The sequence below is a fragment of the Pseudoselenomonas ruminantium genome (assembly GCF_900113715.1).
Lineage (GTDB): Bacteria > Bacillota > Negativicutes > Selenomonadales > Selenomonadaceae > Selenomonas_A > Selenomonas_A caprae.
On the sequence record NZ_FOQK01000002.1, the window covers coordinates 1 to 57,671 of the forward strand.

Below are 57,671 nucleotides of genomic sequence, written 5' to 3' on the forward strand. Positions count from 1 at the left end.
AAGTTAATATTATTCCTAGGTGATGTAGCGCTTATTATTGCTGCTTATATTATTGCCACAAGCATAGCTCTGGATCGTGATATTATCGTTAGCAATATGTATCTTTATTCGGGGATGCTGCCGATAATCTTGATTATCAGTAGTTTGCTTTTGAATATCAATGGTTTGTATTCTATTGGTAGAAAACGTTTTGCAGAAATTATTTTAAGCACGGCTGTGGCTACACTATGTACCTTTATTCTCGTTACTGCATTGAGTTTTTTTATGCATGAGTTTTCGTATTCGCGAATGGTAATTGCGATATGTTCTGTTTTGCAGGGAATTATGCTTATTGCTTGGCGGTATCTTGGCTGGCGGTTAGAGCAGAAACTCCATGCACAACGCGCCGTTATGCTGATGGGAAGTGCTGAGGAGTGTGAGCATGTATATAACCGATTGCGCGTACAACCGCAGCTAAATCTCAAACTCAAATACATCTGTACGGATATAGAGTCAAGCGATTGGCGTAAGGCAGCAGAAGATATCGATGTGATTATCCTCTGTCCGGGAATGCGTCATCGCTACAAAGTGGCTGTGATCAATCACTGCCATCAGACGGGAAAAACAACGCTGTTGATTCCTAATACCTATGAAATTTTTTGTACAGGCGCAGAACTGGACAAGATTGATGATATTCCCGTATTTCGCCCGCAAAGCCTTAATCCCAGCTTAGAAGTACGTACGTTAAAACGATTGCTGGATATCGTAGTGGCAGGTATCGGCTTTATCTGCGCTCTGCCCTTTATGGTTGTCACAGGGATAGCAATAAAAATCTTCGATCCTGGTCCTATGCTATATAGTCAGATTCGGACTGGCAAGAACGGCAAGGAATTTCGTGTCTACAAATTCCGCACCATGCGAGTAGATGCAGAAAAATATACGGGGCCAATGCTGGCACAGGAAAATGACCTTAGAATCACTAAACTGGGGAAATTTCTGCGCTCCGTAAGGCTTGATGAATTGCCACAGATCTGGAATGTGATTATCGGTGATATGAGTATTGTCGGTCCCAGACCGGAGCGTCCTTTCTTTGTGGAACAATTTGTCAAGGAAACACCAGAATATGCCTATCGCCATAATGTCAAACCCGGCATTACAGGCATGGCCCAAGTTTATGGTAAATACAATACAACTGCTTTTGATAAGCTGGTCTATGATTTGATGTATATCGAAAAATGCGGGCTTCTGACAGATCTGGCAATTATCATTCAAACTGTAAAGGTGCTGTTTACCAAGAGTGCTACAGAAGGTGCTGGCGTTAGACAGAAATCGTTGAATATAGAAAAGTATGATATTGGCAATAATATTTATGGAGACTTTTAACTAGATATGAAAATCTTGATTTTGGCCCATCATGCAGAGGGATTGTACTTGCCACGGCGAGAGTTAATGATGCAGTTAAAAGCAGCGGGGCATACCGTTATTGCATCAATACCGCGAGGAAAGTGCTATGAAAAAGTTGCTGCAATAGTGGATGAAGTAATCGAAACGCCTGTGCAACGACGTGGAATGAATCCGATAAAGGATTTGAGATTGATATTCTTTTATCGGAGGTTGCTGAAACAGTATAAACCGGATTGTATTTTAAGCTTTGCCATAAAGCCAAATCTTTATGGTGGCATGATGGGACGGTGGTATCATATTCCATATTTGATGAATGTGACTGGTTTGGGAACTGCTTTTGCCAAGGATAATCTGTTATGTAAGGTGGCTACGTTTTTGTACAAATTGGTAGCTGGCCATGAACAGACGATATTCTTTCAAAATGAAGGCAATCGCTTAACGTTGGAACGACATGGTGTTTTTTGGAAGAATCCTGTGTTGATTCCAGGGTCAGGCGTGAATTTGAACTTGCATAAGTTTGAAGAATATCCTTCCGATGAAGATAGCATAAAATTTGTTTTTGTTTCGCGTATATTAAAAGAAAAAGGGATTTATGAACTAGCAGAAGCTGCAAGAGAAATTCGTAAAGAATATCAAAATGTTGAATTTCACGTTCTAGGAAAATGTGAAGATGGTTATGAAAAAGTGGTAAAAAAATGGCATAAAGAAGGCATTGTTATTTATCATGGTCATCAAAACGATGTACATGAGTATCTAAAAAAAGCGCATGCGTTGATACATCCATCATACTATCCAGAAGGGATGTCGAATGTATGTCTTGAAGCTTCGGCGACGGGAAGACCTGTTATCACGACATGTGATATTTATGGGTGTAAAGAAACTATAGAGGATGGGGTTACTGGATTGGGAGTAAAGGCTAGGAACGTCCAAGATTTATATAGTGCGATTGTAAAATTTATTAATTTGCCATATGAAGAAAAAAAGAAGATGGGGATAGCTGCAAGGAAAAAGATGGAAAATGAATTTGATCGACGTATTGTGATAAGGGCATATCAACGAGAAATTCAACAGATAGAGGGGAAATAGTGTTGAGTGTTGCGGTTTTAATGGGAACATATAATGGTGAAAAATACATAGAAGAACAAATGTGTTCTATTGTTAAGCAATCGCGTAAAGCTGATGAAGTGCTTATTTGTGATGACTGTTCAAGTGATTCGACTGTTGATATTATAAAGAAATTTATAAATAAACATCGATTGAAAAATTGGACATTGATAGAAAATAAAGTAAATAAAGGTTTTGCAGAGAATTTTATTAGTGGAATAAGTAAAATAAGTGCTGATATAGTTTTTTTTTCGGATCAGGATGACATTTGGCATATGGATAAAATAAAAATAATGACAGATGTTATGAAAAAAAATAATGCAGAGGCAGTGTTGTGCCGTCAGAAATATATTGATAGCAATGGTGACAGGAAAAAAGTTTTTCTAGCACAGCCGGGAATAGAAGACTTTTTTTCGAGTTGGCACTTTAGAGGGAAAAGATGCGTTAGTTTTGAAGAACAGGTTTGTAACAACAGAAGTACAGGTATGGCTTTAGCAGTAAGAAGAGACGCTGCTTTAGTGTGTAGTAAATGGATCGGTGAATATCAGATATCGCATGATTTAATAATAGGTATGTATGCGGCATCTCATAATAAGATGTATTATATAAATGAATCATTGGTAAAAAGACGTATACATGATAACAATACTTCGGCCCCACAAATTACGGTGTATGATAGAATAAAAAATATGGAGAAAATGATTCGGGGAATAGAAGGTAGAGTAAAACTTCAGCTGATATGTTTAGCTGATTTTTGGTGGTTAGGTGAATGTGATAAAAAAGAGTTAAATAAATCTGTAAGAGATTATTCTAATATAATAAGATATATAGAAGAAAGGGAAATTCTAAAATTATTTTATTTGTTGATTAAATCTAATGGGATGGTTAATAAAAAAATAATATGTTTATCTTTATTATATGCTTTGATGGAAAAATAAAAGATGCTATGTGAAGAATTTTAGGAGGTACAATGTGGGGCGCTTATAGATGGCTTTGTAGTACTTTTAGATATTACTAATTAGATTGATTTTCAGTTTAACAAGCTGATGGGGGTAATAAAGCGTAACTGAATATTAAGTTGGATGTGGAAGAGAAAATGAAGTTTAAAGTGTTTTACGGAGTTTCAATCAAATACGAAACAGATACATGGTTGCATGAAGAACTTTCTCGATATGGAGATACAACGGTTGTAAATGTAAGTGACTTTTGGCTACATGTGAGACGCTGGCGGCCACGTAGCATATGGGGACAATTTCTGCAGGTGTTTATAGCTGTGTGTCAATCAATTATCTTATTGGTTAATACAGAAAAAACGGATATAATTGTTACTCGGTCTCATGCTGTGGGATTGATTTTTATGTTTATAGTTAATGTGCTTCATATTAATCGTAGACTGGTTTCATATAACTGGATCGATATTCCAAAGAGAAGATATGCAAAATTAGCCCGAATGGCTTTGAATAAAGATAATTTTATACCGATAATGAATGATGAAAAAATAATAGGTGTTATTCGAAAAAAACTTAATTTAAACAATGAAATGTTAGGCGTGTATATTCCTGATACATACGATACAAAAGATGAGTTTTTAACACCGGTATATAAAGAGGAAAAATACGTTTTTTCTGGTGGGATAAATAACCGAGATTGGGGAATATTATTGCAGACCGCATTATTGAATCCGCAGATAGAGTTTCGTTTAGTAGTAAATAAATATCTTTGGAAGTATGATAGTGTTCCTGCAAATGTGAAGATATATTTTGATTTGCCAATTTATGAATATAATGCAATGATGAGAAAAGCGTATATATGTGTGGTTCCCTTGAAAGAGGATCGAGTGTCTGGATTGATTAATATCATAAAATCACATCAGTACGGGATACCTTGTGTGACTGCATTGATGGATTGTACAGAGAAATATTATCCGCTCAATCTTAGGCCTATGTATTTATACAGAGTGGGTGATGTTGACGCATTAAGTGAAAAAATACAGAACTTATATATGCTGGAGAAAAGTGAATATCTTAAGGCTACTTTGAAGTTACAGGAATACTTAAAGATAGAATTTTCACCCCGGAAATTAGTTAAGAGACTGATCGAATATTTACAGGAAAAATCTTGGATAACGGATGATGAAAAATATGGTTAATTTCTTATAATCTTGGAGATAAGCGAAAATGAAATTTGTTGCTATAGTAGTATTATATAATCCTGCTGGTGATGTTATAGATAATATAAAATCATATAGTAATTCTGTGGAGAAAGTATATGCGATTGATAATTCTGAGGAAGTATCTCAGGATATATTAGATGAATTAAACAAAATAGATAATATTGTATATATACCGTTTAATGAAAATAAAGGAGTTGCTTATGCTTTAAATATCGGTTTAAAAAAAGCACTTTCGGAAAAAGCTGACTATCTATTAACTATGGATCAAGATACAGCTTTTCGTAAGGATGATGCAGAAAAAATGATTAACTATATTCAAAATAACAACGACTATACAATAGGTATTTATGCTGCTAATACAGAGGAATATACTGGAAGTAATGATGCGGAAAAAGTTAATTTGGTACTAACATCTGGAAATATAATAAACTGTGATATTGTTAGTGAGATAGGCGGGTATGATACTGATTTGTTTATTGATTGGGTGGATAATGATATATGCTACCGATTGATGAATTATGGAAAAAACATAATGAGAATAAATAAAGTAAAAATTGACCATCATTTAGGTGAAAAGCAATATGTAAATATTTTAGGATATAAATATTCATATGTAACTCATAATGCTTTGAGATATTACTACATGACAAGGAATAAATTTTATGTGCTAAAAAAAAATAGAATGCCATTGATATATAGAATTAGGTTTGTATTTGGAACGATAAAATTAATTTTTGGCGTACTAATTATAGAAAAAGATAAATTATTACGCTTGAAATATATTTTTAGAGGATTGAAAGATTGTTATTGCTGTCGATATGGAAAATACAATAATTGATATACACGGAATTTGGTTAGGATGAAGTAATATGTGTGAATTGTCCTGCGTTATTTTATTTGTGTTTATGTCTATAGAAGGATATATACATAGTGCAAAAACACAAATGTTTATTTTCTTAGCGTTTTGTTTAACTACAGTGTTAATATATTCGCTTGTGGGTGAGTTGTTTGGTGGTTTTTCTGTTAAGTTTGATAATTTTTTTTCTGTTTTTGTATGTTCTCTATATTTATCATATTCGTTGTGTTTATACATAGTTAAACAGTTTAAGTTTAAGATAAATTTGCTGTTTAGTTTGTTTGAGTATAAATATTATTTTGCGTTTGTAATGATTTTTAGTTATATTGAGATAATGATAGGCATATATTATGTATCAACATCATCGTATGCTGGGTTACGGGCGTTAATTAACGCTAATTCGGTATCATTACATTCTGGAATTACTAGTGCGATGGTAACGAGTATTATGTTTATGGAATATGAATTTTTTAATAGAAAAAAGGTGAGAATTTTTATCGCTTTCACGCTTTTTTTTCTAGCAATATTATCTACATCGAAAATATTTATTTTATTGGCTATTATATATATCGTACCTTGGTATACTAAGTGGTATCATATGGGGGTGAAACAAAGTTTATTTATGCTATTTATCATCATAGGATGTTTTATGATGAGTCAATTGTTGTTAGGGAAGGTTGCTGAAATAGATGGGAGTAGTAATGCTGTCGTTTCATTAACGTATACTATGATGGGGTATTATTTAGGAGGATTAGCAAGCTTTCAATTATTTTTAGATGGAATCATATCTTCGGAACCTGGATGGGTAAGGACAGGGGCATGGCTTGGTAATGTCTATTCTGCTTTTTTGTCATTGTTTGTAGAGAAAAACTATTTAATATTCATGATAAAAGTTTCGATGATTGGAGCTTTTTATGCGTTGCTTACGACTGATTCGTACTCTATAAGATATTTGAAGAATTATGGATGGTTGGCACTATTAATGGTTTTTTATGATAATATGTTTGGTGCTAATCAGCTGGTTTGTTTTTTGATCACATCTATATTTATTAATATTTTTTCCAATAATTTTAAACGTGTTAGGAAAGATAATAATCATGAGAAGACAATTAATTAGTATAATCGTACCTGTGTATAATTGTAAAGAATATTTAAGTAATTGTATAAATTCGTTGATTAATCAAAGCTATACAAAGATAGAAATAATTATTATTGATGATGGATCAAATGATGGCACGAGTGAGATTTGTGATGAATGGCAGAAAAAAGATTCGCGTATAAAGGTTATTCACACAAATAATTTTGGAGTTAGTCATGCTCGTAATATAGGTTTGGATAATATGTCGGGGAGCTACGTTGGTTTCGTCGATGCGGATGATTGGGTAGATACAGATACATATGAATTATTGCTTAGGGAAATGATAGAAAAGAATGCAGAGGTATCTGGAGGCGGATATATTTGCAATGATGTGAGGGGGGATAAAATCATTTTTTGCAAAAGAAAATCTAAAGTGTATTCTAGGGATGAGATTTTGCAAGAGATTTTTTCGCCTAGAGAGCCTAGGTTATTATGCTGGGAACTTTGTGATAAATTATTTAAAAGGGATCTTATTAATAATGTTCGTTTTAATGAGTCAATTGGAACGGCAGAAGATATGTTGTTTTTTTGGCAAATGATGAAACGGGTGCATAGATTTGCGTATAGTCCTTTATTTAAATATCATTATCGCATGAGAAGTGGCAGCGCTGTGCATAGCGGAATTTCTCCAAAAACAATTTCGAGTTTATATGCTGTGCGTGAGATTATGAATTCTGCAAGAACGGAAAATGATGATTTAAAGTATATTATTTGGAAACAATATGTTCGATATCTAGTAGGATGTACACGGCAAATGTTAGTGTATGATGCGAAAAAATATGAAGAAGACATATTAATGAATCAAAAAGAAATACGTCGGGAAATAGGACGCGTTATAAGATTGGATAATTTATCTATACGATTTGTGCTGGGAGTGTTTTTTTTATGCTTTCCTATTGCAATATGTCGTGCATTGACTTGTTTTATAAAAAAGAGAAATGATTGAGAAGGAAATATTTTTTCACAGGGGACTTCGTGGGGGGCGTGAATGTATAATTCGATAAAGAATATAGCTAAGAATAATAAATTGTTATATGCAGTTATGATTGGCCTGAGATGTTTTTTATATACTATAATTTATAATGTATATGTGTGTGTGTTAAAAGTTCTTACTAGAAATAATGTGATTATTTCCGAATGTTTTATGAGATATAATTGGTTCGGATTCAAAACCAATAATTGGGGAGATGATTTAAATAAATTCTTGTGGGAATACGTTACATCGATGAAGTTTGTATCGATACCGTATTCAAAGCTGTTTTTTAAGTTTTTTGATTGTTATTCTTTAATTGGTAGTATTATAAGTTTTTATGATTTAGACAATAAGATAGTATATGGTTCAGGCCTAATATCACCGTATGATACTATAAAGGGCGTACCTAAAAAAATATATAGTGTACGCGGACCTTTGACGAGAGAATATTTGTTGAAGGCTGGTATAGAATGTCCTGATAGATATGGCGATCCTGGCCTACTTTTACCTTTGTTTTATAGTCCTAAAATCGATAAGAAAAAAAATGGTAGTGTGATATTGAATATGGGGACAATTGCTACTGATAGTCAGTGCTTTTGCAAATTGTGTGATGAATTAAATTTAAATGTTATTAGCTTGGTTAATTATGATAAGTGGACAGATGTAATTGATGAAATTGTAAATAGTGAGTTTGTAATCTCAGAATCATTACATGGCCTTATTGTTGCAGAGACATATGGAGTGCCAAATGTTTGGGTTGAATTTAAAGATCATCCAAATTATTGGACATTTAAATTTAATGATTATTTTTATTCGATTGGCAAAGAAGAGGAAATAATACAGTTACAAAAGGAAATACCGTATGAGGAAATAATGAATAAGATAAAAAGTTGGAAAAAAGGGGAAATAGATTACAGAAAGATGCTTTCATATATGCCTTTTAATGTGAAATGTCCTGTCAATTTTGAAGCTGTGGATAGAGAATGATGACAGGAACTGACAGGATAAAAAACTCATCGAGAAATCTAGTGTTTGGCATGCTTAAATATATAGTGACATTGCTATGCCCGTTCGTTATAAGAACTATACTAATATATAGATTGGGAGTAGAATATGCGGGTATAAATTCACTGTTTTCATCGATTTTACAAGTACTGAGCTTATCTGAACTTGGATTCTCAACAGTTGTTGTTTATACATTATACGAGCCTGTAGCTAAAAAAAATATAAAAAGAATATGCTCGTTGTTAGCATTCTTTAAAAAAATATACAAATATTGTGGCTTGTTTATATTGGTGATGGGGTTAGGATTGACGCCGTTTGTTAGGAACTTTATAAGTGGGCATTGTCCAGATGATATAAATATATATATCGTGTTTGTTTTGTTACTGCTAAACACTTCAATTAGCTATTTGTTCTGTGGATATAAATCGGTATTGTTTTCAGCGAATCAAAGAGATGATATGTTAAGCAAGGCAAGTGTTATATCTAGTTTGGTAACCTATTTTTTGCAGATCGGGGCGTTGATAATATTTGAAAATTATTATTTATTCGTAATAAGTTTGCTTATGGGGACGCTGTTAAATAATGTTTTTATGAATATCTATGCTAAGAAAATGTATCCTGAAGTATGCTGTAAAGGTGATATAGAAACACAAGAAAAGAAAAAGCTATTCAAGAGCGTGGGGGCACTGTTTGGACATCAATTGGATATGGTTATTATTAATAGTGCAGATAATCTTGTTATTTCAATGTTTTTAGGATTAAGCATGATAGCTATATATAATAATTACTTTTATATTCTTTCCGGAATACTTAGTGTTTTGATAATGGTATCTAATTCGTTTGCAGGGAGTATAGGTAATAGTATAGCTATAGAGCCTAAAGAAAAGAATTATAAAAATTTTATTGATTTTACCTATTTTATAGGTATGATAAGTTCTGTGTGTGTTGTTTTGCTTTTTTCTCTATATCAGGATTTTATGTTGATTTGGATGGGGCCAGATATGATTCTTGATATCGGCATTGTTTTTTTGATATGCTTTAGTTTATATGTGAGACAGTTTAGGAGATCTTTGAGTACATATAAGATAGCTGCGGGGATATGGGAAAAGGATTGGATAAAACCATATATAGCAGGGTTTGCAAACTTGATCTTAAACATTATACTAGTTCAATATATTGGATTATATGGAGTGATAATTTCAACAATATTGTGTTTTTGTGTTATTGATATACCTTGGGAAACAGTAGTATTTTTTCAAGGATATTTTAAGGATGGACTCAGGGGGTATTTAAAGGTACAATTCAGGCTATTGCTTAAAACAATAGTGATAGGTTTAGTAGCTTTTTATATATCTAATTGTATATATGTTGCGACTATAACTATGTTGATAGTGAAATTCATGGTACTGCTTTTGATAACTTCAGTATTGCTTATTATTTGTTCATATAAAGATGAAGAATTTAAGTATGTCATAAGAAAAATAAAACCTATGATTAGATAGGAGAGGATATTAGTGGTAAGTGTTGTTGTTCCTATATATAATGGGAAGGAATACATTAAAGAAACAGTTGATTCGATTTTAGCACAAAGTATTCTTAGTGAAGTGATATTAATAGATGATTGTTCTTCCGATGGCTCCTATGATTATATAATGAAGTTATATGGGGGAATTCCATTAGTTAGTATTCTAAAGAATGAAAGTAATCAAGGGTTTTGTAAAACAGCAAATCGTGGCATTGAATGTGCAAAAAGTGAATTTGTTTTAGTGATGGGGCAAGATGATTTGTTAGATGAAACTCATTGTGAGAATATGTTGTCATGTATGTCTGATGATGTGAATATGGTTTTTTGCGATTATGATTTAATTGATGGGGTAGGCAAGGTTATTGATTCTACAAATCATTGTGCACATCGTGAAAGAATGATTGAAGATTTATGTAGATTTAATACAATACCGTCTGTAGGATTGATTATGAAAAAATCTGCAGTGGAAAAAGTTGGAGGATATCCGGAAAATGACGATTTTCCTAATTATGGAGAATATCATTTGTGGATAAGGATGGCTCTGACTGGACGGGCGGTTTTTTGTGGTAAGACGAGATCTAAGTATAGGAGACACCAAACGAATATGACAAATTCGTTTGGTGATAGGAAAACTAAGATTAAATTGAATAGATATTTTAATACATGCAGAAGACAAGTGATTGACAATAAAAAAGTTTCTATAAAAACAAAAATATACACGTTGCTTTTTATGGGATATTATGCTTTAAAATTACATATATTTCGCTGAAATTATAATAATAAACATTTGTTAATTGATTGCTGTATTTAAGGCTTTAACTAAAATATCTATTTCGATTTTTTGTTGGAGGGGGATTAAATTGCGGGTAATTAAATATGTTTTTCAACCTCACGGTGATGATCGAGGACAGCTTATTGCATTGGAGGAATTTAAAGATATTCCATTCAAGATTAAGCGTGTTTACTATATGTATGACACGGCGGAAGGAGTGGTGCGCGGGCATCATGCGCATAAGAAACTGGAACAGATTTTGGTGTGTATTCATGGTGGATGCAAGATTCGGCTGGACAATGGTAAGGAGAAAAAGGTGGTGCCACTCGAAAAACCGTATGAAGGGTTGTATGTAGCCAATAATATGTGGCGGGAGATGTTTGATTTCTCGGAGGATGCGGTACTTTTAGTGTTTGCCTCGGAGTTATATGATGAGAACGATTATATTCGTGATTATGATGAATTTATAGAATTTATCAAAGAACATCCAAATGCAGATTGAAACGCAGGGGCGAGGATATATGAAGACTACATATAGTTTACGAGAATTAAGAGAAAAAGATGCGCCGATGATGCTGGAATGGATGCATGATGATACTGTGACGCATGATCTGCAGATTAACTTTGCGGAGAAAACGATAGATGATTGCTTGAGTTTTATAAAGAGCGCACATGACAATCCTGTGGATTTACATCTGGCAATTGCAGACCAAAGCAATGAATATATGGGAACGGTAAGTCTGAAACATATTACCAGTACGACTGCTGAATTTGCAATTACCATCCGGAAGAAAGCTATGGGGACAGGATGTTCCCGTTTTGCGATGCAGGCAATAATAGACCGAGCATTTCGGAATCTGAATTTAGCGGAAGTCTATTGGTGTGTATCGCCTGCCAATCTGCGGGCGTTGCGGTTCTACGATAAGAATGAGTATAAGCGCGTCGTAATTGCAGATTTGCTGGTTACAAGACAGGAGTGTTTGCTGTCATACTGTGAACAGCAACTCGAAGAGTATATTTGGTATCATGTTTTGCGGTGATTATGGGAGGAAGAGAGATGGAAATACCATTTGCGGATTTACGTCCGATGCATGATGAACTTCGTAGTGAGTTAGATGCAGCATATAAGAAGGTCATGGATAATAGCTGGTATATTCAGGGCAAGGAACTAGAGGCTTTTGAAAAAGAGTTTGCCGCTTATGTTGGTGTCAAGCATTGCATTGGTGTCGCTACGGGACTCGATGCATTGTATTTGATTTTGAAGGCCTATGGCATTGGGATTGGCGATGAGGTCATTGTACCTTCTAATACTTTTATCGCTACGGCATTGGCGATTTCCTATGCGGGGGCAACGCCGGTGTTCGTGGAGCCGGAGATTGAGACGTTCAATATCGATGTATCGTATATTGAGGCAGCAATTACAACGAAAACCAAGGCGGTTATGGCGGTTCAGCTGCAGGGACGTTGCTGTGATATGGATGAAGTCAATCGCATCGCGAAAAAGTATGGTCTGAAAGTCATCGAGGATGCGGCACAGGCGCATGGGGCTAGATACAAAGGGAAAAAGGCTGGGGCCTTAGGCGATGCAGCTGGATTCAGTTTCTATCCTGGCAAAAATCTCGGTGCATTGGGCGACGGCGGCTGTGTAACCACTAATGATGATGAACTGGCAGAAAAAGTTCGTGCGCTTGGCAACTATGGCTCGGATTACAAATACCATCATATTTATAAAGGAACCAATAGCCGCTTGGATGAGATGCAGGCAGCTTTCCTGCGTGTGAAACTGCCATATCTGGATAAGTGGAATGATGCACGCCGTATAATTGCTGCCCGTTATCTGGCCGAGATAAAAAATCCGCTGATTAAGTTACCGTTACCGTCTTCAGATGAGTATGAGCATATCTATCATGTATTTGTCATTCGGTGTGAGAAACGTGATGAATTGGAAAAATACTTGGCGGATAATGGCATCCATACGGTAAAGCATTACCCGATTCCGATGCATATGCAGGGGGCTTACGAGGACTTGCAGATTGCAGAAGGAGCATTGCCTATTGCTGAGGAAATCAGTCGGACAGTGCTGAGTATTCCGATGTACTATGGCATGACAGAGAAACAAGTAAACTATGTGGTTGAAAAATTAAATGCTTTTGCAGTATGAGTTGACATGAGGAGAAATATGGAAAATGCTCGTCATAGACAGACACGAATTGTAGGACTGGATATATATAGGATCCTGTCAGTATTGATGATTTTTTTGTTTCATTCACATATCCATATACAGTGTGAGTATGGTATCTTTACACCCTTTGTGAGTATGGGGGCTATCTATATGACAGCATTTTTTATGTTGTCAGGGTTTGCGTTGTTTTTGACATGGAAAGCTAAGGACTTACAGGATATCAGTGTAATAAAAAAATTTTATATAAAAAGGATTATAGGCATTGTTCCTTTATATTATACTGTAGCGATTCTTTACGTTTCTTTTTTAGGAAAGGAAACAATAAGTCAAAATATTTTATTGGCACCGGTGGAGATACTGGGCATTCAATCAAGTTTCGATAGCTTGTTTACATTCTCGCATAATGGCGGTACGTGGTTTATATCATGCATACTAATGTGTTACGTTATTTATCCGTTTATACAGGAAATAGTCAAGCAAATAACTGTTAGACTAAAAGTGGTCATTATAGGAGTTGTGATGGGTGTTTTACTGTATGCACCGTTTATAGTTTACTTTTTTAAAACCAGTAGTATATATTCCAATCCGTTTTTTAGGATGTTAGAGTTTTTGTTGGGGGTAATAATTTGCTCGTTAATGCCTAAAATATCGCTTAGCAAAGTTAGTAAATGGCTTTATTCTTGGCAGATGATATTAATAGAGTTTTTGATTTTGGTGGCTGGGGTAACTGTAGGGGTAAAACTTCATGTTTCTGTGGGGAATTATATGTTGTATAGCTGGGTATCACTTCCTGTGTTTATACTACAGATTATTTCAATGTCAGGATGGAAAGTTCCTTCCTTGATATATGATTTGAAAAGTATTAGATTTTTTTCAAAGATATCATATGCATTCTTTTTAGCACAGTTTTTTGTGTGGGGGACGACTACCTATATTGTAACGAAACTTGGAATTAATACAAATATGGCAAGAATAGTTGTATCATTTTTTTTGTGTACGCTATATGCAATATCTTTACATAGAATTGTAGAAGTGTTTATTTCCGGTACTATTAGAAATAAATTTTATAGGATGAAGTGATGGTAAGGGGAATATGTCAAAGGTTAATAATGTAATATTCTTGTAACAGGTGATGTGGGGCTTGGCGTGGTGAATGATTGATTTTAGCGGAAATTGTTAATCATATGGTAATTTTGTTAATTAATAACAGTTATTATATTTGCAGAAAATGCTATATAGAGATATATGAAGGTGAAATGTATTGATAAAAAAAGGAATTATTTTAGCTGGAGGCTCAGGGACACGGCTTTATCCCTTAACAAAGGTTGTATCGAAGCAGTTAATGCCGATTTATGATAAACCAATGATTTATTATCCGCTCAGTACGCTGATGCTGGCAGGAATCAATGATATCTTGATTATTACCACGCCGGGGGACAGAGAGTCGTTTTCTCAGCTTTTGGGGGATGGCAGTCAGTTTGGTATCCATATTTCGTATGCGGTTCAGCCCAGCCCGGATGGACTTGCGCAGGCTTTTCTGATTGGCGAGTCGTTTATCAATGGTGATGCCTGTGCTTTGGTGCTTGGCGATAATATCTTCTATGGTTCGGATTTGTCGCAGGCAATGCAGCGTGCAGCTGCCAGTGAGGCGGGAGCGACAGTATTTGCTTATTATGTGTCTGATCCTGAGCGTTATGGTGTTGTCGAGTTTGACGCAGCGGGTAAGGCTTTGAGCTTGGAGGAGAAACCAGCGGCACCGAGGTCGAATTATGCGGTTACAGGGCTGTATTTTTATGATAAGGATATTGTCGATATTGCCAAGACCATCAAGCCATCGCCGCGTGGGGAGCTGGAGATTACCGATGTCAACAAGGTTTATCTGGAGCGTGGCACGCTGCAGGTGGAGAAGATGCGTCGTGGCTATGCATGGCTCGACACCGGGACGCATGAGTCGCTTTTGGATGCAGCCTCTTTTGTGCGGACGATTCAGGCGCGGCAGGGACTGAAAATCGCCTGTGTCGAGGAGATTGCCTACCGTATGGGCTATATCGATGCGGCCCAGGTTGAGCGTTTGGCACAGCCATTACTGAAGAATGAGTATGGCAAATATTTGATTCGCATGATTCGGGAATAAGGGAGCAGGAAAGAATGAAGGTCATTGAGACGAGTATTGAGGGTGTCTTGATTATCGAGACAGATGTGTTTGGTGATTATCGCGGCTTTTTTACGGAAACTTACAACAAGCCAAAGTATGAAGCGTTAGGCATAACGAATGATTTTGTACAGGATAATATGAGCTTTTCGGCACAGAAGGGGACGCTTCGCGGACTGCATTGGCAAAATCCACCGTATGCACAGGCAAAACTGGTGTCCTGCTCGAAGGGCCGTGTGATTGATGTTGCGGTAGACATCCGTAAGGGAAGTCCGACCTTTGGGAAATGGGTTTCGGTAGAGCTCAGTGCAGAAAACCACCGGCAGTTCCTCATTCCCCGAGGGTTTGCACACGGTTTCCTGACACTGACAGATGATGTGGAGTTCCGTTATAAATGCGACAATGTATACAACAAGGCGGCTGAGGGTGGTATGCGCTACGATGCGCCGGAGGTAAATGTCGACTGGGGGAGTTTGCTAGCAGGTATCGAGCCGGTTCTCAGCGAGAAGGATACGACTGGCCCGACTTTGGCAGAGAGCAAGAATCAATTTGTATATGGAGAGAATTGTTAAATGAAAATAATTGTAACGGGTGGAGCCGGTTTTATTGGATCGAATTTTGTTTACTATGAACTGAATAATCATCCAGAAGATGAAATCATCTGTTTGGATGCGCTGACTTATGCTGGGAATATGGAGACTTTGGCTGAAGCGCAGAAAAATCCTCAGTTTAAGTTCGTCAAAGCAGATATTGCTGACCGTACGGCTGTCTATAAGTTGTTTGAGGCAGAAAAACCGGATGTTGTTGTAAATTTTGCGGCAGAGTCTCATGTTGACCGATCAATCGAGAACCCTGAGATTTTCCTGCAGACGAATGTCATTGGCACGAGTGTATTGCTCGATGCCTGCCGTAAATATGGCATTCAGCGCTACCACCAGGTATCGACGGATGAAGTCTATGGTGATTTGCCATTGGATCGGCCGGATTTGTTCTTTACGGAGACGACGCCGCTGCATACGTCGAGTCCGTATTCCTCATCAAAGGCGGGAGCAGATCTCTTAGTACAGGCATATCATCGGACGTATAAGCTGCCGGTGACGATATCGCGCTGCTCGAATAACTATGGACCGTATCATTTCCCCGAGAAACTTATTCCGCTGATGATTATCAATGCTTTGGCCGATAAGAAGCTGCCTGTTTATGGGGATGGATTGAACGTCCGTGACTGGCTCTATGTTGAGGATCACTGTGCGGCAATCGATTTGATTGTCCGTAAAGGGAAAGTCGGGGAAGTCTATAACATTGGTGGACATAATGAGCGTGCCAATATCGATGTGGTAAAGACCATTCTGCAGGAGCTGGGCAAAAGCGAGGACCTCATTGAACATGTCACGGATCGCAAAGGGCATGACCGTCGCTATGCAATCGACCCGACAAAAATCCATGAAGAACTTGGTTGGCTGCCGGTAACGAAGTTTGAGGATGGTATCAAGAAGACTGTGCAGTGGTATCTGGAACACCGCGAGTGGTGGGAACATATCATCAGCGGGGATTATCAGAATTATTACCAGGATATGTATGGAAAGAAAGAGGTTTTGGAGTATTCAAGAGCGTGATTATAGCGATGCTTTTTCGGAGGTGATGGGATGTTTGTAGTCAAGAAATCATCTGAGATGATGAATAAGACATTTCGCTTGCCAGTCGATTTACTAGAAAGGTTGACCGAGGTGGCTAAATCACAGGATGTGTCGGTCAATAACCTGGTGCAGCAATGCTGTGAGTATGCGCTTGGAGACATGGCAGGTGGAGGAAAGACGGAGACGAAACAGAGGAAGTGAGCTTATGACGGAGCTTTCGAAGAATCTCCAGCATATCCGAGCGGCGCGTGGCTTGCGGCAGCAGGATGTGGCAGATGGACTGGGAATCAACAGGGCGACCTATGCCAATTATGAGGCGGGGCAGCGCAGTCCGAATCATGTGATGCTGATGAAGCTGGCCGCACTTTTTCAGGTGCATGTCGATGACCTTTTGGGCTTTCGACCGGATGAGAGCCATCTGCTGCCTGAAGAGATTTCTCTGCTTGAGCGTTTCCGCCGCCTGCCAGTGGCAAAGCGGGCATTCTTTTCGCGGTGGGTTGATTTTGAATTACAGGATAATCCGAATATAGATAAAAAAGAACCGCCATTCTCCTCAAAGTGAGGGTGGCGGTTCCTTTTATCACAAGGGCAATTTACAATTCTTTTGCAAGCTCAGCAATACGTTCGGCGGAGAGGCTAGTGTATTTCATAATCAGGCTGATGTCCATATTGTCGCGCAACATGTCGAGGGCTGCAGTCTCACGTGCTTTTTGTTCGCCTTGCTCGCGGCCTTGTTCACGGCCTTGTTCGAGACCTTGTTTGAATCCTTCTGCAAGATTTGCTTTGAGGTCACTATTGTAGTCCCAGATGGCAGATTCGCGAGCGATATACTCTCGGTAGGCGGCATCGTCCATGATGTAGCGGTCAGATGCTTGCATAGCATCTTTGATGGCTGTATTTTTCATTGCGAGTTCCTCCTTTTGGCTTTCATCGAGTTTGTTGGCAAAAAAGGCTAGCCATTTTTCGATGCGGTCCATAGATTGGACGGGGGACACACATATATTCTATCATATTTAGAACATAAATTCTACAAGATATGATGTATACATAAATTTTGAAGAGAAAGTATACTGTAAGCGGAAAATAGAATGGAGCATTCCAAACGCTATGCAAAAAAATTGAGGACAATCGCTGATGCGATTATCCTCAATTTAATCTTGGAACACAATGTATGTTTTTTAGTTACGTTACCGATAAAATTGTTTGTACCATTTGGCGAAGTTGGAGAGACCTTCTTTTATGCCGATGGCAGGGCGGAAATCGTAATCGCGCTCGAGAGCGGAGCTGTCGGCGTAGGTTACAGGAACATCGCCGGGCTGCATCGGAACGAGTTCTTTGTGCGCCTCAAAGTCGTAGTCCTGTGGGAGGACGCCGCTATCAACGAGGGCGTGCTGGAGCGTGTCGATGTAGTCGAGCAGATTTTCAGGGGTGCCGCCACCGATGTTGTAGACAGCATATGGTGGGACGGGGAGTCCGTCTTCGCCAGTTTCTTTCTTTGGTGCACCTTTCATGACGCGATAGACACCCTCAACGATGTCGTCGATGTAGGTAAAGTCGCGTTTACAGTTGCCGTAGTTGAAGATCTTGATTGTATTGCCAGCCTTGAGGTTGTTCGTGGCCGAGAAGTAGAACATGTCAGTGCGGCCAGCAGGACCATAGACGGTGAAGAATCGCAGGCCGGTGGTAGGGAAATTGTAGAGCTTTGAGTAGGAGTGCGCCATGAGCTCATTGGATTTTTTTGTGGCCGCATAGAGCGAGACTGGATTGTCAACTTTATCATCGGTGCTGAAAGGAATTTTCTTGTTGCCGCCGTATACAGAAGATGAGGAGGCATAAACGAAATGCTCGATTGCTTCGTCATGACGGGCTGCTTCAAGCAGGTTGTAGAAGCCAATGAGGTTGCTATGGATATAGGTTTCCGGGTGCTCGATGCTGTAGCGGACGCCTGCCTGGGCTGCGAGGTTGACGACGACGGCAAATTTATATTCTGTGAATAAGCTGTCGATGAGTTCTTTGTCTGCGATGTCGCCTTTGACGAATTTCCAAGCAGAGGCGGAGTTTTCTGCCGCTTTGTCAATCTGTTCGAGACGCCATTCCTTCAGTTCGATGGGATTATAGTCTGTGAGGCAGTCGATGCCGATGATGGTGGCAGCGGTCGTTTCTTTGAGCAGGCGGCGGGCAAGATAGCTGCCGATGAAGCCGGCGGCACCAGTCACGAGGATATTCTTGCCATTTAAATCCAGCTGTTGTTTTTCGATACGTTCCATCTGTTTTATCTCCTATTTATTAGTCGCGTTTGAAAATGTCGCGCGTATAGACTTTTTCGGCTACATCATCGAGGCAGCTATCGTAGCGATTGGCGATGATGGATTTGCTCAGTGATTTGAATTTATTGAGGTCATTAACGACTTTCGAGCCGAAGAACGTATCGCCATCTTTGAGGGTCGGTTCATAGATGATGACCGTGGCACCTTTGGCTTTGATGCGTTTCATGACGCCCTGGATGGAGGACTGGCGGAAGTTATCGGAGTTGGACTTCATCGTCAGGCGGAATACGCCGACTGTGCAGTCTGTTGCCTTGTGCGCATCTTCGGATTCATCGTAGTTGTCAGAGTTGCCATAGGCACCGGCGAGGTCGAGCACGCGGTCAGCGATAAAGTCTTTGCGCGTCCGGTTGCTTTCGACGATGGCTTCGATGAGATTTTCCGGGACATCGGCATAGTTGGCGAGAAGCTGCTTGGTGTCTTTCGGGAGGCAGTAGCCGCCGTAGCCGAAGGAAGGATTGTTGTAGTGGGTGCCGATACGCGGATCGAGGCAGACACCATCGATGATATGCTGCGTGTTGAGTCCTTTGGATTCGGCATAGGTGTCGAGCTCATTGAAGTAGGAGACGCGCAGCGCCAGATAGGTGTTGGCGAAGAGCTTGACGGCTTCGGCTTCGGTAAAGCCCATATAAAGCGTGGAGATGTTTTCCTTGATAGCTCCTTCTTGCAGCAGGGAAGCAAAGGTATGAGCCGCTTTTACGGTCGCAGGATTTTCTTCATCCATGCTGACAATGATACGGCTCGGATAGAGGTTGTCGTAGAGTGCCTTGGATTCGCGGAGGAATTCAGGGCTGAAGAGGATGTGGTCGTTGTTGTATTTTTTACGGATTTGAGCGGTATAGCCGACAGGAATCGTCGACTTGATGACCATCCAAGGCATGTGGCCGGTGCCTTTGTTGGCAGCTTCGACGAGTTCGATGACGGATTCTACGGCCGAGGTGTCAAAATAATTCTTTTTGGAGTCGTAGTTAGTCGGTGCCGCGATGACGACGAAGTCTGCCTGCTGATAGACTTTCCAGGCCGGGTTCGTTTCGCTGACTGTTTGGTCATTGAGGACGCAGGTCAGGTCGAGCTCTTTTTCGGCGAGATATTTTTCAATGTAGTCATCCTGGATTGGAGAGATGCGGTTATTGATTTTATTGACTTTTGCCTCGATGATGTCAATCGCCGTGACATGATTGTGTTGGGCGAGCAGCGTGGCAATCGAAAGTCCGACATAGCCGGTACCGGCCACAGCGATATGGAGTGGAGAAACTGTCTCTGTCTTTTCGGTAGAAACTTCCTGGAAGAGTGTGGTCGGGTCAAAATGCAGGACTTCACTCAGAGCTTCAAGCTGGGGGATGGACGGTGTATATTCGCCGGTTTCGAGCTTTGACAGTACCGAGCGATTCATGCCTGTGGCTTCGGCGAGTTCCTGCTGCGTCAGGTTCTGTTTTTTACGCGTGTTAGTAACGATATCGGTGAGCAATTTGAGTGATAGCTTTTTCATATAATCCTCCACTTGGTTGTTTAAAACAACGAAAATATCAAAAGTATTTGATTAACAAGGAGATTATAAACTAAGATGTTGTTCTAGTCAACGCTATGGTAGGGGGATTCGCTATATAGATATTTAAAAAATAATTAAAATAAGATATAATGATGCTTATGGATTTACAAGGTGTTGATTTTCAACATATTTGATGGGGGTAACATGGAAGAGAATACCAATAAGCTTGACACAGGACGTCAGGCATTGCTACAGATTTTTGCGCATTTCGGTACTGCTGATGCTGAGTCGGCAAAGTCAGTATGCGGGACTGATGCAGAGATTGATTGGGAGATTTTACAGTCAGTGGCCCGGAAGTATAATCTGCGCTCGCATTTGCTGCAGATGAAGGCTGCTGAGCTGCGTGATGTTGAGGTTCCCGCGCTGATACGGTTGACGAATGGTCATTACGCAGTGTTGGTTGTATACAGTGATGCAGCAGTATTTGTGCTGGACCCCGCATTGCCGCAGCCGTTGGCTATGCCAGCCAGCCAGTTTGCAGAGATATGGACTGGAGAGGTGCTGGTCTTTTCGGCAAAATGGAATTGGGATTATTTTTGCAAGCGGTATAATCTGCCGTGGTTTTTCCAGGTATTGCGGCATTATCGCAAATATTTGGGCGAGGCATTGCTGGCAGCCTTTTTTTTGCAGTTGATGGGCATCGGCATGCCGCTTATCACGCAGGTTATTATCGATAAGGTTATTGGTAATAATGGCTTATCGACATTGACTGTCATTGGCTGTGCCATGGTCCTTTTTTTCTTTGTGCAGGCATTGCTTACGGGACTCAAGACATATTTTTTGGCCCATACGACAAATAAATTGGATGCCATACTGGGAACGCGGCTTTTTCGTCATATGATAAGCCTGCCGCTGCCTTATTATGAGAGCCGGCGTGTAGGTGATACTTTGATGCGCGTTGAGGCGCTGACGAGCATACGGGAATTCTTGACGGGAACAGGCCTTATGACCCTGCTGGATGTGTTTTTTTCAGCGGTGTTTTTGGCGTTCATGCTTTACTATAGTGTGCCGCTTACCTTGATTGCTATGTTGATTGTGCCGCTTTATCTGATACAGAATATATGGTCCGTGCCTATTGTAAAAGCTAAGATTGATGCAGTCTGGCGTACGGGCACAGAAAATCAGTCATTCCTTGTAGAGTCGGTGACGAATATGGAGACGATCAAGGCGCTGGCTTTGGAGCCGCAGTTTAATCATCGCTGGGAAAAACTGTTGGCGCGTTATATGCGTACGACGTTCGAGAATGCGAAATTCAATGTCGTGCTGGGCGGCTTTTCAGGAACCATCGAGTCGTTGGCTTCGCTGGGGATTCTATGGTATGGCGGCCATATGGTTATGGATGGAGAGTTTACGCTGGGACAACTCATCGCCTTTCAGATGATTGCCGGACAGGCTATGCAGCCGATGACCAAGCTGCTGACGATATGGCCGTCTGTCCAACAGGCAGGATTGGCTTTGGAACGTATCGGGGATGTGCTGAATACTGGTATGGAGCCAGTGCTGATTGAGCAGGGGGAAATACCTGTTCGTGGGGATATCCGTCTGGAGCATTTGTCGTTCCGGTATCGTCCGGATTTGCCGCTGGTATTAGATGACATCAATTTGGAAATCAAGGCGGGAGAAAAAATAGGCATTGTCGGCAGATCTGGCTCAGGTAAGAGCACGCTGTCGAAGCTGGTACAGCGCTTGTATTTGCCGGATGAAGGCAGTGTATTTATCGACAATCGTCCGGTGGAGGAGCTTGGTTTCCATAATCTTAGAGCCCAGATTGGTGTTGTCATGCAGGAAAATTTCCTGTTTGATCGCAACATCCGCGATAATATCGCTTTGGCACGCCCCGATGCGGGTATGGATGAAATCATACAGGCAGCGAAGCTGGCAGGTGCTCACGATTTTATTTTGGAGTTGCCGGAAGGCTATGACACGATGGCTGGCGAACGAGGGGCAAGCTTGTCTGGTGGCCAGCGGCAGCGCATTGCAATTGCCAGGGCTTTATTGACAAATCCACGGATTTTGATTTTTGATGAAGCAACCAGTGCCTTGGATTATGAGTCGGAGCGGATTATCATGCAGAATATCGAGGCCATTGGTGAAGGGCGGACGATGCTTATCATCGCCCATCGCTTGTCAACCGTGGCGCATTGTGACCGCATCATTGTGCTGGATAAGGGGCGGATTGCCGAATCTGGTACACCGCAGCAGCTGCTGCAGCAGAATGGAATCTATCGCGAGCTTTACTTGCAACAGTCGGAGGGAACGGAATGAAGATAGTAAAATGGTGGCAGGCTTTTATCAAGGGGCCGGATGAGAAGGTAGAAACGGAGTTTTTGCCTGCAATCCTGGAGGTAACAGAAACGCCGCCTTCGCCGGTAGGGCGTATGGTAATGTGGTCGATATTGGCTTTGCTGACGGTGGGGATTGTATGGTCCATATTGGGCCATATTGACGAGACTGCCGTAGCAGAGGGCAAAATAGTACCTTCTGGTCAGGTGAAGACAATTCAGGTAAAGAATAAGGGGATCATTCGGGAAATCAAGGTTCGCGAGGGCGATTATGTCAAGGAAGGTGATCCATTGGTTATCATGGACCCGACGTCCTCGACGGCAGATTATGACAGTTTGAAGAAACGGGCTGCTTATTTTGCGTTGGATATCAAGCGCCTCGAGGCAGAGCTTGAGGGGAAACCTTTCCAGATTACAGCAGATGATGCACTCGATGATCGTGATGTGCAGGCAGAGCGGCTGCTGTATGAAAGCCGGCAGGGGCAGTACAAGGCCGATTATAATGCGGCCAATGCTATGGTGGCGCAGAAGCAGGCAGCTTTGCAGGCTGCGCGTGAGGGCTATGAGAAATATCGTGGCATGTATGTAATTGCGGCAGAGAAGGAAAACAGGCTGCAGACACTGGTGTCACAGAATGCTATTGCGGAATTCCAGCTGCTTGAACAGCAGTCGCAACGGATTGAGGTGGAACAGAATATGCATGCGCAGGCGGATGTCCTAAAGCAGTCACAGGCTGAAATGGATGAAGCGCAGCGCAAGATGAACAGTGTCGATGAGACGTACAAGAAAGATGTCATGACGGCATTGGTCGAAGCCCGCAAACAATATTACGCATTAGAAGAAGAAATTAAAAAAGCGGAAGAAGATGCACAGCTCACAGTCGTGGAGGCTCCGTGCAATGGCCGTGTCTACAATCTGGCTATTCATACGGTGGGCGGTATCGTGACGGATGCGCAGGCATTGATGATGATTGTACCTGATGATGCCGAGCTTGAGTTTGAAGTCTGGGCGGATAACAAAGATATTGGTTTCATCAAACAGGATCAGCAGGCCGAGGTTAAGGTACAAACGTATAATTTCCAGAAATTTGGTGTTGTGAAAGCGACCGTAGCGGATATCAGCCCTGACGCGGCCAATGATGAGAAGGACCCGACTACCTATGAGAAATACCGGCTGCGGCTTAAAATCAATCCGGACAGCTGGGATATATTTGGTACGCAGTCGAAGCTGGGGCCGGGTATGCACGTGACGGCAGAAGTCAAAATCAAGGAAAAACGCATCATTGATTATTTCCTCGATCCGTTCCGTCAGTATAAGAGTGAAGCATTGAGGGAGCGTTGAGCATGGAAGTAATGATAGATACAGGCTTACGCTCACTGGTAGTGCTGGCTAAGAATTTCCAGATTCCCGTGGATTTGCACCAGCTTGAGCGAGGCTATTCGCTTGAGCCGGGTGCGGTAGATGAAACGACTATCTTGCAGGCGGCCCACGACCTGCATTTGCGCGCCAGCTGCCGGCATGGCCTTTCCGTGGAGCGCCTGGAGAAATTGCCGTTGCCGGTAATGCTCAAGATGAGTCAGGGAAATTATGTTGTCCTGGCAGGGAAACAGGAAGATTCTGATGAGCTGATTATCTATGATACGAGAGTATCGATGGAGCCAATGCTGGCGGATCCACGCAAGCTGTACGAAGATTTTGCTGGAACGGCTATCTTATTTACGCGGCGGTTTGAACTCAGTGAGGCAGAGCAGCATGATGCGGAGGCTGCACAGTTTGGCTGGCGCTGGTTTTTACCGGTAGTAACGAAATACAGCCGCTTTTTGGGCAATGTATTTGTAATATCTTTTTTGCTGCAGCTTTTGGGGCTGGCTTCGCCGCTGTTCACACAGGTTATCATCGATAAAGTGCTGGTGCATCGTAGCGTCGATACACTGGACATCCTTCTTTTGGGTATGCTGTTATCAACGCTTTTCCAGCAGTGGATGTCAGGGCTGCGAAGTTTTGTGTTTACCAATATCACGAGCAAGATGGATGCGACGTTAGGCAGCCGGTTGTATCAGAACATCATGCGCTTGCCGGCCAAGTATTTTGACCGCTGGCAGGTAGGTGATGTGGTATCACGTGCTGGTGAGCTTGAAAATCTGCGGAATTTCTTGACTGGCTCGTCACTGACCGTTGTGCTGGACATTGTTTTTGCGCTCATTTATTTAGCGGTCTTGTTTGTATACAGCCGCCAGCTTAGTATTGTGGTGCTGGTTATCCTGCCATGCTTTGTGCTGCTCAATGTGCTTGCAGCTCCAATTTATAAGAGGTTGATCAATACGCGTTTCCTGGTAGGGGCACAGAACCGCTCGTTTATGATCGAGACGATCACAGGCATCCATGCAGTCAAGAACTGTGCGGTGGAAGAGACTTTTGTAACACGCTATGAGGAAATGCTGGCACGCTATGTCATGTCCGTGTTTTCCGTGGTTAAGCTTACTTTGGCGGCCAGCTCTATTGGCATGTTCTTGCAGAATATCTTCTCGCTGGCAATCCTTTGGGTTGGTGCTTTGCGGGTTATGGATCACAGCTTGACCGTTGGTGAGCTGATTGCTTTTCAGATGATTGCAGGGCAGCTTATCGCACCAGTTATGCGTCTGGTGGATGCGTGGCAATACTTTCAGCAGGCACGGGTCTCGATGGCACGTCTTGGCGATATCATGAATGAGGAAAAAGAAGAGGCTTGGAGTCCGAATCGCACGACGCTGCCGGATATTACGGGCGATATCCAGCTTCAAGGAGTATCTTTTTCCTATCGCAAGGATAGCCGCAAGGTGCTTGATGGCATAGATTTAGGCATACCAGCCGGCTTGCGTGTAGGTATTGTCGGCCGCTCTGGTTCGGGCAAGAGCACGCTGACAAAGCTTATCCAGCGGCTGTACATTCCCGATACGGGACATATCCGTGTGGATGGTGTCGATATTGCGCAGGTCGAGCCGGCTTGGCTGCGCCGGCAGATAGGGGTGGTGCTTCAAGATAGTATGCTGTTTTCAGGTACTATTGAGGAGAATATCAAGATCGCTGTGCCAAATGCCACGCATGAAGAGGTGGTACGGGCTGCGCAATTAGCAGGTGCGGCAGAGTTTATCGAGGCTTTTCCGCATGGCTATGAGACATTTGTCGGTGAGCGCGGTGGCCTGCTGTCAGGCGGGCAGCGGCAGCGTATTGCCATTGCGAGGGCGTTGATGACGGATCCGCGTATTTTGATTTTTGATGAGGCGACGAGTGCTTTGGATTATGAGTCTGAGGCTAAAGTCATGCAGAATATCGATGCAATCGCTGCGGGGCGTACGGTATTGATGATTGCGCATCGGTTATCTACTGTCCGTGATTGTGATGCAATCGTGGTGATTGACCAGGGGCATCTGGTAGAGGCTGGCAGCCATGAGGAACTCATGCAGGCGCAGGGCGCCTATTACCAGTTATGGATGGCACAAAAGGCATGAGTATGTTATAATGTTAATTTGGGGAGACGAATGTCCTCGTTCTGGTAAAATCAAGGGAGAAATATGAGAAAGGATGCAAAAGAAATGAGTAATTTCACTGCAAATGCCAAGGGTGGCACAATTATCCTGACGAAAGGGAATGATACGGTACGTTTGGGCAAGGGGACGGATGTTATCCGTACGGGCCTGAACAGCGGCACAAACAATGTCGTTTACAACTATGACAGCAGCCGTGATATTCTGGAGATTGAAAAGGGTGTAAAGATTGTTGATGGCGTAAGAGGCTATTCTTTTGTGGGGAATAACTTGGTTATGCGCCTGGGCAATACGAAGATTAACTTGGTAAATATGGTCAATAAGAGCGTACGATTCCGTGTGCAGGGCAGCAATAAAGTGGAAACGGCTAATTTTTACCGTGAGCTGCCAAAGAATACCAGCTATGCTAAGAATGGCAAGGTAATGGATTGGACAAGAGTAGTGGCCAATGCTAGTTTTTCCGCTAGCAAGTTTGACATGAGTGAGTACAACGAAAATCTTAAGACGTTTGATGCGCGCAATGTGAGACGTTATATTACTATTGCAGGTAATCATGGCAATAATGTCATTTACACGGGCAATTATGGCAGCCTGATTGAGCCGAGCCGTGGCAACGATACGATTTATCTGGGCAAAGGCACGGATGTCATCCGCGTGGATGCGAACGATGGCAGTAACGTTGTTTATAATTATGACAGCAACAGAGACATCCTTGAAATCGATAAGAAAGTCAATACCAAGGCTAAGAACTGGCGAGGTTATTCTCTGGTAGGCAATGATTTGGTTGCTCGTCTGGGAAATACGAAGCTGACTTTAAAGAATATGGTGAACAAATCGGTTCGTTTCCGCATTCAGGGATCCAGTAAAGTGGAGACGGCTAATTTCTATAAGGAACTGCCGAAAAATACCAGCTATGCTAGAAATGGCAAGGTGATGGATTGGACCAGAGTAGTAGCCAACAGCAGCTTCTCGAATAAGTTTGATATGAGTGAGTATAACGAGAACCTCAGAACGTTTGATGCTCGTGCTGTGAGAACGCATGTGTATATTGCAGGAAACCGCGGAAATAATGTTATTTATGCAGGCAATTATGGCAGCAATATCAAGGGCGGCGACGGCAACGACACGATTTATTGTGGTAATGGTGCTGACTATATCTATTACGACAATGATGATAACAACGATACGCTGGTTAATTTCAATGCCAAGAAAGATATAGTTGGTGTAGGCAAGGATGCTGGTGATATCAAGAGTGTGACGCTTGATGGTAAAGATGTAGTGGTTACCATTGGCCAGAATAAGTGGCATGCAAATCACGGCAACGGTTCGCTTCGTTTCAAGAATGGTGCAACGATGGGCGGTATCCGTATCCAGGGCGAGAGATCCCCGCAGAAGAGAACGTTGGCACAGACGGTTTCGTATAATACGGGCAACCGTACGTTGACGGCGCTGACGACTAACGTAGGTGGTAATTATAATCTTGCTTCTTATGCTGCTAACGCAGTAACGCTCAATGCGAACAAGCTTAGAGTCAAGGCAACGCTTGTGGGCAATGCGCAGAACAATACGATTATCGCTGGCCAGGCTGGCAGTGAAATCCGCGCTGGCAAAGGAAATGATAGAATTACCTGCGGTGCAGGCGCAGATCGCATTTGGTTCGCGAAAGGCGATGGCAGGGATACGGTGCTCAAGTCGGGCAAGACGGATGTAGCGTATCTTTATGGGGTTAGAGACATCAAGCAGGTCACGGCGAAGTGCGTGAAGGGTGTTATGACGCTGGGCATCAAGGGTTGCAGCGATACGCTTAGCATTTCCGGTTGGAAGGCAGGTAGCAGCTTGTCGACGGTCCAGCTCGCTAATGGTGTCAAATACAATCTGGCTGCGAATGGCAAACTGACGAGAAAATAATTGAATCATTAGATTTATGGAATACGGAGCTTTTTTAGCTCCGTATTTTTTTGCAGGCAGATTCAGCAATACAGGCGGTTCATTGGCAGAATTTCGGCAGGATTTTGATGATATAAGGACGAATACATAAGCATAAATTATGCTGGTGTGGAGGGGAATGGTTATGGATAATCAGAGACTTTGCCAATTTTTGGAGGAGAAGACTTCGTCCTGCAAGGTACTGGTGGTTGGCGATATTATGCTGGATAAGTATTATTATGGAGAAGTGACGCGTATCTCGGGGGAGGCGCCGGTGCCGATTACGCGGGTACATTCGTCGGATGAGAAGCTTGGCGGCGGGGCTAATATCGCCTACAACTTGTCGGTGCTGGGCTGCCAGACGGGGCTGTCGGGGTTCGTCGGCGATGATGCGCATTGTGTGAGCATGGTCGAGAAGCTGGCGGATCATGGCATCGACAGCGCGGGGCTTATCCGCACAGATCGTCCGACGACGACGAAGGTGCGTATCATGAGCGGCAACCAGCAGATGTTCCGCCTGGATTTTGAGCAGGTCGGCGCGGTGGCTGAGGTGTATGCGGAGGCGTTCCAGCAGTACATCGGCGGCAGGCTCAATGAGAGCCTTGACTGCGTGGTCATTTCCGATCATGATAATGGTGCCTGCACGGAGAAGTCGTGCGCGAAAATCATTGAGCTTTGCCATAACCATGGCGTGCCGGTCGTGGTCGATATGAGCGGGCATAACTGGGTAAACTATGCGCATGCGGACTATGTGGTGGCGAATATGAAACGCGTGAATCAGGTGCTGCTGCAGCCCGTGGAAAATGAAGATGCGGCGATTGAGAAGGCGGCCCATTATCTGATGCGCAAGTACCGCGTGCGCAATGTCATCGTGACGCGGTCGGAGAAGGGCTTGTCGCTGGTGGGAAATGATGTGGTCAAGCATATCCCGACAAAGGCCCAGGAGCTTTTCGATGTGCTCGGTGCTACCGATACGATTGCGGCGGTGTTCGCGCTGGCCCTGGCTGGCGGGCTGAATCCCCGCGAGGGCGCGTATCTGGCGAATCTGGCAGCCAGCAGGGTCGTGGCGCGCGTCGGTACCTATGCGGTTACGCGTGAGGAATTGCAGGGGTTACTACGTGCGGGTGCGATGTGATATAATAGTAGAGATTGACCGATAGATAAGGGGGAGATTTGTTGACCATTAGCGATATGATTCATGGTTTCAAGGTAATACGCAAAAGTGATTTGCCGGAGACTGATTCCACGGCCTGGATTTTCGAGCATGAAAAGACGGGGGCGCGGGTCTTTTTCCTGCAGAATGACGATGATAATAAGGTTTTTTCGATTTCGTTCCGCACGCCGCCGGTAGATGATACGGGTGTTGCGCATATCGTTGAGCATTCGACGCTTTGCGGCAGCCGCAAGTATCCGCTCAAGGAACCGTTTGTCGAGCTCGTCAAGGGCTCACTCAATACGTTCCTCAATGCGATGACGTATCCGGATAAGACGATGTATCCAGTGGCGAGCCGCAATGACAAGGATTTCCAGAATCTTATGGATGTCTATCTCGATGCGGTATTCTATCCGAATATGCGCGAGAATCCGCAGATCCTCATGCAGGAGGGCTGGCATTACGAGATCGAGACGCCGGATGAGCCGCTCACATACAGTGGTGTCGTCTATAATGAAATGAAGGGCGCGCTTTCGGCTCCCGATGATCTGCTCGAGAGCCGTATCATGACGTCGCTTTATCCCGATACGACATATGGCTATGAGTCGGGCGGCGATCCTGAGGCAATCCCGCAGCTTACGCAGGAAATGTTCGTGGATTTCCATAGCAAGTATTATCATCCGTCGAACAGCTACATTTATCTCTATGGCGATTTGGATATCGAGGAAAAGCTCGCGTATCTTGATGCGGAGTATCTGAGCCATTTTGACCGCATCGAGGTGGCATCGCAGATTGACCGTCAGCCCTCCTTTGCGGCGCTCAAGCGTGTGGCTAAGGAGTATCCGGTCAGCAAGGATGAGGAGACGGCGGAGAAGACGTTCCTGTCGCTCAACTGGGTGGTTGGCGAGAGCCTTGATGTCGTGGATATGATGGGGCTCGAGATCCTGGAGCATGCGCTCTTGCGCACGCCGGCAGCTCCGCTGCGCAAGGCGCTGATCGATGCCCGGATCGGCAAGGATGTCGACTCGAATTTCGAGGAGGATATGCTGCAGCCGTTCTTCAGCATCATTGTGAGCAATTCAGAGATTGACCGCGCCGATACCTTCTATGAGCTGGTCATGGCGACGCTCAAGAAGCTCGCCGATGAGGGTCTGGACCGCACGCTGATGGAGGCGTCGCTGAACCTCTTGGAGTTCCGTCTGCGTGAGTCGGATTTCGGTTCGGCGCCGAAGGGGCTCATCTATGGCATCCGTGCGATGAAGACCTGGCTCTACGATGGCGAGCCGGAGGAAGTCCTGCGTTATGAGAAGATCCTGCAGGCGATGAAGGAAGGCTTGGACAACGGCTATTTCGAGGGGCTTATCCGCAAGTATTTCCTGCAGAATACCCATGCGACGCTGCTGACGCTCGCACCGAGCCAGACCATGGCTGCTGAGCGTGAGGCTGAGCAGGAGCAGGAATTGGCGGCCAAGAAGGCGGCGCTGAGCGAGCAGGAGATCGCGGACATCATCGCAGCGACGAAGGCCCTCAAGGAGCGCCAGCAGAGCCCGGAGACTGAGGAAGCGCTGGCGACGATCCCGGTGCTGAAGCTCTCGGATATCCGCCGCGAGGCGTATGAGCTGCCGCTCAAGGAGCTTGACCTTGCAGGCACGAAGGTGCTGTTCAGTGATGTCGAGACGCATGGCATCGTGTATCTGACGTTGTTCTTCGATGCCCAGACGGTGCCGCAGGAGCAGCTGCCCTATGCGTTCCTGCTCAGTGAGATCATCGGCAGTGTCGACACGAAGGATCATAGCTATGCAGAGCTTGCAAATCTCAAGAACCTGCATACTGGTGGCATCACCTATGATATCGTGACGTATACGAAGAATGGTGAGCCGGATTCCTGTGCGCCGAAGTTCAAGATCAAGGCGAAGGTGCTCAAGGAAAAACTCCCGGAGCTGCTGCAGCTGCTGCAGGAAATCCTGACGCAGAGCCGGTTCACGGACAAGAAGCGCGTGCGTGAGCTGCTGGAGCAGGAGCAGGCAGCGATGGAGCTCAACCTGCAGCGCTCGGCGCATCAGGTCGTGGCATCGCGTCTGGCAGGCTATCTTTCGCCAGCTGGCCGCTATGCGGATGAGGGCGGGCTGCCCTTCTATCAGTTCGTGAAGGAGTTCCTGGCTGACTTCGATGCTGGCATGGAGAAGATGCAGGTTGTCTTTGCAGAGCTCCTGCCGAAACTCTTCAACAGCAATCGTTTGATCCTGTCGCTTACCGAGCGGGAGAGCGACTACAAGGCCTTTGCTGATGTGTTTGCGGCATTCCAGCAAGAGCTCTGCCATACAGACTTCCCGGCCCAGGCGTATCGTTGGGAGCTGGCTGCCCGCAATGAGGGCCTGACCTCGTCGAGCCGCGTCCAGTATGTCGGCCAGGGGGCGAATTTCCTGAAGCTTGGTTACTCCTTCACGGGTGTCATGCATGTGCTGGAGACGCTGTTGCGTTATGATTACTTCTGGACGAAGATCCGTGTGCAGGGCGGTGCCTATGGTGCCTTCACGAGCTTCAACCGCAATGGCATGATGTATTTCGGTTCGTACCGCGACCCGAATCTCGCGGAGACCTTGGATGTCTTTGCGGGCACGGCTGACTATATCCGTAATTTCGAGGCTTCGGAGCGGGAGATGGATAAGTTCATCATCGGGACGATGAGTGGTATCGATACGCCGCTGACGCCGCAGATGAAGGGCAGTGCGGCGGCTACATGCTGGCTGCGCGGCATCACAAAGGCTGATCGTCAGAAGAGCCGCGAGCAGATCCTTGATGCGCGGCAGCAGGATATCCGCAATCTTGCCGGCCTGGTCGAGGACTGCATGGCACAGAAGGTGCTCTGCGTATTCGGCGGCCAGCAGAAAATCGAGGAGAATCAAGCGGTATTCGGTGAGGTAAGACCTGCCCTTTAAAGGCACTTTTAGCGTGGGCTTTGCGTTGACTTTCGCCGCGTATCATGTGATAATGTTAGGAAAAGATAGGCTATACAGGATAATGTTGTAGGGGGCTTTTTGATGAAAAAACCGATTTTCAGAGGTGCAGGCGTCGCTATCATCACGCCGTATACAGAGGAAGGTATCAATTTCCCGGAGCTGGGGCGTATCATCGAGGATCAGATTGCTGGTGGTACGGATGCCATCGTCATCACGGGCACGACGGGCGAGTCAGCTACGATGACCGATGCTGAGCATCGCGCGGCCATCAAGTTCGCGGTCGAGCAGGTCAAGGGCCGTATCCCGGTCATTGCCGGTACGGGCTCGAATGAGACGTCGTATGCGGTATCCTTGTCCAAGTACGCCGAGGAAGTTGGTGCTGATGCACTGCTGGTTGTGACGCCGTACTACAACAAATGCACGCAGAAAGGTCTCATCGCCCATTACAAGGCGATTGCCGAGGCTGTCAATATCCCTATTATCCTGTATGATGTACCGTCACGCACGGGCGTTGGTATCACGACAGCTACGTATGTCGAGCTTGCGAAAGTGCCGAATATCGTAGCGGTCAAGGAGGCTAATGGCGATCTGTCGAAGATCCTGCGCCTTAAGGCTGCTGTTGGCGATGATCTTGTCATCTATTCGGGCAACGACGATCAGATCGTGCCCATCCTGTCGCTTGGCGGCCAGGGTGTCATCTCGGTGCTTTCGAATGTGGCACCGAAAGATACGCATGATATGTGCCAGGCTTATTTTGACGGTGATGTCAAGAAGGCGGCGGATCTGCAGATTGCTTATGCAGATCTTATCGATGCCTTGTTCTGCGAAGTCAATCCGATTCCAGTCAAGGTTGCTATGCGCAAGCTCGGTTACAATGCCGGTCCGCTGCGCATGCCGCTCTGTGAGATGGAGCCGGAGCATGAGCGCCAGCTCGAAGCTGCGCTGCGCAATCATGGCCTGCTGAAGTAAGAATGACTAGTCAATGAAGCCTTCCCCTGCGGGGGAAGGCTTTATCTGTTGAGGTGGTAATATGCACGGAGTTTTTGATATTGTCGGGCCGGTGATGATCGGCCCCTCGAGTTCGCATACAGCAGGAGCGGTGCGGCTGGGACTTATGGCGCGTAAGATTTTGGGCGAGCCGGCGGTGCGGGCGGAAATCAATCTGCATGGCTCCTTTGCGCGCACGTATCGCGGCCATGGCACGGATAAGGCGCTGATTGCGGGCATCCTGGGCTTTGCCCCGGATGATGAACGCATCCGCGATGCACTGTCCCTGGCCGATAAACAGGGGCTGGCGTACAGTTTCCAGCCGGTCAATCTCGAGGAGGCCCATCCCAATACGGCGGTCATTTATCTCGTGGGGATTACCGGCCGTGTGGCGCGTGTGCGCGGGGCTTCAGTTGGCGGTGGTAATATCATGATTACGAATATTGACGGTTATGCGGTGGAATTGACCGGTCAATATCCAGCACTCATCACGATTCATCGCGACCGTCCAGGTGTCATCACGCAGGTCACGCAGATTCTCTCGCGCTATGAGGTAAACATCGCGTTTATGCGCGTATCGCGGCAGAATCGTGGGGAGACGGCCATGATGATCATGGAGCTTGACGATCAGCCCGCTGAAGAGGTGGTCGACGAGTGCCGTGAGGTCTACGAGGTCGAGAATGCCTTTTCGATTCCGGCTATTTGAGCAGTCTGTGGATAAGTAAGGATGGAATAGAACGATGATAAATTTCAATACGATGGGAGAGCTTATCGCGCTGGCAGAGGAAAAGGAGCTGCCAATCCATGAGATCGTGATTGCCCGGGAGATGCACGATAGCCAGCGCAGCCGTGAGGTAATCCTTGCGGGGATGCAGCACAACTGGGAGATCATGCAGGCCTCGATCGAGCGCGGGATCGTCAATACGGAGCATTCGGTCAGCGGCCTGACGGGCGGTGACTCCAAGCGGCTCTATGCGTATCGTGCGAAGGGCTACATGGGAAAGCAGACGCTGGCGGCAGCCGCCTATGCAGTCGGCATCAGTGAGGTCAATGCAGTCATGGGGCGCATCGTCGCCTGCCCGACGGCAGGCTCGTGCGGCATTGTGCCGGCGGCACTCTATGCAGCACGCGAGGAGCGCGGTCTGACAGATGAAGCAATCGTGCGCGCTCTGTTCACGGCGGCTGGTATCGGCATGGTGGTTGACCAGAATGCGTCGATTGCGGGGGCAGAGGGCGGCTGCCAGGCTGAGTGCGGCACCGCGGCTGGCATGGCGGCTGGCGCTCTGGTAGAACTTGCCGGCGGGACGCCGGCGATGGTCGGCAATGCCTGTGCGCTGTCCATCAAGAACCTTTTGGGGCTGGTCTGCGATCCTGTAGCTGGGCTTGTCGAGGTGCCTTGTGTCAAGCGCAATGGTTTTGCCGTGGTGGAGGCGATGCTGGCAGCGGATATGACGCTGGCTGGTGTGCAGTCATTCATCCCCGTCGATGAGGTCATCGAAGCGATGAACCGCATTGGCAAGGCCTTGCCGAAATCCTTGCGCGAGACGAGTGAGGGCGGGCTGGCTGTGACAGCTACGGCCAAGGCTGTGGAAAAGCGGATTTATCCCCAGGGCTAACATTCAGCATTCATTAAAGTTTCAGAAAATGACTGGCAGAATCGGCGCAAATAGTGTAGAATAGAGAAGAATGCGATAGGGATTCGCGAAATTTATTCAGTATGGAGGGAATTGATCCATGAGAAAAATCATTCAGATGCTGGTTATTGCCTGCATGGTTGTACTTAGCACGCAGGTAGCCTTTGCCAATGCAGACCAGGAAACTATCCAGGAAGGTGCAGATATTACGGCCGTAAAACGCCTCGCTATTGCAGCTCCGCTGTATCAGCCGGTTGAGAAGGACGCTCCGGATAAGGCTGCGCTGCTTCAGATTGAATACGATTCCAGCAAGGTATCCCGTATGTATGTCTTGTCTTATGATGAGATTGCCCAGAATATCAAGTCGGCAGCCAATACGGATCTCAAATCGCTCGACCGCCGTCAGGCCGCTAAGACGTATAAAGAGAATGCTAGTAAATACGCCGATGCTTATGTCGTTTTGACGGTTGCCAATAACAGCCGTACGACGTTCTTCTTCGATGTGTACAAAGCCGGTACGAATGAACTGCTCTATACCTATGAGATTCGCGCTAACCGCAGCGAGAAAGACAATGTGGAGACGTTCACGAACCTTTGCCAGCAGTTCTATAAGCACTTTGACCGTGCAGCAACGGAACAGCTCAAAAATAACAACAAGAAAAAATAAGCGGGATAACCGAAAAAGAGAACCTTCTCAAGTGAGAGGGTTCTCTTTTTTAGTGGGCGAGATAGATTGGTTTGATCTTGGCGGACTCGGCTTCGTGTTCATCGAGGTAGCCGCTGCGCACCATGGCATCGATGACGATGAACTGGCGCTTCTTGGCCATCATGAAGTCGACGTAGGGCGAGTAGAGTGAGGGAGCATTGGGCAGTCCTGCCAGCATGGCGGACTCGGGCAGCTGCAGCTCTGCAGGACGCTTGCCGAAGTAGCCGTCGGCTGCCGGCCCGATGCCGTAGAAGTTGGAGCCGTAATAGATGGTGTTGAGGTAAAGCTCGAGAATCTCATCCTTGCTGTAGTTGGCTTCGATGTCGAGGGCCAGCAGCAGTTCTTCGGCTTTGCGTCCGAAGGACTGCTCATGGGAGAGGAAGAGGTTCTTGACAAGCTGCTGGGTGATGGTGCTCGCGCCCTCCTCAATCTGGCCGTATTGGAGGTTGACGAGGGTGGCGCGCATGATGCCCTGGGGATCAAAGCCGTGATGGCTGTAGAACCGGTTGTCCTCCACGGCGACGACTGCGTGCTGGAGCGATACAGGGATATCGCGCAGCTTCACATAGGTATCCGGATTGATGCGGCTGGCTACGGCACGCCGGATGAAGATGATGCGGCTCAGGCGGTCGACCGTGCCAATCGGCACCGGCTCGGTGGTCTGTTGGATAGCTGGCAGCTGGCTTTCGAGCTTCGGCAGGAAGTCCCCGAAATGCTGCCAGGTGCGCGGCGAGAACACGGAGGTGCCGCCGGCAAGGAAGAATGCCAGGAAAAAAATAAGGCACAGCAAAAAGATGAAACGGAAGATGCGGAAACGTATCTTCCGTTTTGTTGATTTTTTCATGTAATGCTCCTTTGTTGTAGATGCTCTATATTATAGCATGATTTTCGCTTTTTTCACGCTTCGCTGCATATTTTTCGAAAAACGCTTGCAAAAATATGCATACAAGATGTATAATTATAAACATGCTTTACATAGTACACCTCGTAGCAGTAAACTATAAGAGGATTATCCATTCCAGAAGAACAAGTTGGAGGAGGAAAACGTATGAAAGTTAGTGTCCTGGGCGCGACAGGGTATGCTGGCGCCGAGCTTTTACGCATTTTGTACAACCACCCCGAAGCAGAGGTCGTACACATCACCTCGGAAAGCCATACGGGAGAATGTATCAGCGATCTTTACCCGCATTTGCGAGGGCTTTACGATATGAAGCTGGAGAGCATGAAGGAGATCGAGCGTATCGGTGAGGATAGCGATTTCGTGTTCATCGGTCTGCCGCATGGCCATGCGATGGAAGTGGGCAGGGCACTGGCTGGCAAGCCGGTGCGCATCATTGATCTCGGTGCGGACTACCGCTTTACGGATACCTCGGTCTATGAGGCTTGGTATCATGTCCCGCATACGCATCCGGAGGCAGAGCGGGTCTATGGCCTGGCTGAGCTGTACCGTGAGAAAATCCGCGAGGCCAAGATCATCGGCAATGCAGGCTGCTTCACGACGGCGAGCATCCTGGCGCTGGCGCCGCTGGCCAAGCAGCATCTTATCGATGTCAATACGATCATCATCGATGCCAAGTCGGGCGTATCGGGCGCGGGGCGCTCGGCCAAGCAGCCGAACCACTTCCCGGAGCTCTACGATAATTTCCGGGCCTATAACGTAGCCAAGCATCGACATACGCCGGAGATCGAGCAGGCCATCACGGACCTGTCCGGGGAGCCGACGGTGCTGAACTTCACGCCGCACCTCGTGCCGATGTCGCGAGGTATCCTCTCGACGTGTTATGCGACTCTCAAAGAGGGCGTGCAGCCGGAGCTGGTCGATGCGGCCTTTGAGAAGCTCTATGGCAAGGAGCATTTCATCCGCCTGCTCGGCCGTAGTGCTTATCCATCGACGAAGGATGTGCGCGGCTCGAATTTCTGTGACATTGCCTGGCATATTGATGCGCGCACGAAGCGCGTGATCGTGCTTTCGGTCATCGATAACCTCGTCAAAGGTGCAGCGGGGCAGGCAGTGCAGAATTTCAACATCGCTTGTGGATTTGATGAAAAAACGGGACTCGACTACGTGCCGATGTATCCCTGATGGTATAGAAAGGATTTTGGCTATGATCAACGAACAGAATGCGAAAGCGGGCGTAACGTTCCCGCAGGGATTCAAAGCAGCTGGCGTCAAGGCTGGCATCAAGAAGAGCGGCAACCTCGATGTGGCTGTCATCTATACAGAGAAGGAAGCAGCTGTTGCTGGTACGTTCACCCAGAACGCCGTAGCGGCAGCGCCGGTATTTGCTTCGAAGGCGGTGGTCAAGACTGGCACGGCGCACGCCATCACGGCTAACGCTGGCTGTGCTAATGCCTGCACGGGGGAGCAGGGCGAAAAGGATGCACAGGCTATGCAGCAGATCACGGCTGAGGCGCTGGGCTGCAAGCCCAGTGATGTCATTGTCGCTTCGACAGGCGTCATCGGCGTCAACCTGCCGATGGACAAGATGGAAAGCGGCATCAAGCAGGCAGTGGCAGAGCTTGATGAAAATGGCAGCGAGAAGGCTGGCAACGCCATCATCACGACGGATACGTATTCGAAGACCTGCACGGCAGAGGTCACGCTGGGCGGCAAGCAGGTCCGCCTGGGGGCTATTGCCAAAGGCTCGGGCATGATCCAGCCGAATATGGCGACGATGCTCTGCTTCATCACGACGGATGCTGCCATCGAGAGCTCGCTGCTGCAGAAGGCGCTCTCGGAGGTTGTCGAGGTATCGTTCAACATGATTTCGATTGACGGTGACATGAGCACGAACGACATGGCTATCGTTCTGGCTAATGGTGCGGCTGGCAATGAAACGATCACCACGGAAGGCGAGGACTATGAGGCCTTCAAGGCAGCGCTGCAGGAGATGTGCCAGGGACTGGCCAAACGCATTGCTGCTGACGGTGAGGGTGCGACGAAGTTCCTGACGGTCAATGTCAAGGGCACAGCGTCGTTCGCTAATGCCAAGACGATCGCCATGAGCGTTGCCAAGAGCCCGCTGGTGAAGACGGCGTTCTTTGGCGAGGACCCGAACTGGGGCCGCGTCATCTGCGCTGTCGGCTATGCCGGCGTGTCGATGGACCCCCAGAAGACCGTCGTGAAATTCGGTGATATTCCGGTTTATGCCAATGGCGTCGGTGCAGAATTCGATGAAGAGGCATTGCGCAAGGTCATGGCGGAGCACGATATTGTCATCGATATCGATATGGGCGCTGGCGAGGAAGAGGCTACGGTCTGGACTTGTGATTTCTCCTATGAGTATGTGAAAATCAACGGCGAATATCACACCTGATGATGCAGGGGGAGAGAGTATGTTTACACCAGAAAACAAAGCGGCCATTCTCGTTGAGGCGCTGCCCTATATCCAGGAATTCTATGGCAAGACCATTGTCATAAAATATGGCGGCAACGCGATGATCAATGATGACCTCAAGGAAAAGGTCATGCAGGATATTGCGCTGATGAAATATGTCGGCATCCGTCCGGTCATCGTCCATGGCGGCGGTCCCGAAATCACAGGTTTCCTCAAGAAAGTCGGCAAGCAGTCCTCCTTTGTGGCCGGGCTGCGCGTGACCGATGAGGAGACCGTCGAGATTGCCGAGATGGTGCTCGATGGCAAGGTCAACTCGGAAATCGTCAATCTCCTGAATCGCCGCGGCGTGCGGGCTGTAGGTCTCAGCGGCAAGGATGCGGGCCTCATCGCGGCACGCAAGAAGCTCGCAACGGTTTATGAGGGGGATGAATCGAAGCAGGTGGATATCGGCTATGTCGGCGAGGTTGACAAGGTCGACACGGCCATCGTCGAAGACCTGCTGGACCAGGGCTATGTGCCGGTCATTGCACCGATCGGCGTCGGCAGTGATGGCGAGAGCTACAATATCAATGCCGATTATGTGGCAGCAGAGCTGGCGGGGGCTCTCGAAGCAGAAAAACTGCTGCTGCTCACCGATATCGAGGGCATTTATAAGGATTTCAACGATAAGAGCACGTTCATCTCGACGCTGCATCTGCCGGAAGCCCGGCAATATATCCGTGAGGGCATCATCGCTGGCGGCATGATCCCGAAGGTCGAGGCTTGCCTCAAGGCACTCGAGCAGGGGGCGGGCAAGACGCATATCATCGATGGGCGTCTCGACCATTCCATCATCCTGGAGATCTTCACCTCACAGGGTATTGGTACGCAGGTGGTCCGGTAAGCGTGTTTGGATATAAGGAGTAGTTTATGAAACAGACGGATCAGGAAATATTTGCGACGGACAAGGCCAGCTATGTGCCGGTATTCAATCGCTATAAGATCGTTCTCGACCATGGCGAAGGCGTCTATGTCTGGGACAACAATGGCAAGAAGTACATCGATTTTCTCGGCGGCATTGCGGTCAATGTGCTGGGGCATGCGTATAAGCCGCTCGTTGACGCAGTGGCGGAGCAGGCGGGCAAGCTGATCCACTGCTCGAATCTTTATTATACACAGGCCCAGGCTGATGCTGCGGCCAAGCTTGTGAAGCTCAGCGGGCTGGGCAAGGCATTCTTCGGCAACTCGGGGGCTGAGGCCAACGAGGGTGCCATCAAGATCGCGCGCAAATATGCCCATGCGATCGATCCCGAGAAGTCGCAGATCATCACGGCTTGGAACAGCTTCCATGGCCGTACGCTGGCGACGCTCACGGCTACGGGCCAGCCGCATTATCAGGAAGGCGTCGGCCCGCTGCCGGCTGGCTTCGATTATGTGCACTACAACGACATCGAGGAACTCGAGTCGCTGATGAGTGACAAGACGGCTGCCGTCATGCTGGAGACGATCCAGGGCGAGGGCGGTGTCTATACGCCGGAGAATGACTATCTCAAGAAGGTGCGGGCGCTCTGCGACAAGCATCATGCTCTGTTGATCTTCGATGAGATCCAGGCGGGCATCGGCCGCTCGGGCAAGTTCTTTGCTTATGAGAAGTATGGCGTCAAGCCGGATATCGTGACCCTGGCCAAGGGGCTGGCTGGTGGCGTGCCGATCGGCGCCTTTATTGTGACCGATGAGGTTGCGGCCGCCTTCAAGCCGGGAGATCATGGCACGACGTTTGGCGGCAACCCGCTGGCTTGCGCAGCTGCCAATGTCGTGCTCGATACAGTCCCGCAGGCGGAGTTCCTGCATAATGTTGAAACGGTGGGCTCGTATTTCAAGGATAAACTTGCAGCATTGAAGGATAAATATCCAACGCTCATCAAGGAGGTCCGCGGCACGGGCCTCATCCTGGGGGCAGAGCTCACGAGCGCTGAGCATGGACGCGATATTGTCAATGACTGCTTGGAAAAGGGCGCCATCATCAATTGCACGGTCGGCAAGGTGCTGCGCTTCATCCCGCCGCTCATCATCACGCAGGAGCAGGTGGATGAGGTCGTGGCTGTCCTCGATGATGTGTTAAGAAAATATGCATGATTCTTGCATATGTATACAAAATAATTCCGAAATTCTCTTCACAAGTGAAAACTAAAGTGCTATAATATGCAATAGTGACGGACATGATTTACAGTAATGGAGGTTGTTTGATGCTGAAGGGGAAAGATATGTTATCTATCCACGACTTGTCGGTGGATGAAGTGCAGGAGATCCTGGCACTGGCCAAGGAACTCAAAGCCAAGCAGAAAGCTGGCATCGAGCATCACCTGCTCAAGGGCAAGACGCTCGGGATGATTTTCGAGAAGTCGTCGACGCGGACCCGCGTGTCCTTTGAGACGGGCATGTATCAGCTCGGCGGACAGGCATTGTTCCTTTCGAACCGTGACCTGCAGCTCGGCCGCGGCGAACCGATCAAGGATACGGCGCGCGTGCTGTCCCGCTATCTCGATGGCATCATGATCCGGACCTTTGGTCATGACCGTGTCGAAGAGCTGGCCAAGTGGGCGGATGTCCCGGTCATCAACGCTCTGACTGACCTTTTGCATCCCTGCCAGGTGCTCACGGATCTGCTGACGATCCAGGAGCATAAGGGCAAGAACCTCAAGGGGCTCAAGATGGCCTATGTCGGCGATGGCAACAATATGACGAACTCCTACATGTATGGCTGTGCCAAGACCGGCATGACGTTCGTCGCTGCGACGCCGGCGGATTACCGTCCTGATGAGACGGTGACGAAGCAGGCCATCGAGGATGCCAAACTGACGGGGGCGTCGATCACGCTTGTCACGGACCCGAAAGAGGCCGTGAAGGATGCAGATATCGTCGTCACCGATACCTGGGCCAGCATGGGCCAGGAGGATGAGCACGATGCCCGCAAGAAGATCTTTGCACCGTATCAGGTCAACAAGGAGCTGCTGGCTGGCGCCGACAAACGTGTCATCGTCATGCATTGCCTGCCGGCCTACCGCGGTGAGGAAATCACCGAAGAGGTGCTTGAGGCTAATGCCGATGTCATCTTCGATGAGGCGGAGAACCGCCTGCATACCCAGAAAGCTATTATGGCACTCACCATGTGCTGATTGATATTTGAAGGTTGAGGAAAAGAGGTAATTTTCTATGGCAAAGAAACAGATCAAGAAAGTCGTACTCGCTTATTCCGGTGGTCTTGATACCTCCGTCATCATTCCCTGGCTCAAAGAAAACTATGATGGCTGCGAAGTCATCGCTGCCTGCGCCGATGTCGGCCAGGGCGATGAGCTCGATGTCGTCCACGATAAAGCCCTGAAGTCTGGTGCTTCCAAGGTCTACATCGCAGACCTCAAGGAAGAGTTCCTGAAAGAATATGTATGGCCGACGCTCAAGGCCGGTGCTGTCTATGAGGATAAATACCTGCTCGGTACGTCCTTTGCACGTCCGATCATCGCGAAGAAACTCGTCGAGATCGCTAAGCAGGAAGGCGCGGATGCTATCGCTCATGGTGCTACGGGCAAGGGCAATGACCAGGTCCGCTTCGAGCTGACGGTGAAGGCACTGGCTCCGAACATCACGCTGATCGCTCCGTGGCGTGAGTGGGATCTGGATTCCCGCAGCGCTGAGATCGAGTATGCCAAGAAACATGGCATCCCCATCGCAACGGAGAACAAGACCTACTCCATGGACCGCAACATCTGGCATCTTTCCCATGAAGGCTCTGACCTCGAGGATCCGGCTAACGAGCCGAAGAACAGCATGTTCCTGATCTCCAAGGCGCCGGAAGATGCACCGGATAAGCCGGAATACGTGACGATCGATTTCGAGAAGGGCGAGCCGGTGGCAGTGAATGGCAAGAAGATGGGCGCTGTGGAGCTTCTGACGGAGCTCAACGAGATCGGTGCGCGCAATGGTGTCGGTATCGTCGATATCTGCGAGAACCGCCTGGTCGGCATGAAGTCCCGTGGCGTTTACGAGAATCCGGGCGGATCGCTGCTCTACTATGCACATCGTGAGCTCGAGTATCTCTGCCTTGACCGCGCAACGTATCATTACAAGCAGACGGTCGGCGTACGCTATGCAGAGCTTGTCTATGATGGCATGTGGTTCTGCCAGCTGCGCGAGGCTCTCGATGCTTTCGTCAACAGCACGCAGCAGACGGTCACGGGCTCTGTCAAACTCAAACTCTACAAGGGCAACATCATCTCTGCAGGCAGCACGAGCCCGTATTCGCTTTACAGCCAGGAATTCGTGACGTTTGAACATGATGATGTCTACAACCAGGCAGATGGCACGGGCTTCATCAACCTGTTCGGCCTGCCGCTCAAGGTTCGCGCCCTGATGCAGGAGAAGACGAATAAATGAGTGAGGCAATGTGGGGCGGCCGGTTCACAAAGACCACCGATGAGATGATCAATGAGTTCCAGGCCTCCATAAGCTTTGACAAGAGGATGTACCACGAGGATATCGCAGGCTCCATCGCCCATGCGACGATGCTGGCTAAATGCGGTATCATCTCGGCAGAGGATAAGGATAAGATCATCGCCGGGCTCAAGGATGTCCTCAAGCAGATTGAAGATGGCAAGTTCGACTTTTCGGTGGACCTCGAAGATATCCATATGAATATCGAGAAGCGTCTGACCGATGCCATCGGCGAAGCTGGCGGACGCCTGCATACGGCGCGCAGCCGCAACGACCAGGTGGCGCTCGATACGCACATGTATGTGCGCCGTCAGGTCGTGGAGGTGCAGAAGGAAATCCAGAACCTCCAGCAGGCGCTGGTGGAGACGGCTGAGAAGTATGGCGATGCCATCATGCCGGGCTACACGCACCTGCAGCGTGCGCAGCCCATCCTGTTTGCCCATCATCTGCTGGCATATTTCGGGATGCTCTCGCGCGATTTCGCACGGTTCGAGGGTGTCTACAAGCGGGCTGACATCATGCCGCTGGGGGCGGGAGCCCTGGCGGGCACGACGTTCCCGATTGACCGCGAGTTTGTCGCCAAGCAGCTGAACTTCGAGAATATCTATACGAACAGTCTCGACGCCGTGAGCGATCGCGACTATATCCTCGAATTCCTCAGCGCGGCTTCGATCCTGATGGTGCATCTGTCGCGACTTTCAGAGGAGACGATCCTCTGGTGCAGCCGCGAGTTCTCCTTTGTGGAGCTGGACGATGCGCACTGCACGGGCTCGTCGATGATGCCGCAGAAGAAGAACCCCGATGTGTCCGAGCTTGTCCGCGGCAAGAGCGGCCGTGTCATCGGCCATCTGATGGCGATGCTGACGACGGTCAAGGGCCTGCCGCTGGCCTATAACAAGGATTTGCAGGAAGACAAGGAAGGCATCTTCGATGCCATTGATACGGTCAAGTTCAGCCTGGCTGTCTACGCGCAGCTGATCCGCGGCATGAAGGTGCGCAAGGATGTCATGATGAAGGCGGTGACGGAGGACTTCTCCAACGCGACCGACCTGGCTGACTATCTCGTCAAGAAGGGCATGCCATTCCGCAAGGCACATGCCGTGTCGGGCACGGCGGTGCATGACTGCATCGCTAAGGGCAAGTATCTCGAGGATATGACCATCGAGGAGTTCAAGGCGCTCTCGCCGCTTTTCGGCGATGATATCAAGGAGGCTATCAGCCCTGAGACCTGTGTCAAGAACCGCAACTCGCTGGGAGGCACTTCCTATGGACAGGTTGAGCTCCAGCTCAAAGCTGCCAAGGAGCTCTTGGCAGCGGAGCAGAAACTCTGCCAGTCTGCTGAGGCCAAGCAGGTGCATGTAGATTAAAAAACAGGCAACAGGCGTCTGGAAGCCTGAAAGTGCTTGAATGAGACTCTGATTTTTAGTAGTATAGAGGTGGATATACTTCTATGTTTACTAGAGATTGGAGTCTTTTTTTTCATGACGGATAAGAGAAAGGCAATTTTCTTTGACATCGATGGTACGCTCATCAACATCCATCGCCAGCAGACGCATATCAGCGCGCCGGTGAAGGATGCCATCCGCGCGCTGCGCAAGGCTGGCCATCATACGTTCATCGCTTCGGGACGGCCCTATGCCTATCTGAGCGAAGAGATGCGCGACCCGGATCTGTTTGATGGGCATGTGTTGATGAATGGCGCTGTCGTGCTGGTCGAAGGCCAGGTCATCTTCCGGCAGGACTTGCCGCTGGCGACGGTGCAGAAGATGATTGCAGCAGCCGAGCAGAATCAGGTGGAATACATCCTTGAGAGTCATCCTGCGGTCTATCTGAAGGAGGAGTACAAGGCGCTGGAGAAGGTATACACTTCTATCGATATCCGCTTGGATCATTTTGTGCGTGAGTATGACCCGTCACTGGCGGGAATGCAGATTGGCAAGATCGAGTTCCTGTCGGAGACGCCGCACGCGGGAGGCTTGTTCCATGAGCTGCTGGCCTGGCCGGGGCTTACAGGTCTCATCGATCCGACGCTGCTCAAATATATGGAGATATACTCGGCGGATGTCTCGAAGGCGACGGGCATCGAACGAGCGCTGGAGCATCTGGGGATTCCTGCAGCTGACAGCTGTGCGTTCGGCGATGGGCTCAACGATCTGGAGATGATGGATGCGGTCGGTACCAGCCTGGTCATGGGCAATGCCGGCAATGAGCTCAAGGCCAAGGCTGACTTTGTCCTGCCATCCGTAGATGAGGATGGCGTGGCCGAGGGGATTTATCGTCATATCTTGCAGGTGATTTGAGGTGACAGACATGCGAAAGAAAATAGGGATAATACTGGGGCTGGTCATGCTGACAGCCGCGGTGCTGGCTGGCTGTGGCGCTGCGCCGGGCGGCAGCTCCGCAGCCAGCAGCACGGCGGCTGCCGTGGAGAGTTCCCAGGCGGCCAAGCTGACCGTAAAGATGCTCAATGTCGGGCAGGGGGATGCTATCCTCGTGCAGACGGCCGAGCAGACGGTGCTTGTCGATACGAGTGATGTCGATGAGCGCGACAAGCTGAAGCGCGAGCTTGACAAGGCTGGCGTCAAGAGGATCGACAAGGTGATCCTGACGCATCCGCATGCTGACCATATCGGTGGCATGGCGTTATTGCTCAAGGAATATGAAGTCGGTGAGGTCTACGACAACGGCATGCCGTCGACGTCCAAGATCTACATCGGCTATATGAAGGAACTCAAGGCCAAGGGCATCAAGCGCCATGCGCTCAAGGATGGCGATGTGTTGGATCTGGGCAGCGGTGTGTCGTTCCAGGCAATGTATCCGTCGATCAAGCTGTCGGAAGAGGGAGCTGCCCCGGGGTATAAGCACGATCCGAACAATGAGTCGGTGGTCGGGAAGCTCGTATGTGGTGGATTTTCCATGCTGCTGACGGGGGATGCGGAAAAAGATGCGGAGGAGAAGCTGCTGGCAGCACATTCGGCAGATCTGCGCAGCACCATCCTGAAGTCTGGCCATCATGGCAGTGCTACGGCATCGTCGGTGCATTTCCTCAAGGCCGTATGGCCGGAGACGGTGCTGATTTCCTGCGGTCAGGGCAACGACTATGGACATCCGCATCCGGACATCCTGGCACGCTATCTGGCTGAGCCGAAGTTTACGGACCGCCGCGATGGCAAGACGAAGAAGACGAAGATTGTCAAGAATGACAAAGGCGAGGTCTTCAAGGCCAAGGTCTATGAGACCGATAAGAATGGCACGATAACGGTGACGACCGATGGCAATAGCTATGAGGTGACGGCAGAACAGGGGGCGGCACAATGATAAGCGCATATATCGACCGGATAGAGGGCGATCTGGCTGTCCTGCTGCTCGGTGATGACATGAAGAAGGTAAACTTTCCTGTGAGCTGCCTGCCCGAACAGGTAGGGGAAGGCGACTATCTGAAGCTGGAGCTTTCCTATGATAAGGAAGCGACAGAACAGGCTGAACAGGAAGCATTGGATCTGCTCAAAGAGTAAGAGGCTGGGGAAACTAAGGAGGAACCTTGATGAATACGCTATTCCGCTGGGCAAGTTGGGCGGGAATCGTCCTGCTGGCTGTCATGATGCTGCTGCCGGGGGCGGCGGAAGCTGCACGTCCGGTGCAGGATCATGAGCTGAACTATTTCCAGACTTCGGAGACGACCGTTGATGGCCGCAAGGCCCTGCGCATTGAGATTGGCATGGATCGTGACAAGCTCGAGTACAAGGTCTCGACAAGACCGTATCTGACAAAGCAGCTGGTCATTGATATGGAAAATACGATGCCGGGTGAGCTGCGCAAGACAATCAAAATGAAAAGCAGTCTGGCCAGCCGTGTCCGCATTGCGGAATTGCAGCGCAATCATACGCAGGTACGCATCGATTTCACAAGTGATGTACAGGCGGAAAATTATAAGGTTTATACGCTGGATCGCGACCGCAAGGCCAAGAAGCCGTACCGGCTGGTCATCGATATCCTGGAGCCCGAAGGGGAACCTGCCGCAGGCAGTGTCGGTGGCGTGAAGGGACATACGGTGGTCATCGATGCAGGGCACGGCGGCAGTGACAGCGGTGCCGTGGGCCCGACGGGGGTGGCTGAGAAGACAGTCACGCTGGCGGTAGCTAAGAAGGTGCAGGCGATCCTGCAGAACTCCGGTGCCCGCGTGGTCATGACCCGCACGAAGGATGTGGATGTCTATGGGCCTAACAGTACAGCGGCCCAGGAACTCCAAGCGCGCTGCAATGTAGCCAATTTCGATCCTTCGGCAGAGATCTTTGTGTCGATCCACTGCAATTCCTTCTCGAATCCTTCGGCTAATGGCATGGAGACGTATCATTACGCTGGTTCGCGGCAGGGCAAGCGGCTGGCAGCACTGCTCAATGAGGAACTCGACAAGGAGATGGGGCTGTTCAACCGCGGCGTGAAGACGGCGAACTTCTATGTCATCAAGCATACGAATATGCCGTCCTCGCTTATCGAGCTGGCCTTTATTTCCAATTATCGGGAAGAACGGTTATTGGATTCGGACAGCCAGCAGCAGAAAATGGCCATGGCTGTTGCCCGGGCGATATCCCGCTATTTCCGCAGCGCTTGATATATGAAGAGGTGATAGATGATGAAAAGAATGAAATACATCCTGCTGGCGATGATGACGCTGGCTTTGCTGGTGACGGCTGGCTGCGATCCGAACAACGAGAAGGGGACGGTGAACGGCTCTTCGGCGTCTGTTTCTGGCAATGGGGCAGTATCGGCTGGCAGTGCGGCTGTCTCCTCGGCCGATAAGAAAGAGGCGGCGAAGGAACTGGACATCAAGGTCTACTATCCGGATGACCAGGGACTGAAGCTCGTTGCCGTTAAGCGCACCATCAAAACCGATGCTGCGGGCAAATATGCAGCGGCGATGAAATCCCTGCTGACCGGTACGAAGCAGAAGGGACAGACCACGATCATCCCGAAGCAGGCGAAGGTCAAGAGCGTCAAGGTCAAGGGTGATACGGCCTATGTTGACTTCAACCAGGATCTTGTCAAGCACTTCACGGGCGGCTCGACGGGAGAAGAGATGCTGGTCGGCTCTGTGGTCAACACGCTGACGGAATTCCCGGAGATCAAAAAGGTGCAGATCCTGATTGAGGGGAACAAGGTGGAGACGCTCGGCGGTCATGTGGATCTTACGGTTCCGCTTGAACGCATGAGCAGCCTGGTGAAGTAAGTTTTGACTTTTTGACAAATATTTATGACTGTGCGCAGAACATCTTGTGTTTCTGCGCACTTTATGTTATTATGACAGGAGTATGACATAGTAGATGGTAAAATAGTTTTATTGTGTCGTTACCTAGAAACAGATATTACAGGAGGTCATTTCAGACAATGAAGGTTACGGTTGAGAATGGTGAAAACCAGCAGGTTACTCTGACGATTGAAGTTGAAGCAGCAGAGGTTTCCAAGGCGGTTGAGCGTGCAGCTAAACGTCTGGCTAACCGTGTAAATATCCCGGGCTTCCGTAAGGGCAAAGCTCCGCGCAAGATTGTCGAGCGTCACGTTGGCATGGATGCTCTGATGCAGGAAGCTTTCGATCTCGTAGCTCCGAAAGCTTTCGATGAGGCTCTGACTGAGCAGAAGATCGAGCCGGTAACGCGCCCGAACATCGATATCGTTACGCTTGAGGACGGCAAGGATCTCGTATTCAAGGCTACGGTTACGCCGCGTCCGGAAGTCAAGCTCGGCGAATACAAAGGCCTCAAAGTAGAGAAGGCTGCTGTTGAGATCAAAGACGAAGACGTTGAGAAACAGCTCAAGAACTTCCAGGATCGTCAGGGCAAGATGGTTGATGCTCCGGAGGGCGCTGCTGTTGCTGATGGCGACTTCACGACGCTGGATTTCGAGGGCTTTGTCGATGGTGAGGCTTTCGAGGGCGGCAAGGGCACGGACTATCCGCTGCAGATCGGTTCTGGCAGCTTCATCCCGGGCTTCGAGGAGCAGCTGATCGGCGCTAAGATCGGCGAGGAGAAGGAAGTAAACGTCAAGTTCCCGGAAGAGTACCATGCAAAAGAGCTGGCTGGCAAAGACGCTACGTTCAAATGCACGGTCCGCAGCATCAAGCAGAAAGAGCTGCCGGCTATCGATGACGAGCTCGCTAAGAAAGTCAGCACCTTCGAGACCCTCGATGAGCTCAAGGCTGACATCCGCAAGAACCTGCAGGAGAACGCTGAGCGCAAGGCTGAGAATGACCAGAAGAGCGCTGCAATCGAGCAGGCTACGAACAACACGACGGTTGACATCCCGGCTGTCATGATCGACAACCGCGTAACGTCCATGATCCAGGAAATGGCTATGCGCCTCGAGCAGCAGGGCATGAAGCTCGAGCAGTACCTGCAGTATGCTGGCACGGACATCGCCAAGATCCGTGAGGATTACCGTGAGACGGCTGAGAAGAACGTCAAGACGGATCTCATGCTGGAAGAAGTTGCCAAAGCTGAGGATATCAAGGTTGAAGCTAAGGATCTGGATGCAGAAGTTGCTGCTATGGCAGCTGCTTATGGCGCTACGCCGCAGCAGGTTCAGAAAATCATCAAGGAGCAGGGTCGTATCGGCGATCTGGCTGCATCCGTACTCCGCAAGAAGACGGCACAGTTCATCATCGATAGCATTGCTGAGTAAGCAGACCCTGATAATGGGGGTATATCTATGAGTTATGTACCAATGGTAGTAGAGCAGTCGAATCGGGGCGAGCGCGCGTATGATATTTATTCGCGCCTGCTCAAAGACCGCATCATTTTCCTGGGCGGTCCGATTGACGACAATGTAGCCAATGTAGTCGTGGCACAGCTCCTGTTCCTCGAGTCTGAGGATCCGGACAAGGATATCTACCTCTACATCAATAGCCCGGGCGGTGTTGTTACTGCCGGTCTGGCTATCTACGATACCATGCAGTATATCAAACCGGACGTGTCGACCATCTGCATTGGTCAGGCAGCCAGCATGGGCTCGCTGCTGCTGACGGCAGGTGCCAAGGGCAAGCGTTTTGCCCTGCCGAATTCGCGCATCATGATCCACCAGCCGCTGGGCGGTGCTCAGGGTCAGTCTACGGACATCCAGATCCAGGCCCGTGAGATCCAGCGTATCCGTGATGTCATCAACGATATCATCGTCAATGCCACGGGCAAGACGCTGGAAGAGGTCAACAACGATACGGAGCGCGATAACTTTATGACGGCTGAGGAGGCTAAGGCCTACGGCCTTGTTGATGAAGTGATTACCCGTCCGAAAAAAAGCAAGAAAACGGAATCTAAGGACTAAGGGGTGATGGAATGTTGAAGTTTGGGGATGAAAAAGGACAGCTCAAGTGCTCGTTCTGCGGCAAGACGCAGGAGCAGGTGCGCAAGCTGGTTGCTGGTCCTGGTGTCTATATCTGCGATGAATGCATCGAGCTCTGCAATGAGATTATCGAGGAAGAGTTCAGCGAAGATGTAGAGGTAGAACTCAAGGACGTCCCAAAACCGAAGGACATCCGTGCTACCCTGGATCAGTATGTAATCGGTCAGGACGAAGCCAAGAAGAGCTTGGCGGTTGCTGTCTATAACCATTACAAACGCGTCAACATGGGGACCGTGAAAGGTGAGGATGTGGAGCTGCAGAAGTCGAACATCCTCATGCTGGGGCCGACGGGCAGCGGCAAGACGCTGCTGGCCCAGACCCTGGCCCGTATCCTGAATGTGCCGTTTGCCATCGCTGATGCCACGTCACTGACGGAGGCCGGCTATGTCGGCGAGGATGTCGAGAATATCCTCTTGAAGCTCATTCAGGCTGCGGACTATGATGTGGAGAAGGCTGAGCGCGGTATCATCTACATCGATGAGATCGATAAGATTGCCCGCAAGTCGGAGAATCCGTCGATTACGCGTGATGTGTCGGGCGAGGGTGTCCAGCAGGCACTGCTGAAGATTCTCGAGGGCACGACGGCTTCGGTACCGCCCCAGGGCGGCCGCAAGCATCCGCATCAGGAACTCATCCAGATCGATACGACGAATATCCTGTTCATCTGCGGTGGTGCTTTTGATGGCATCGAGAAGGTCATCGAGGGCCGTCTGGGCCAGAAGCAGATGGGATTCGGTGCCGATATCAAGTCCAAACGCAAGCGCTCCGTGGGCGATACCCTGCGCAAGCTGCTGCCGGAGGATCTCTTGAAGCACGGCCTGATCCCGGAGTTCATCGGCCGTCTGCCGGTCGTGGTGACGCTGGATTCGCTCGATGAAGAGGCGATGATCAGCATCCTGACACAGCCGAAGAATGCACTGGTCAAACAGTACCAGAAGCTGTTGGATATGGATGGCGTCAAGCTGGAGTTTGATGATGATGCCCTGCGTCAGATTGCCAAGGAAGCGCTTAAGCGCAAGACTGGCGCGCGCGGTCTGCGTTCCATCATCGAGGCGATCATGCGCAATGTCATGTATGATGTGCCGTCGATCCCGGGCGTAACGGCCTGCCGGGTGACCAAGGACACCGTCAATACCAAAAAAGATCCTGTCCTGACCATCGATAAGAAGGCAAAGGACAGTGAAGAAGAGACTGCCTGACGGCAGCCGGAATAAAATGAGGCGCTGCCGCGGCAGCGCCTTGTTCTTATCTAAAAAGAAAAGGAGGGGATAGTATGGCCGAGATACGTACTTTGCCACTATTGCCGCTGCGCGGCATGATGGTTTTCCCGTATATGATGATTCATCTCGATGTGGGACGCACCCGCTCGATGGCGGCGCTGGAGCAGGCTATGGTGGATGATCGGGAAATCATGCTGACGGCGCAGCTGGATGCAGAAATCGATGAACCCAAGATGGAAAATCTCTATACGGTCGGTACGGTGGCTGAAATCCGCCAGATTGTCAAGATGCCGGGCGAGAGTGTACGCGTGCTGGTAGAAGGTCAGCATCGCGCTGTCATAAAAGCGTATCGTGAGACTGAGAACTATGCCGAGGTCGATATCGAAGAGTTCAAAGATAAAATCGATACGTCGATGGGCATGGAAGCGCTGAATCGTGCCGTAGTGCATGAGTTTGAGGAGTGGGTCAAGCTCTCGAAGAAGATCCCGCCTGAGACGCTGGTATCTGTCGCCATCATCGACGATGCCGGCCGGCTGGCTGACCTCATCGCGAGCCATCTGAACCTGAAGCTGGAGACGCGGCAGGAACTGCTGGCCGCCATCGACATCAAGGCGCGCCTGGAGAAGCTTTACGAGGTGCTGGCACGGGAGCTCGAGATCCTGCAGCTGGAGCAGAAAATCGGCCGCAAGGTCCGCAAGCAGATGGACAAGATCCAGAAGGATTACTATCTGCGTGAGCAGATCAAGGCCATCCGCGAGGAGCTCGGCGATAAGGACGGCAAGACTGCCGATATCGAGGAGGCACGCCGCAAGCTGGCGGAGGGCGATTATCCCGAGCAGGTTCAGAAGACCGTGGAGAAGGAAATCAACCGCCTCGATGGCATGAGCAGCATGAATGCGGAAAACAATGTGATCCGCAATTATATCGACTGGCTGCTGGATCTGCCCTGGCGCAAGCAGTCGGAGGATACCGTCGATATCGGCGAGGCGCAGAAGGTCCTCGACCATGACCACTATGGCCTCAAGAAGGTCAAGGACCGCATCCTCGACTACCTGGCTGTGCATCAGCTGGCCAAGGACAAGAGTGCGCCGATCTTGTGCCTCGTGGGGCCGCCAGGCGTCGGCAAGACGTCGTTGGCCTCGTCGGTGGCGCGGGCGACGGGCCGTGAGTTCGTGCGGGCCTCCTTGGGCGGTGTGCGCGATGAGGCCGAGATCCGCGGCCATCGCCGCACCTATATCGGAGCGATGCCGGGCCGCATCATCGAAGGCATCCGCAATGTAGGTACCTGCAATCCGGTCTTCCTGCTCGACGAGGTCGACAAGCTCAGCATGGACTACCGCGGCGACCCGTCGGCGGCACTGCTCGAGGTATTGGACCCTGCGCAGAACTCCACGTTCAGCGACCATTTCATCGAGCTGCCCTTTGACTTGTCAAAAGTCATGTGGATCGTCACGGCGAATAACCTGGGCAATATCCCGCGGGCTCTGCGCGACCGCATGGAGATCATCCAGCTGTCAAGCTATACCGAAATCGAGAAACGCGAGATTGCCAAGCGCTATCTCGTCGCGCGCCAGCGTGAGCAGAACGGGCTCAAGGCCAAGGATATCCACTTCGGGGCAGGGGTGATCGACAAGATCATCGAGAATTACACGCGCGAGGCTGGCGTCCGCGAGCTTGAGCGCGTCATCGGGCAGGTATGCCGCAAGGCGGCGCGCCGTCTGGTCGAGGGCGAAGAGGCACCCATCAAGGTGACGAAAAAGAATCTGACTGATTTCCTCGGCAAGGTCAAGTATCTCGATCCCAAGGGAAGGAAGAAACCGCAGGTCGGTGTCGTATCCGGCATGGCCTGGACAGAGGTCGGCGGCACGCTGCTGCCGACGGAGGTCTCGGTGCTCAAGGGCAAGGGCAAGCTGATATTGACCGGTCAGCTCGGCGATGTCATGCAGGAGTCGGCGCAGGCAGGCCTTACCTATATCCGCAGCCGCTCGGACAAGCTGAAGCTGCCGGAGGACTTCTATGAGAAGGAAGACATCCACATCCATCTGCCTGAGGGAGCTATCCCGAAGGACGGCCCCTCGGCCGGCATCACGATGGCGACGGCCATGATTTCGGCGCTGACAAACCGCAAGGTGCGCAGCGACGTGGCCATGACGGGTGAGATTACGCTGCGCGGCACGGTGCTGCCAATCGGCGGGCTCAAGGAGAAGGTGCTGGCTGCTTATCGTGAGGGCATGAAGACAATCATCCTGCCGAAGGATAACGAACGCGACATCGAAGATATACCCGAATCGGTCCGCGAGAAGCTGGAGTTTGTGCCAGTGGAATCGATGGATCAGGTATTGAAAACCGCATTGATGTAAGAAGAGCCTTCCCTTTTGGGAAGGTTTCTTCATGAAGGAGATGAAAGCATGAGCACAAAGAAGGACAGAGTCATCATCACCCAGGGCCAGTATGTGGCTTCGGCGGTCAAGAAGGATCAGTATCCGGAAAACGATCTGCCGGAGATTGTCTTCATCGGCCGCTCGAATGTCGGCAAGTCGTCGCTGATCAATTCGCTGACACGGGTCAACAATCTGGCGCGCGTTTCCTCGCAGCCAGGCAAGACGCAGACCATCAATTTCTTTGAAGTCGGCCTCAAGATTGCCGATGTGGAGGGGCGCAAGGCCTTCTATCTTGTCGACCTGCCAGGCTATGGCTATGCCAAGACCGGCAAGGAGAAGCGCAAGATCTGGTCAAAATTCATCGAGGAATATCTGCTGACTTCCCAGCGGCTGCAGTTCGTCTGCCAGCTCATCGACATCCGTCATGAACCGATGGCTTCGGATGTCGAGATGTTTGAATGGCTCGTCAAGAACAACATTCCGGTGCTGATCGTGGCCACGAAGTGCGACAAGATTGGCAAGACGGTGCGGCAGAGAAGCATTGCGGCCATCAAGCGCAAGCTCGGCGTCGCGGAGCTGTCGGTGCTGCCGTATTCGTCACTGAAAAATGAAGGCCGTTCAGATTTACTTGACGTCATTGGGGATAGTTTGGTAGAATAAGAGTAAAGAAATATGAATCCGATTCACATCTGGGGGAAATGAGCAGCATAGATAAGAATCGGAACGGTGTATTTATTAGGGAGAGGGATATACCATGAAAGAGCTTACGTCATTTGACAAGTCTTTACTCAATCTGCTGCAAGGCAATCTGCCGGTTTGCAGCCATCCATTCGCCGCATTGGCTGACGAGCTGGGCACCGATGAGCAGACGGTGCTGACGCGCTTGCAGATGCTGAAGCAGGAGGGATACCTGCGCCGTATCGGCACGTTCTTCAATTCGAACAAGCTGGGCTATAAGGGCACGCTGGTAGCACTGCGTGTCGAGCCGGACAAGATCGAGACGGTGGCTGAGGCCATCAACCGCTACCCGGGGGCCACGCACAACTATGAGCGCGAGGGCCGCTATAACCTTTGGTTCACTTTGCTGACGCCGTGCCTGGAGACGGAGAAGAAGATCCTCGATGAGGTCGAGGCACTGCCTGGCGTTGAGGATCTGCTGAATCTCAAGGCGAACAAGAAATACAAGATCAATGTACAGTTCAAGCTGCATTGATGAGGAAGACCGGGGTAGAGATGATGGCACAAGAAACAGCAATGACAGAACTTGATAAGAAGATAATCCGCGCCTTGCAGGGAGATTTCCCCTTGGTCGCCGAGCCGTATCAGGTGCTTGCTGATCAGGCGGGGGTCTCGAAGGAGGAGTTCCTGGCTCGTGTCAAGGTGCTCGAAGAGCAGAAGGTCATCCGCAAGATGGGGGCGGTGCTGCGCCACCGTGAGGTCGGTTTCAGCGCCAACGTCCTGGTCGCCTGGGTGGTGCCTGAGGCACGGCTGGATGAGGTGGCCCAGAAGATGGCGGCGAGCCCGTCGGTCTCGCACTGCTATGACCGCAATACGGCACCGGACTGGCCGTACAACCTCTATACGATGGTGCATGGCCATAGCCGTGAGGAATGCGAGCAGATTGTCGAGGAACTCGGCAAGGCCTGCGGCATCAGCGAGCATACGAAGCTCTATTCCAAGAAAGAGTGGAAGAAGACTTCGATGAAATATTTCTGTGAATGACAAGATAGTGCCTGCAGGGGGCGGTGCCCCTGGCAGGCATTTTGCTATTTAAGTATTTGGCTGTTTCAGCCGATAATATATATGGCACAAGGATGTGTGATAGGAGGTGCACGATATGGATATGAGCATTGCCGCTATGTCGGTAGGCATGCATCAGGCACAGGCCGGTCAGGATATGGGCGTCGCTGTCCTCAAGATGGCGATGGAGACGGCCGAGGCAGGCCCGGAAGAACTTCTCGAGCAGATGGAAGCAAGCCTTGACCCCAATCTCGGCGCTCTGGTTGACATTCAGGCCTAACGCAAAAGAATCCTGTCTGACGGCAGGATTCTTTTTTTGCACTTTGGGGGTTAATCGTGTAAGATAAAGGCAGGTTATATTTTAGGAGGAATCATGATGGCAGTAAATAGCGTTCGGGCTGAAAAGGCTGTGGAATATCTGCATGGCGGGTGCAATTGCGCGCAGGCTGTGCTGTGTGCGTTCCGTGATATGCACGGAAAATCTGAAGAGGAGATAAAGGCTTGGGCAGCAGGCTTTGGCTCCGGTATGGGCAGCATGGAGGGTACCTGTGGTGCGTTCTGTGGTGCGGTTATGGTGGTCGGGTTGATGCAGAATGACAATGTGGCCAGCAAGAAAATCGCACGGGAGATGAATGCTGACTTCAAGGCGGCTGCCGGGGCGACCATCTGCGGAGACCTCAAGGGCATCAAGACGAAGCAGGTGCTCTGCTCCTGCGATGACTGCGTACGCCATGCCGTGGCGGCGCTCGAAAAACATATGGCATGATTGCTTGGATATCGGTACAGAGATTGTACCGATATCCATTTTTTGTTTCCGCTTCAGCAGGTTTCTTGCGAAGGAAAAGGGAAGTCTAGAAGCGTAAGTCAAGAAAAAAATGGAGGCATATGGTATGGAACAAGAGAAACGAGCATGGTGGAAGGAAGCTGTGATCTATCAGATCTATCCGCGGTCCTTTGCTGACAGCAATGGCGATGGCATCGGGGATCTGAATGGCATCACGGAGCACTTGGATTATCTGGCAGAGCTGGGCATCGATGTGATCTGGCTTTCGCCGATCTATGCGTCGCCGAATGATGACAATGGCTATGACATTTCGGATTATCGTGCCATCATGGATGACTTTGGCACGATGGCCGATTTTGACCGGCTGCTTACGGAGGCGCACGCGCGCCATATCCGCATCGTCA

General features: G+C 48.5%; 55 protein-coding genes (1 of these 55 running past the window's edge). 51 read left to right on the plus strand and 4 right to left on the minus strand.

Going from position 1 to position 57,671, the window contains the following annotated elements; genetic code table 11:
• The 19 genes from BM181_RS01125 to BM181_RS01215 all read left to right on the plus strand — a co-directional run.
• On the plus strand, positions 1-1,362 hold a 1,362-nt coding region (locus tag BM181_RS01125), incomplete at its 5' end, for a sugar transferase (protein ID WP_218150073.1).
• A 6-nt stretch (positions 1,363-1,368) separates the two neighbouring features.
• Positions 1,369-2,469, plus strand: a complete 1,101-nt coding sequence (locus tag BM181_RS01130; RefSeq protein ID WP_075441654.1) for a glycosyltransferase family 4 protein — start codon at positions 1,369-1,371, stop codon at positions 2,467-2,469.
• A gap of 2 nt (positions 2,470-2,471) precedes the next feature.
• Positions 2,472-3,425: a glycosyltransferase gene (locus BM181_RS01135; protein ID WP_075441656.1), complete on the plus strand. Its 954-nt coding sequence runs from the start codon at positions 2,472-2,474 to the stop codon at positions 3,423-3,425.
• Positions 3,426-3,583: 158 nt separating this feature from the next.
• Positions 3,584-4,636: a hypothetical protein gene (locus BM181_RS01140; protein WP_075441658.1), complete on the plus strand. Its 1,053-nt coding sequence runs from the start codon at positions 3,584-3,586 to the stop codon at positions 4,634-4,636.
• Positions 4,637-4,664: 28 nt separating this feature from the next.
• Positions 4,665-5,498, plus strand: coding sequence for a glycosyltransferase (locus BM181_RS01145; protein ID WP_075441660.1), 834 nt, complete (start codon positions 4,665-4,667; stop codon positions 5,496-5,498).
• Between the two features lie 31 nt (positions 5,499-5,529).
• Entirely contained in the window at positions 5,530-6,633 is a 1,104-nt protein-coding gene (locus tag BM181_RS01150) for a hypothetical protein (protein WP_075441662.1), read from the plus strand.
• Positions 6,614-7,600, plus strand: coding sequence for a glycosyltransferase family 2 protein (locus tag BM181_RS01155; protein ID WP_075441664.1), 987 nt, complete (start codon positions 6,614-6,616; stop codon positions 7,598-7,600). The genes BM181_RS01150 and BM181_RS01155 overlap by 20 nt, the downstream gene beginning before the upstream one ends.
• Before the next feature lie 96 nt (positions 7,601-7,696).
• Positions 7,697-8,614 carry a polysaccharide pyruvyl transferase family protein gene (locus BM181_RS01160; RefSeq protein ID WP_371263000.1) on the plus strand — a complete coding sequence of 306 codons (918 nt, stop codon included), beginning with the start codon at positions 7,697-7,699 and terminating at the stop codon, positions 8,612-8,614.
• Positions 8,611-10,134, plus strand: coding sequence for a lipopolysaccharide biosynthesis protein (locus tag BM181_RS01165; protein ID WP_143092072.1), 1,524 nt, complete (start codon positions 8,611-8,613; stop codon positions 10,132-10,134). Before BM181_RS01160 ends, BM181_RS01165 begins: the two co-directional genes overlap by 4 nt.
• 12 nt (positions 10,135-10,146) lie before the next feature.
• Positions 10,147-10,926, plus strand: coding sequence for a glycosyltransferase family 2 protein (locus BM181_RS01170; protein WP_075441670.1), 780 nt, complete (start codon positions 10,147-10,149; stop codon positions 10,924-10,926).
• Between the two features lie 91 nt (positions 10,927-11,017).
• A complete protein-coding gene (locus tag BM181_RS01175) occupies positions 11,018-11,431 on the plus strand; it encodes a sugar 3,4-ketoisomerase (protein ID WP_075441672.1) in 414 nt (137 codons plus the stop codon).
• A gap of 19 nt (positions 11,432-11,450) precedes the next feature.
• A complete protein-coding gene (locus BM181_RS01180) occupies positions 11,451-11,969 on the plus strand; it encodes a GNAT family N-acetyltransferase (protein ID WP_075441674.1) in 519 nt (172 codons plus the stop codon).
• A gap of 17 nt (positions 11,970-11,986) precedes the next feature.
• Positions 11,987-13,090, plus strand: coding sequence for a DegT/DnrJ/EryC1/StrS family aminotransferase (locus tag BM181_RS01185; RefSeq protein WP_075441676.1), 1,104 nt, complete (start codon positions 11,987-11,989; stop codon positions 13,088-13,090).
• Between the two features lie 18 nt (positions 13,091-13,108).
• Entirely contained in the window at positions 13,109-14,191 is a 1,083-nt protein-coding gene (locus BM181_RS01190) for an acyltransferase family protein (protein ID WP_075441678.1), read from the plus strand.
• Positions 14,192-14,372: 181 nt separating this feature from the next.
• The gene (rfbA, locus tag BM181_RS01195; protein ID WP_075441680.1) at positions 14,373-15,245 is read left to right on the plus strand and encodes a glucose-1-phosphate thymidylyltransferase RfbA; all 873 of its coding nucleotides are present in this window, start codon (positions 14,373-14,375) and stop codon (positions 15,243-15,245) included.
• 14 nt (positions 15,246-15,259) lie between these two features.
• Positions 15,260-15,835 (plus strand): dTDP-4-dehydrorhamnose 3,5-epimerase, encoded by a 576-nt coding sequence (gene rfbC, locus BM181_RS01200; protein WP_075441682.1) that lies wholly within the window; start codon positions 15,260-15,262, stop codon positions 15,833-15,835.
• Positions 15,836-16,879: a dTDP-glucose 4,6-dehydratase gene (gene rfbB, locus BM181_RS01205; RefSeq protein ID WP_075441683.1), complete on the plus strand. Its 1,044-nt coding sequence runs from the start codon at positions 15,836-15,838 to the stop codon at positions 16,877-16,879.
• Between the two features lie 30 nt (positions 16,880-16,909).
• Positions 16,910-17,101: a toxin-antitoxin system HicB family antitoxin gene (locus BM181_RS01210; protein ID WP_075441685.1), complete on the plus strand. Its 192-nt coding sequence runs from the start codon at positions 16,910-16,912 to the stop codon at positions 17,099-17,101.
• Positions 17,102-17,105: 4 nt separating this feature from the next.
• On the plus strand, positions 17,106-17,462 hold the full coding sequence (locus BM181_RS01215; protein ID WP_075441687.1) for a helix-turn-helix domain-containing protein: 357 nt from the start codon (positions 17,106-17,108) through the stop codon (positions 17,460-17,462).
• Between the two features lie 31 nt (positions 17,463-17,493).
• Here the strand turns inward: BM181_RS01215 and BM181_RS01220 are convergent, their stop codons facing one another.
• The 3 genes from BM181_RS01220 to BM181_RS01230 form a co-directional block, all read right to left on the minus strand.
• Positions 17,494-17,877 carry a hypothetical protein gene (locus BM181_RS01220; RefSeq protein ID WP_075441689.1) on the minus strand — a complete coding sequence of 128 codons (384 nt, stop codon included), beginning with the start codon at positions 17,875-17,877 and terminating at the stop codon, positions 17,494-17,496.
• Positions 17,878-18,087: 210 nt separating this feature from the next.
• On the minus strand, positions 18,088-19,167 hold the full coding sequence (locus BM181_RS01225) for an NAD-dependent epimerase/dehydratase family protein (RefSeq protein ID WP_075441691.1): 1,080 nt from the start codon (positions 19,165-19,167) through the stop codon (positions 18,088-18,090).
• 19 nt (positions 19,168-19,186) lie between these two features.
• Positions 19,187-20,713: a nucleotide sugar dehydrogenase gene (locus tag BM181_RS01230; RefSeq protein WP_075441693.1), complete on the minus strand. Its 1,527-nt coding sequence runs from the start codon at positions 20,711-20,713 to the stop codon at positions 19,187-19,189.
• A gap of 204 nt (positions 20,714-20,917) precedes the next feature.
• Between BM181_RS01230 and BM181_RS01235 the strand changes: the two genes are divergently transcribed.
• From BM181_RS01235 to BM181_RS01280, 10 genes are all read left to right on the plus strand, one after another.
• Positions 20,918-23,038 carry a peptidase domain-containing ABC transporter gene (locus BM181_RS01235; protein ID WP_075441695.1) on the plus strand — a complete coding sequence of 707 codons (2,121 nt, stop codon included), beginning with the start codon at positions 20,918-20,920 and terminating at the stop codon, positions 23,036-23,038.
• The gene (locus BM181_RS01240; protein WP_075441697.1) at positions 23,035-24,396 is read left to right on the plus strand and encodes an HlyD family type I secretion periplasmic adaptor subunit; all 1,362 of its coding nucleotides are present in this window, start codon (positions 23,035-23,037) and stop codon (positions 24,394-24,396) included. The genes BM181_RS01235 and BM181_RS01240 overlap by 4 nt, the downstream gene beginning before the upstream one ends.
• Before the next feature lie 2 nt (positions 24,397-24,398).
• Positions 24,399-26,543: a peptidase domain-containing ABC transporter gene (locus tag BM181_RS01245; protein WP_075441699.1), complete on the plus strand. Its 2,145-nt coding sequence runs from the start codon at positions 24,399-24,401 to the stop codon at positions 26,541-26,543.
• A gap of 84 nt (positions 26,544-26,627) precedes the next feature.
• Positions 26,628-28,487 (plus strand): calcium-binding protein, encoded by a 1,860-nt coding sequence (locus tag BM181_RS01250; RefSeq protein WP_075441701.1) that lies wholly within the window; start codon positions 26,628-26,630, stop codon positions 28,485-28,487.
• 163 nt (positions 28,488-28,650) lie between these two features.
• Positions 28,651-29,640 carry a bifunctional heptose 7-phosphate kinase/heptose 1-phosphate adenyltransferase gene (locus tag BM181_RS01255; RefSeq protein WP_075441703.1) on the plus strand — a complete coding sequence of 330 codons (990 nt, stop codon included), beginning with the start codon at positions 28,651-28,653 and terminating at the stop codon, positions 29,638-29,640.
• A 41-nt stretch (positions 29,641-29,681) separates the two neighbouring features.
• Complete coding sequence (locus tag BM181_RS01260) at positions 29,682-32,597, plus strand: insulinase family protein (protein WP_075441705.1); 2,916 nt, start codon at positions 29,682-29,684, stop codon at positions 32,595-32,597.
• 102 nt (positions 32,598-32,699) lie between these two features.
• Complete coding sequence (gene dapA / locus BM181_RS01265) at positions 32,700-33,587, plus strand: 4-hydroxy-tetrahydrodipicolinate synthase (protein ID WP_075441707.1); 888 nt, start codon at positions 32,700-32,702, stop codon at positions 33,585-33,587.
• A gap of 61 nt (positions 33,588-33,648) precedes the next feature.
• Positions 33,649-34,311: an L-serine ammonia-lyase, iron-sulfur-dependent subunit beta gene (gene sdaAB, locus BM181_RS01270; RefSeq protein ID WP_075441709.1), complete on the plus strand. Its 663-nt coding sequence runs from the start codon at positions 33,649-33,651 to the stop codon at positions 34,309-34,311.
• Between the two features lie 34 nt (positions 34,312-34,345).
• A complete protein-coding gene (sdaAA, locus tag BM181_RS01275; protein WP_075441711.1) occupies positions 34,346-35,221 on the plus strand; it encodes an L-serine ammonia-lyase, iron-sulfur-dependent, subunit alpha in 876 nt (291 codons plus the stop codon).
• A 118-nt stretch (positions 35,222-35,339) separates the two neighbouring features.
• Positions 35,340-35,906 (plus strand): coenzyme F(420) biosynthesis enzyme, encoded by a 567-nt coding sequence (locus BM181_RS01280; protein ID WP_075441713.1) that lies wholly within the window; start codon positions 35,340-35,342, stop codon positions 35,904-35,906.
• Positions 35,907-35,955: 49 nt separating this feature from the next.
• On the opposite strand, the gene BM181_RS01285 is transcribed toward BM181_RS01280, so the two are convergent.
• Entirely contained in the window at positions 35,956-36,789 is an 834-nt protein-coding gene (locus BM181_RS01285; RefSeq protein WP_075441715.1) for a transglycosylase domain-containing protein, read from the minus strand.
• A 204-nt stretch (positions 36,790-36,993) separates the two neighbouring features.
• On the opposite strand from BM181_RS01285, the gene argC reads away from it, so the two are divergent.
• The 22 genes from argC to BM181_RS01395 form a co-directional block, all read left to right on the plus strand.
• A complete protein-coding gene (gene argC / locus BM181_RS01290; RefSeq protein WP_075441717.1) occupies positions 36,994-38,028 on the plus strand; it encodes an N-acetyl-gamma-glutamyl-phosphate reductase in 1,035 nt (344 codons plus the stop codon).
• A 22-nt stretch (positions 38,029-38,050) separates the two neighbouring features.
• On the plus strand, positions 38,051-39,262 hold the full coding sequence (gene argJ / locus BM181_RS01295) for a bifunctional glutamate N-acetyltransferase/amino-acid acetyltransferase ArgJ (RefSeq protein ID WP_075441719.1): 1,212 nt from the start codon (positions 38,051-38,053) through the stop codon (positions 39,260-39,262).
• Between the two features lie 19 nt (positions 39,263-39,281).
• Positions 39,282-40,166: an acetylglutamate kinase gene (gene argB / locus BM181_RS01300; protein WP_075441721.1), complete on the plus strand. Its 885-nt coding sequence runs from the start codon at positions 39,282-39,284 to the stop codon at positions 40,164-40,166.
• Positions 40,167-40,192: 26 nt separating this feature from the next.
• The gene (locus BM181_RS01305; protein WP_075441723.1) at positions 40,193-41,398 is read left to right on the plus strand and encodes an acetylornithine transaminase; all 1,206 of its coding nucleotides are present in this window, start codon (positions 40,193-40,195) and stop codon (positions 41,396-41,398) included.
• Positions 41,399-41,508: 110 nt separating this feature from the next.
• Positions 41,509-42,438 (plus strand): ornithine carbamoyltransferase, encoded by a 930-nt coding sequence (gene argF, locus BM181_RS01310; RefSeq protein ID WP_075441725.1) that lies wholly within the window; start codon positions 41,509-41,511, stop codon positions 42,436-42,438.
• A gap of 37 nt (positions 42,439-42,475) precedes the next feature.
• Positions 42,476-43,693, plus strand: coding sequence for an argininosuccinate synthase (locus BM181_RS01315; protein WP_075441727.1), 1,218 nt, complete (start codon positions 42,476-42,478; stop codon positions 43,691-43,693).
• A complete protein-coding gene (gene argH / locus BM181_RS01320; protein ID WP_075441729.1) occupies positions 43,690-45,117 on the plus strand; it encodes an argininosuccinate lyase in 1,428 nt (475 codons plus the stop codon). The genes BM181_RS01315 and argH overlap by 4 nt, the downstream gene beginning before the upstream one ends.
• Positions 45,118-45,231: 114 nt before the next feature.
• Positions 45,232-46,050, plus strand: coding sequence for a Cof-type HAD-IIB family hydrolase (locus tag BM181_RS01325; RefSeq protein WP_075441731.1), 819 nt, complete (start codon positions 45,232-45,234; stop codon positions 46,048-46,050).
• A gap of 10 nt (positions 46,051-46,060) precedes the next feature.
• Positions 46,061-47,068, plus strand: coding sequence for a ComEC/Rec2 family competence protein (locus BM181_RS01330; protein WP_075441733.1), 1,008 nt, complete (start codon positions 46,061-46,063; stop codon positions 47,066-47,068).
• Positions 47,065-47,265, plus strand: coding sequence for a DUF3006 domain-containing protein (locus BM181_RS01335; RefSeq protein WP_075441735.1), 201 nt, complete (start codon positions 47,065-47,067; stop codon positions 47,263-47,265). Before BM181_RS01330 ends, BM181_RS01335 begins: the two co-directional genes overlap by 4 nt.
• A gap of 29 nt (positions 47,266-47,294) precedes the next feature.
• Positions 47,295-48,362, plus strand: coding sequence for an N-acetylmuramoyl-L-alanine amidase family protein (locus BM181_RS01340; RefSeq protein ID WP_075441737.1), 1,068 nt, complete (start codon positions 47,295-47,297; stop codon positions 48,360-48,362).
• 21 nt (positions 48,363-48,383) lie between these two features.
• On the plus strand, positions 48,384-48,977 hold the full coding sequence (locus BM181_RS01345; RefSeq protein ID WP_075441977.1) for a GerMN domain-containing protein: 594 nt from the start codon (positions 48,384-48,386) through the stop codon (positions 48,975-48,977).
• A 158-nt stretch (positions 48,978-49,135) separates the two neighbouring features.
• Positions 49,136-50,425 (plus strand): trigger factor, encoded by a 1,290-nt coding sequence (gene tig / locus BM181_RS01350; RefSeq protein WP_075441739.1) that lies wholly within the window; start codon positions 49,136-49,138, stop codon positions 50,423-50,425.
• Between the two features lie 27 nt (positions 50,426-50,452).
• Complete coding sequence (clpP, locus tag BM181_RS01355; RefSeq protein WP_075441741.1) at positions 50,453-51,064, plus strand: ATP-dependent Clp endopeptidase proteolytic subunit ClpP; 612 nt, start codon at positions 50,453-50,455, stop codon at positions 51,062-51,064.
• An 11-nt stretch (positions 51,065-51,075) separates the two neighbouring features.
• Positions 51,076-52,341: an ATP-dependent Clp protease ATP-binding subunit ClpX gene (gene clpX / locus BM181_RS01360; protein ID WP_075441743.1), complete on the plus strand. Its 1,266-nt coding sequence runs from the start codon at positions 51,076-51,078 to the stop codon at positions 52,339-52,341.
• Positions 52,342-52,415: 74 nt separating this feature from the next.
• Positions 52,416-54,722 (plus strand): endopeptidase La, encoded by a 2,307-nt coding sequence (gene lon / locus BM181_RS01365; protein WP_075441745.1) that lies wholly within the window; start codon positions 52,416-52,418, stop codon positions 54,720-54,722.
• A 48-nt stretch (positions 54,723-54,770) separates the two neighbouring features.
• Positions 54,771-55,403, plus strand: coding sequence for a ribosome biogenesis GTP-binding protein YihA/YsxC (gene yihA, locus BM181_RS01370; protein WP_075441747.1), 633 nt, complete (start codon positions 54,771-54,773; stop codon positions 55,401-55,403).
• 94 nt (positions 55,404-55,497) lie between these two features.
• Entirely contained in the window at positions 55,498-55,956 is a 459-nt protein-coding gene (gene ahbA / locus BM181_RS01375; RefSeq protein WP_075441749.1) for a siroheme decarboxylase subunit alpha, read from the plus strand.
• Positions 55,957-55,979: 23 nt separating this feature from the next.
• On the plus strand, positions 55,980-56,465 hold the full coding sequence (ahbB, locus tag BM181_RS01380) for a siroheme decarboxylase subunit beta (RefSeq protein ID WP_075441979.1): 486 nt from the start codon (positions 55,980-55,982) through the stop codon (positions 56,463-56,465).
• A gap of 115 nt (positions 56,466-56,580) precedes the next feature.
• Positions 56,581-56,763, plus strand: a complete 183-nt coding sequence (locus tag BM181_RS01385; RefSeq protein ID WP_075441751.1) for a YjfB family protein — start codon at positions 56,581-56,583, stop codon at positions 56,761-56,763.
• A 93-nt stretch (positions 56,764-56,856) separates the two neighbouring features.
• Positions 56,857-57,249 (plus strand): C-GCAxxG-C-C family protein, encoded by a 393-nt coding sequence (locus tag BM181_RS01390; RefSeq protein WP_256211233.1) that lies wholly within the window; start codon positions 56,857-56,859, stop codon positions 57,247-57,249.
• 124 nt (positions 57,250-57,373) lie between these two features.
• Positions 57,374-57,671, plus strand: the beginning of a protein-coding gene (locus BM181_RS01395) for a glycoside hydrolase family 13 protein (protein ID WP_075441755.1). Its footprint extends 1,388 nt past the window's final position; 298 of the gene's 1,686 nt are visible here — the first part of the coding sequence; it begins with the start codon at positions 57,374-57,376; its stop codon lies off the right edge, out of view.

Coding starts and splice junctions, on each gene's coding strand:
- argJ (WP_075441719.1), top strand. CDS start 38,051: ATGATCAACGAACAGAATGCGAAAGCGGGCGTAACGTTCCCGCAGGGA.
- BM181_RS01210 (WP_075441685.1), top strand. CDS start 16,910: ATGTTTGTAGTCAAGAAATCATCTGAGATGATGAATAAGACATTTCGC.
- sdaAA (WP_075441711.1), top strand. CDS start 34,346: ATGATAAATTTCAATACGATGGGAGAGCTTATCGCGCTGGCAGAGGAA.
- BM181_RS01155 (WP_075441664.1), top strand. CDS start 6,614: ATGAGAAGACAATTAATTAGTATAATCGTACCTGTGTATAATTGTAAA.
- BM181_RS01130 (WP_075441654.1), top strand. CDS start 1,369: ATGAAAATCTTGATTTTGGCCCATCATGCAGAGGGATTGTACTTGCCA.
- BM181_RS01255 (WP_075441703.1), top strand. CDS start 28,651: ATGGATAATCAGAGACTTTGCCAATTTTTGGAGGAGAAGACTTCGTCC.
- BM181_RS01325 (WP_075441731.1), top strand. CDS start 45,232: ATGACGGATAAGAGAAAGGCAATTTTCTTTGACATCGATGGTACGCTC.
- ahbA (WP_075441749.1), top strand. CDS start 55,498: ATGAAAGAGCTTACGTCATTTGACAAGTCTTTACTCAATCTGCTGCAA.
- BM181_RS01240 (WP_075441697.1), top strand. CDS start 23,035: ATGAAGATAGTAAAATGGTGGCAGGCTTTTATCAAGGGGCCGGATGAG.
- argF (WP_075441725.1), top strand. CDS start 41,509: ATGCTGAAGGGGAAAGATATGTTATCTATCCACGACTTGTCGGTGGAT.
- BM181_RS01250 (WP_075441701.1), top strand. CDS start 26,628: ATGAGTAATTTCACTGCAAATGCCAAGGGTGGCACAATTATCCTGACG.
- BM181_RS01335 (WP_075441735.1), top strand. CDS start 47,065: ATGATAAGCGCATATATCGACCGGATAGAGGGCGATCTGGCTGTCCTG.
- BM181_RS01315 (WP_075441727.1), top strand. CDS start 42,476: ATGGCAAAGAAACAGATCAAGAAAGTCGTACTCGCTTATTCCGGTGGT.
- BM181_RS01190 (WP_075441678.1), top strand. CDS start 13,109: ATGGAAAATGCTCGTCATAGACAGACACGAATTGTAGGACTGGATATA.
- clpP (WP_075441741.1), top strand. CDS start 50,453: ATGAGTTATGTACCAATGGTAGTAGAGCAGTCGAATCGGGGCGAGCGC.
- BM181_RS01280 (WP_075441713.1), top strand. CDS start 35,340: ATGAGAAAAATCATTCAGATGCTGGTTATTGCCTGCATGGTTGTACTT.
- BM181_RS01165 (WP_143092072.1), top strand. CDS start 8,611: ATGATGACAGGAACTGACAGGATAAAAAACTCATCGAGAAATCTAGTG.
- BM181_RS01285 (WP_075441715.1), bottom strand. CDS start 36,789: ATGAAAAAATCAACAAAACGGAAGATACGTTTCCGCATCTTCCGTTTC.
- BM181_RS01390 (WP_256211233.1), top strand. CDS start 56,857: ATGATGGCAGTAAATAGCGTTCGGGCTGAAAAGGCTGTGGAATATCTG.
- rfbB (WP_075441683.1), top strand. CDS start 15,836: ATGAAAATAATTGTAACGGGTGGAGCCGGTTTTATTGGATCGAATTTT.
- BM181_RS01220 (WP_075441689.1), bottom strand. CDS start 17,877: ATGGACCGCATCGAAAAATGGCTAGCCTTTTTTGCCAACAAACTCGAT.
- BM181_RS01235 (WP_075441695.1), top strand. CDS start 20,918: ATGGAAGAGAATACCAATAAGCTTGACACAGGACGTCAGGCATTGCTA.
- BM181_RS01225 (WP_075441691.1), bottom strand. CDS start 19,167: ATGGAACGTATCGAAAAACAACAGCTGGATTTAAATGGCAAGAATATC.
- tig (WP_075441739.1), top strand. CDS start 49,136: ATGAAGGTTACGGTTGAGAATGGTGAAAACCAGCAGGTTACTCTGACG.
- yihA (WP_075441747.1), top strand. CDS start 54,771: ATGAGCACAAAGAAGGACAGAGTCATCATCACCCAGGGCCAGTATGTG.
- argC (WP_075441717.1), top strand. CDS start 36,994: ATGAAAGTTAGTGTCCTGGGCGCGACAGGGTATGCTGGCGCCGAGCTT.
- lon (WP_075441745.1), top strand. CDS start 52,416: ATGGCCGAGATACGTACTTTGCCACTATTGCCGCTGCGCGGCATGATG.
- BM181_RS01245 (WP_075441699.1), top strand. CDS start 24,399: ATGGAAGTAATGATAGATACAGGCTTACGCTCACTGGTAGTGCTGGCT.
- sdaAB (WP_075441709.1), top strand. CDS start 33,649: ATGCACGGAGTTTTTGATATTGTCGGGCCGGTGATGATCGGCCCCTCG.
- BM181_RS01230 (WP_075441693.1), bottom strand. CDS start 20,713: ATGAAAAAGCTATCACTCAAATTGCTCACCGATATCGTTACTAACACG.
- BM181_RS01305 (WP_075441723.1), top strand. CDS start 40,193: ATGAAACAGACGGATCAGGAAATATTTGCGACGGACAAGGCCAGCTAT.
- BM181_RS01160 (WP_371263000.1), top strand. CDS start 7,697: ATGATTGGCCTGAGATGTTTTTTATATACTATAATTTATAATGTATAT.
- BM181_RS01180 (WP_075441674.1), top strand. CDS start 11,451: ATGAAGACTACATATAGTTTACGAGAATTAAGAGAAAAAGATGCGCCG.
- dapA (WP_075441707.1), top strand. CDS start 32,700: ATGAAAAAACCGATTTTCAGAGGTGCAGGCGTCGCTATCATCACGCCG.
- argB (WP_075441721.1), top strand. CDS start 39,282: ATGTTTACACCAGAAAACAAAGCGGCCATTCTCGTTGAGGCGCTGCCC.
- argH (WP_075441729.1), top strand. CDS start 43,690: ATGAGTGAGGCAATGTGGGGCGGCCGGTTCACAAAGACCACCGATGAG.
- BM181_RS01215 (WP_075441687.1), top strand. CDS start 17,106: ATGACGGAGCTTTCGAAGAATCTCCAGCATATCCGAGCGGCGCGTGGC.
- BM181_RS01145 (WP_075441660.1), top strand. CDS start 4,665: ATGAAATTTGTTGCTATAGTAGTATTATATAATCCTGCTGGTGATGTT.
- ahbB (WP_075441979.1), top strand. CDS start 55,980: ATGGCACAAGAAACAGCAATGACAGAACTTGATAAGAAGATAATCCGC.
- BM181_RS01385 (WP_075441751.1), top strand. CDS start 56,581: ATGGATATGAGCATTGCCGCTATGTCGGTAGGCATGCATCAGGCACAG.
- BM181_RS01330 (WP_075441733.1), top strand. CDS start 46,061: ATGCGAAAGAAAATAGGGATAATACTGGGGCTGGTCATGCTGACAGCC.
- clpX (WP_075441743.1), top strand. CDS start 51,076: ATGTTGAAGTTTGGGGATGAAAAAGGACAGCTCAAGTGCTCGTTCTGC.
- BM181_RS01185 (WP_075441676.1), top strand. CDS start 11,987: ATGGAAATACCATTTGCGGATTTACGTCCGATGCATGATGAACTTCGT.
- BM181_RS01140 (WP_075441658.1), top strand. CDS start 3,584: ATGAAGTTTAAAGTGTTTTACGGAGTTTCAATCAAATACGAAACAGAT.
- BM181_RS01150 (WP_075441662.1), top strand. CDS start 5,530: ATGTGTGAATTGTCCTGCGTTATTTTATTTGTGTTTATGTCTATAGAA.
- BM181_RS01340 (WP_075441737.1), top strand. CDS start 47,295: ATGAATACGCTATTCCGCTGGGCAAGTTGGGCGGGAATCGTCCTGCTG.
- rfbC (WP_075441682.1), top strand. CDS start 15,260: ATGAAGGTCATTGAGACGAGTATTGAGGGTGTCTTGATTATCGAGACA.
- BM181_RS01345 (WP_075441977.1), top strand. CDS start 48,384: ATGAAAAGAATGAAATACATCCTGCTGGCGATGATGACGCTGGCTTTG.